The sequence below is a fragment of the Acinetobacter rongchengensis genome (assembly GCF_003611475.1).
Taxonomy (GTDB): domain Bacteria; phylum Pseudomonadota; class Gammaproteobacteria; order Pseudomonadales; family Moraxellaceae; genus Acinetobacter; species Acinetobacter rongchengensis.
This window is the reverse complement of record NZ_RAXT01000005.1, coordinates 57,672-115,342: the sequence shown is the minus strand read 5'-3', so window position 1 is coordinate 115,342 and position 57,671 is coordinate 57,672. Positions and strand designations below refer to the sequence as shown.

Here is a 57,671-nt window from a genome sequence, read left to right as displayed (position 1 = left end):
ATACAGACCAATATAATATTCGAGTCTATTTCTAACTTACGCTGCATTAGTAAATTAAGACATAAAGTAGGCTCTATCTTCATGGTGGAGTCTACTTATTTGAAAAATAAAAAAAATTAGGGGTTTAGTTATGAATAAATTATTCAATGTGCTCGTGCTTGGAACAGTCTTATTAAGCCCAAATCTCTATGCGGGGTTAAAAATTAGTCCGATCCAACTCTATATCTCAGAAAAGACCAGACAACGCAGTGCAACAATTACACTGGAATCCAGTGGTCTTCAGGATGCAAAAATATTTGAAGTATCTGCTGCAAAGTGGACGCAGAATGACAAGAATGAGGATGTGTTAGAGCCAGATCCAACGATTTTGATCAATCCTAAAAACTTTGTTATTCAGCCAGAGAGCAAGCAAATTGTGCGTGTTGGTTTTAGTCAACCTTTGGCTGCAATCGTAGCCCCGCAAGAAAAAACTTGGCGTATTATTTTTACTGAGGTACCAGCTGTCGCTAAAGAAACCTCGGTGAGTTTTTTATTTAATATTTCAGTCCCTTTATTTTTGGGAGCTCAAGATAGCGCCAAGCTGGATATTAAAACGGCATATTACCAAGACAATTTGGTGATGAATGTTAAAAATGATGCCAGTTCTCATCTACAGATTTTCAAAATTACGATTGTCGATGCGAATCAAAAAGAGGTTGCTGTCAGTAATGAAATGAGATATCTGCTTCATGGACAGCAATATACTTTTAATTTTGGCAAAGTGAAACTTAATAATTCAACTCAATACACGTTAAAAATTGCCACAGATAAAGATGAAAAACCTTTAGAAATGAAGTTGTAGGGGGATGCTATGTATGCACGAACTCTGCTTTTTATCCAATGTGTGTTGTGTGGAGTAGTAACAACACAGGCAAATACGGATATTCCTCAAAATGTCACGATCAGTAACATTTGGCTAAATGGGATTGATCGAAATACTGAAACATTATTACTTGAAGAAAACCAATCTAAATATGTGGAATGTGCGGTTTTAGAGAAATTACAAATTTTGATTGCTAAACTTCAAAAAAATCCGATACAAGCGCAATATTGTTTGGTGACCGATGGGAAAGTCAATGCTGAAGTCGATTTGGCATTGCAGTCAATCAAAATAGACCTTCCTGCGGATTATTTTGTCGGTAGTGATTTGGGACAAGAAAAGCCAATGCCAAATCCAGCACATTTTGGTGCTTTTCTAAACTATGACTTATTTTATGGTCAGGATAATGACAATCGCAACTTTAACACTTTGGCTGAGTTAGGGGTATTTAAAGATTATTGGTTATTTAAAAATGCCATGATCTATCGTGACTCGGCTGAAGATCAGAAAGTTGTGCGTTTGAACACTGTGATTGATATTGATTTCCCAGAGCGTTATACCCGTTTGACGGTAGGGGATACCACCACTGTTTCGAATCCATTGATCAATTCTTTTCGTTTTGGTGGGATTACTTACGGTACTAACTTTACGGAGCATCCTGATTTTATTTATTGGAATATGCCGACACTAAAAGGCAGTGCTTTATTACCCTCAACAGTTGATCTTTATATTAATGGGGTCAATATTTATCAACAAAACGTTACTCCTGGACATTATGCATTACAGTCAGGTGCCAATATTCAGCAGGCTGGTGAAGCACAGATTGTTGTAGAAGATGTATTGGGAAATCGAACGGTTCAAAAATTCCCTGTTTATATCAATAGTCGTTTATTAAAACCTGATTTAAATGAATATAGTTTTTCGTTGGGAAAAATTCGTTATAACTATGAATATGCAGATGATGATTATCGTGAATTTTTTTCAAATGTATATTTTAGACGAGGGATTAGTGATCAAACGACTTTAGGTTTTAATGCTGCTTATAGTAAAGACTTGCAAAACTTTGGATTACTTTGGACACAAGGAATTAGTCGTTTTGCTTTATTAGACTTGAGTGTTAGTGGGAGTCGAACATCATTAGATGAGGGTTATTCAATTGGTGCTTCACTGACGCGTAGTGTGGGTAATCTTTCTATGGGATTGAGTAGTAAATATTCAAACCCAGAATATAAATCATTGGGTTATAGTGATTTTATTGAAACGACTAAATTTGATAATTTAGCCTATCTGAGTTTTTATAATGTACCGTATTTGAATAACGTCAACGTCAATTATGTTGAACGACGTTACCATGAAAATGCACAGTTTAATCTTCCTGATGCCAAAATATTTAACCTTGGTTTTTCTAGAATGGTCGGTGAAAAGATATCATTTTCAGCCAGTTATTTTAAAGAATTTCAAGATGGTGGTAATGAGGGGGCTTTTTTTTCCTTTAGTTATTATTTTGATAATAAACGAAGTGTATATGTTGATCACACTACAGATAATGAAAGCCGATTACGTTGGGTAAGCAATTCCCCTGTTCAAAATGGTATTGATTATTCATTGGGTGTGAATCAAGAAGATGGGGCTGTTTCCTATAATGGTTATGCGATGTTTAAATCTACTTATGGAGATTTAGGTGTCAGTTATGATCGTAGTGCAGAGAATTTTCACAATACTCAAGTGACTTATCGAGGTGCATTCACATTGTTGGGTGGTCACACCGCAATGACTAAATATGTGGATAATGCCTTTGCTTTAGTCAAAGTGGGGGATTACGCTGATGTAGATGTATTTCGTTCATTATCGCCGATTGGTGCAACGCGAAAAGATGGCTCCTTATTTGTCCATAACATCGTGCCTTATATTTCCTATGACCTTTCTTTTGCCCAAGATCAAATACCAATAGAGGATAAAATTGAATATGCGGATAAGAAACTTATTGCGTTAAATCAACGTGGTTATGTGGTTGATTTCCCGATTTATAAAACCAAACTCATGGTTGTGAAATTACTGACCCCTGATCACAAAACATTATCAAGAGCTTCAGAAGTCTATATTGATGACAATCGACAAGAATTTTCTCCAGTCGATGCGGATGGAAAAGTGTATTTATATGGTTTAAAACCAAGCAAATACCGTTTATTCGTAAAAACCTCTGGCGATCGCACCTGCAATGCACAACTCGATATTCCTCAGGATCGTTTGAATGAAATGGCATCCAAAGTGATCGAACTGATTTGTGAATGATTTTATGAATGATTGATCAGTTGGTAGTGACTTTTTAATAAGTATGGAGGTGGAAATGAAAACTTTTTTATTGATGTTAACCATGCTCTCTGTTGCAACATCGGCTTATGCACACCAATGTAGTATGGGGGATGTTAGTGAAACCTATATGCGCTTGGGGAGTTATTATAAGAGCCAAACTGCAACCAGTTTTTCAGTGCATTGTGATCAATCCTATTCAATTCGATTTAGTAGCTTGAATTTAAGCAGTGCGAATGGTGATAGTTATGTGAGCAATGGAAACTATCGCTTACGGACACGGATGAGCATCACGGGTGCAAATGCAAATCTTTGGAATGTGCCTTTATCGGCGCAAGCATCTAATCAAGGACATAAGTATGTAGTTGCCGTTCAGTTGGAAGATCAACCTTCTATACGTGTACCTGCAGGTAAGTATAGGGATGTTATTTTTGTAAATTTAATGTTTTAAAGTGAGCTATTGAGCGTGATATTTAAGAGCAAATAATGCCTTAATTTCTGAAAATTAAGGCATTATTGTATTTAATACCGTATTTTTTTATTCTGACTGTCAGAAAAACGTCATAAAAAAATCATTAAAATGTAAGAAATATCACCTAATCTATTTAAAAATGAAGAGATTAGGTCGTATGAACAAAACGTACGCAGAAACCTTGCAGTTTAGACAACAAGAAGTACCCGACCATTTTAAGTTCTATTTTAAACAAAAAAAGCAAACCACCACGACGCACAGTCAAAACTTGATTCGTGATTTAACCAAACCTCGTTTAAAAATTGCCATTGTGACGGAAACATGGCCACCTGAAATCAATGGTGTGGCATTATCACTGTTACAGCTTTGTAAAGGGTTGCAAAATCAAGGTCATAAAATCTTATTGATTCGTCCTGCACAAAAACAAAAGTGCCATGACTTTTCTCCAAATAGAGAGTGTTTGGTGAATGGACAATCCATTCCTAAATATCTAGAGATGAAATTTGGATGGCCTCAATACTTAAAAGTGTCTCAAGCAATTTCTTCTTTTGCACCTGATGTGGTGCATATCGTAACAGAAGGACCACTCGGATTTACTGCCCTACATGCGGCAAAATCTCGACAGATTCCTGTATCGAGTGGCTTTCATTCACAATTTCAAGAATTTAGTCGTTTTTTTGATTTAGCATTTTTGGTTCGCCCCATTCAGAGTTATTTAAGATGGTTCCATAATGCAACGCAACTAACCTGCGTGCCCAGTCGTGATACAGAATTGGCACTGCGTCAGTTTGGTGTGACATGCCCTTTGGTTGTAGTCGGACGTGGCATTGATACAGAGCGCTTTTCAGCACAACGCTATTCCGAAAAACTGAGACAACAATGGGGTGTTGATCAAGAGACAACCGTATTGCTGTATGTCGGTAGGTTGTCTTCTGAAAAAGAAATTAATGTCTTGATTGATGCTTATGTTGCATCAAAAAAGCACAATCAAAACAAAGTAAAACTGGTATTGGTCGGTGATGGACCAGAACGTACACGGTTAGAAAAAATGCAAGGTGCAGAACAGGTTATCTTTATGGGAAGCTTGAGTGGCATACAACTTGCTGAAGCTTATGCAAGTGCCAATGCTTTTGTATTTGCAAGCCAAGTCGAAACCTTTGGTAATGTGGTGCTTGAAGCGATGGCCAGTGGTTTGCCGATTATTGCCTATGATTATGCATGCGCACAATTACATGTAAAACACCAACAAACGGGTTGGTTAAGCCCGTTAGGGCAAAAGCACCAATTGACGCAACACATTTTTAATTTGCCAGATAATTCAACACTAAAACGTATGGGAAATATGGCGATGCAAGATGTGCAACATGTAGGATGGCAACATCCAGTGCAGCAGTTTGAGCAAGCACTGTATCAAGTTACACAGGGTGCGCTGTTGCTGACTTAGTTGATCTCTAATTCAAAGAGGAGAGTGACAATGAATTTTAAAAATACCAAAATAAAAATGCTCGATCTCGACCTTAAAGGTTGTTTATATCTGAATAATTTATCGCATACTCAAAGTATTGCTATTTTCTTTAAGGCGATTAGTCGCTTAGGTGATGGCGGCTTTTGGTATGTCATGTTGGCTTTAATCTGGCTGCAAATGGGTTTGAGTTATACAGTACAGATTATTTACGTGGTCATTGCTGGTTCTTTGGGAACAGCAATCTATAAGTTTTTAAAACACAAAACAGTTAGGCCGAGACCGTATCAAGTACACCAAGTGATTGTTATGGGGGAGCGTCCATTAGATCATTTTAGTTTTCCATCTGGGCATACTTTACATGCGGTGATGGCCACGATTGTATTTGGCTATATTCAACCCTTGTTGCTGTTCATTATGTTGCCATTTACTGTTTTAGTGGCATTGTCACGTATGGTTTTGGGTTTGCATTATCCAAGCGATGTGATTGTCGGCGCATTGATTGGAGCTGGTGTTGCAAGTCTCATTATTCTAAGTGCACCTTTGCTTGGTGTGATTTTATAATGACTTATTTTGAAAACGCTGAGTTTCTGAAAGCGTCGATTTTTGCTACAGTAGTGGTATCAAATTCAACTCTTGAACGAAGGATGACCTAAATGGGTTTACGTTGGACGGATACCATTGATATCGCCATTGAACTAACTGAAGCGCATCCAGATGTGGATCCACAATGGGTGCGTTTTACTGATTTACATGCGTGGATTTGTGCTTTGCCTGATTTTAAAGATGATCCGACCAAATCAACAGAAGGTCTGCTCGAAGCAATTCAAATGGCTTGGATTGATGAAGCAAGTTGATGTTGAGTAGCAGTGTAAAAACACTGTACATCGAAAAATCTATTTTTTTACAGATTAAAAGCAGCAAACTGTCGATTATTCGGTATAATGCGCCAAAAATTTCGTGTCAATTTGACTAAAGGAGCCGATCATGGCTATTGAACGTACTTTATCTATCGTAAAACCAGATGCAGTTGCTAAAAACCACATTGGTGATATCTTCGCTCGTTTCGAAAAAGCTGGTCTTAAAATCGTTGCGACTAAAATGAAGCACCTTTCTCAAGCAGAAGCTGAAGGTTTCTATGCTGAACATAAAGAACGTGGTTTCTTTGGTGACTTAGTTGCATTCATGACTTCTGGTCCAGTTGTTGTATCTGTTCTTGAAGGTGAAAACGCAGTTCTTGCTCACCGTGAAATTCTTGGTGCTACAAACCCTAAAGAAGCTGCTCCTGGTACAATCCGTGCAGATTTCGCTGTAAGCATCGACGAAAATGCTGCTCACGGTTCTGACTCAGTTGCATCTGCTGATCGTGAAGTGAACTACTTCTTCGCTCAAACTGAAGTTTGCCCACGTACTCGTTAATTCGACGTATTTAGGGTCACTTTTACTCAAGCACTAAATCTCCGATTTATGAATTGATAACAGACCCGAAACCAGATAGGTGATATACTACTTGTCTGGTTTTTTTATTTTTGTTGTATTTATTGTTCAAATCTTGATCAATATGTTTCATCCCATGACATGTTTTAGGTAGTAATCACATGAATTCTGAAGTTGTCGCTTCATCGTTAAATTTAGATGAACAGCAGCCTGTATCATCAAAGTTTGTTCAATTTGAGCAAGTGGAGAAGGTGAATTTACTTGGCATGTCACGTCCACAATTGGAAAAATTCTTCGAAGAAATGGGGGAGAAAAAATTCCGTGCAGGGCAGGTGATGAAATGGATTCATCAATTTTTTGTAACAGATTTTGCTGAAATGACCAATATTTCAGGAAAATTACGTGAAAAATTAGAAAAAGTTTGTGAAATTAAAGCGCCAGAAGTTGTACATCGTCATTATTCTAAAGATGGAACACGTAAATGGGTGTTTCGCGTAGGCGATGGTGACGGGTCTTTGGTTGAAACAGTACTGATTCCAGCGGAAGATAAAACTGGTTCACGTAAAACGTTGTGTATTTCTTCACAAGTGGGTTGTGCATTGGATTGTTCATTCTGTTCAACAGGTAAACAAGGTTTTCAGCGTGATTTAACTCCAGATGAAATCATTGGTCAGTTGTGGGTCGCAAACTATTCGTATATGGAAGACGTTGCTGTTGCAGAGCGTGAGCGTTCAGTGACCAATGTCGTCATGATGGGTATGGGTGAGCCTTTACTCAATTACGATGCTGTGTTGAGCTCAATGAATATCATGTTAGATGACTTTGCTTATGGTATGTCTAAGCGCCGTGTCACATTGTCAACTTCAGGCGTGGTACCAAAGATTGATCAATTAGCAAAAGATATTGATGTTGCTTTAGCCATTTCTTTGCATGCACCTAATGATGAATTACGCAATGAATTGGTACCAATCAATAAAAAGTATCCATTAGAGCAATTGATTGCCGCTTGTCAGCGTTATATTGCTAAAGATGGCAATGAAAGCTCACGCAAACATGTCACCATTGAGTATGTGATGTTGGAAGGTGTGAATGATCAACCTGAACATGCACAACAAATGATTAAGTTATTGAAAAATTTACCAAGTAAAATTAATTTAATTCCGTTTAACCCTTTTCCACATGCGCCGTATGGTCGCTCAAGTCGAAATCGTATTATTTCTTTCCAAAAAACTTTGTCTGATGCAGGATTTGTGTGTACGATTCGTCAGACACGTGGAGATGATATTGATGCAGCGTGTGGGCAATTGGTTGGGCAAGTGGCAGATCGAACACGCCGTGCAGAACAATGGAAGAAGAAAGTTGCAGAACGCAATGAAATTATACGTTCGCAAGGTTAATTTATTTGTAGGATAACACTACACAATTGAATATCGGGGGCAAGCTTTGAGAAAATCGATGTATTCACAAGCGATTGCTATTTTAGCAATCGGCTTCTCTGCATTGGTGCTACAGGGCTGTCAGACGACAAGTTCCGATACCATTACTAAAAAAGATCCTGAAAAAGCGGTTAAAGTTCGCACTCAACTTGCCGCTGAATATATTCGTACGGGTGATTTGGATGCTGCGAAACGTTCATTAGATCAGGCGTTGGAAGCTGAACCACGTGATTCTACTGCCAATATGATGATGGGTGTTTTATTACAACAAGAAGGCAGCAAGATCAGTATGGAAAAAGCGGACGGCTATTTTAAGCGCGCTATTTCCGCAGATTCGACAAATGCGCAAGCTCGTAATAATTATGGAACATATTTATTTGTTATTGAGCGCTATAATGACGCCATTGAGCAGCTTAAGATTGCTGGTGCGACGCTTGGTTATGATCAGCGTTATAAAGCATTAGAAAATTTAGGGCGTGTTTATCTTAAAGTTGGTGATGTGGCAAATGCTGAAAAAGCATTCAAGCAAGCTTTGCAAGTCAATCGTGACTCAATTATTGCCTTGGTGGAATTGTCTGAACTTTTTTATTTACAGCAAAAAAATGCACAAGCAAGTCAACTCTATGAGCAATATGTTCGTTTAGTAGGTCAGAATAACCAAGGTGCACGAGCACTTTGGATTGGTTTACGTATCGCACGTGCCAATAATGATCAAATGGGAATGCAGGTGTTGGTCAATCAACTCCGTGCTTTATTCCCAGAGAGTCAAGAATATCAACGTTATCTGCAATTACAGTACAGTACTGAGGCCGTATGGAAGTAAATCCTAATTCACAGCAACCTACAGGTTCAAACGTAGCATCGAATGGTTTAGGAAATGTTCAACGTCCAGGTGAGTACTTGCGTCAAGTTCGAGTCTCTAAAATCCTTGATATTAGTGATGTTGCAGCTGAACTGAAAATGCCTGTGAAAACTTTACAAGCATTAGAGCAAGATGAATATAAGTCATTGCCTGAAGCAACATTTATTAAGGGTTATTATCGTTCTTATGCAAAGTATTTGAATGTCGATGCAACCGCAATCATTCAACGCTTCGATGAAATTTATCAAAATGATACGGGTCTTTTACCGAATCATGCTTTGAATAACTCCCCAATTAAAATCATGGGTAAACTCCCAGGTTCAAATCGAGATCGCAATAAAAAATGGTTTAAGCGTATTTTTATTGCGCTTATTGTGATTGCTGCGATTTGGGCACTGATTGCGGGTATTCAAAAATGGACATCGAATAAAAATGTAGATGCTGAAGTGAAACCACAAGAGTCAGATGTAGAAGTGTTGAATCTAAACAATTCTACATCAACTTCTGGTGATCAAATGGTATTGAATTTTAGCCATCCAACATCTGTGCATATTGTTGATAGTACAGGTAAAGTTTTGGCAACTGGACGTCAATCATCAACATTAAATCTCAGTGGCAGTTCACCATTCGAAATTCGACTCGATGATGCAACTGCTGTGTCATTAAGCCTTAATAATGAACAGATTTCATTGTCACCATATACAGTGAACGGAAAAGCTGAATTCCGTTTGTCACGTTAATGGGCAAAGAGTAAAGACCATGATTGAGAACCCAATCAAGCGCCGTCCTACACGTAAAATACGTGTAGGTTCTGTGTATGTCGGTGGTGATGCCCCGATCAGTATTCAAAGTATGACCAATACTGAAACTTGCGATGTAGATGCAACCGTTGCTCAAATTCAACGTTGTGCAGATGTAGGCGCAGACATCATGCGTGTTTCTGTGCCGTCAATGGAGGCAGCAGAAGCTTTTGGTGAAATTCGTAAACGTGTCACTGTGCCATTGGTTGCGGACATTCATTTCGATTATAAAATCGCATTGAAAGTTGCAGACATGGGGGCAGATTGTTTACGTATTAACCCAGGGAATATTGGCTCAGAAGCAAAGATTCGCGAAGTGGTTGCTGCTGCCCGCCATCATGATATTTCGATGCGTATTGGTGTGAATGCGGGTTCTTTGGAAAAAGATATTCAAAAGAAATATGGTGAGCCTACAGGTCAAGCTTTGCTTGAGTCTGCAATGCGTCATATTGATATTCTGGATCGTTTAGATTTTCATGAGTTTAAAGTATCTGTTAAAGCATCAAATGTATTTTTAACCATGGATGCTTATCGTTTATTATCACAACAGATTGATAATCCATTGCATTTGGGCGTTACAGAAGCAGGTGTTTACCGCACTGGTTCGGTAAAGTCAGCGATTGCTTTGGGTGGATTGTTAATGGAAGGCATTGGTGACACCATGCGTATTTCATTGGCAGCTGAACCAGAAGAAGAAATTAAAATTGGTTTTGATATTTTAAAATCATTAAGTCTTCGTTCAAATGGTATCAATTTTATTGCTTGCCCAAGTTGTTCACGTCAAGAGTTTAACGTGATTAAAGTGATGCAAGCTTTGGAAGAACGTTTAGAAGATATTCGTACACCAATGGATGTATCTGTCATTGGTTGTAAAGTAAATGGTCCAGGTGAAGCCAAAGAAGCCGATATTGGTGTAGTAGGTGCAAGTCCTCGCTCACTCGTGTATCGTAATGGTGAAAAGAGTCATTTAATAGATACGAATCAGTTAGTTGATGAAATCGAAACGATGGTTCGTCAACGTGTGCAAGAGCTTGAAGAAGCTAAAGCTAAAGAGATTATACGTACAAGTTTTTGAGTAAGTCATGAGTTCAATTGTCGCGATCAAAGGTTTTAATGATGTTCTTCCAACGCAAACTTCAGCGTGGAGACGTCTAGAGCAACATTTAGCATCTTTAATGGATGCTTATGGTTATCAACAAATTCGTCTGCCGATCGTTGAGCAAACTCATTTGTTTAAACGCTCAATTGGTGATGCAACGGATATTGTTGAAAAGGAAATGTATACCTTTTTTGATAAAGGTAATCCGCCTGAATCATTAACGTTGCGTCCTGAAGGAACTGCGGGTTGTGTGCGTGCAATGTTGGAACATAATTTGCTCCGTGGTGCAAACCCACGGGTGTGGTATGTTGGACCAATGTTCCGTTATGAAAAGCCGCAAAAAGGTCGTTATCGCCAATTTCATCAATTTGGTGTAGAAACTTTTGGGGTTGCAACACCTGATCAAGATGCTGAACTGATCCTTATGACCGCTCGTTTGTGGAAACGTATGGGTGTTTCAGACAAGGTTCAACTTGAGTTGAATACTCTAGGTGAGTCAGACGAACGTGCAGAATACCGTGCGGCATTGGTTGAATTTTTAACTACTCATAAAGATGAGTTGGATGAAGATTCACAGCGTCGTTTAACGACGAATCCTTTGCGTATTTTAGACTCTAAGGATGCTCGAACTCAGCAAATTCTTGAAAATGCGCCTAAATTACATGACTTCTTGAAAGAGGAAAGTATCCATCACTTTGCTCAATTACAGCAGTATTTACGTGATGCTGGCATTGATTTTGTCATCAACCAAAAATTAGTTCGTGGTTTGGATTACTACAATAAAACTGTTTTTGAATGGACAACCACACATTTAGGTTCTCAAGGAACCGTATGTGCAGGTGGTCGTTACGATGGCTTGGTCGGACAGCTTAAGGGTAAGCCAGATCAATCTGTACCTGCTGTCGGTTTTGCAATGGGAATGGAGCGTTTATTGCTTCTTCTGGAACAAGTTGAAGACAATACACCTGTTCGTGAATGCGAGTTATTCTTGGTTTCTGACCCTGCTACTCAAGGTCAGGCATTGGTACTGGCTGAGCAACTGCGTGATCAACTTGAAGCTGTGAATAGCTCCATTCGTTTGAAAACGGGTTCTCAGGGTTCAATGAAGAGCCAAATGAAAAAAGCAGACCAATCAGGTGCAATATACGCATTGATCTTTGGTGAGCGTGAAGCTGAGGCTCAGCAAGTTTTGGTTAAAGAACTTGCGACAGCTGAACAATATGAAGTTGTGGTATCTGAAATTGTACCCTTCTTCACCGAAAAATTTTCTTCGAAATAAGCCAATAATCATAAGGAAAGGGGAGTGAAATGAGCGCAATAAGTGATGAAGAACAACTAGATAGTTTAAAGTCATTTTTTAAGAAATATGGCTCAGCTATGGTGACAGGCGTCCTCATTGCATTGATTGCCTTTTTCGGATGGGAATATTGGCAGAAGAAAACTTTGGCTGAAAATCAAAATGAAACAGCAAAAGTTCAACAATTAATGGATGATGTAAAAGCAGTTGCAGGCGATCCAAAAGCTTCAACTGCTTTGGTTGCATCGGCAGATAAAATTGTTAAAGATAATCCTGATTCAGTACAAGCTATCCAAGCTCAAATTGTGATGGCGAAATTAGCATATGATAAAAATGATTATGCAACAGCTGAACGTGAGCTGAAAAAAGTTGAAAATTCTAAGCTAAAAGATGCGGGTCTGTTACAAGTTGTAAAGATTAAACTTGCAGATACACAATTGGCGCAAAAGAAATTTGATGAAGCCTTGAAAACCTTGTCAGCAGTGGATGAGCCCGCTTTTAAAGCAACTGCTGAAGAGTTAAAAGGTGATATTTACGTTGCAAAAAATGATATCGATAATGCCAAAAAGTCGTATCAAGCAGCATGGAATGCGGTGGTTGAGCGTAAACAAGAACGTCAAATTTTACAAATTAAACTCGAAAGTGTTGGCGTATTAGTAGATGATCCTGAACTTGAACGCCCAATTTTAGAAACGCAAGTGGATGAGTCTTAATGGATAGAAAATTTAAAATACCTTTTGCTTTAGCAATCTTATCTACAGCTTTAGTGGGCTGTTCAAGTAATAAAGTTAAAGAAGTAAAAATTAAACCAAATCCATTGCCTAAGGTTGCTCAAGCTACGAGTTTGGTTCGTGTATTTTCAACAGATGTTTCTTCAACCAGTGAAGAAGATCCGTTGCGCCTTCGTTTAGATACAGAAAATGGTGTTGTTTTCGCTTTAGATCCGAAAGGTGAAGTTGCTGCCTATAAAGGTAAACAACGTTTATGGGAAACCAAAGTCACTAAAACAGGTCTAAGCTCTGGTATAGAAGCTGCGGATGGTTTGGTTGTTGTGGGCAGCCCAAAGGGTAAACTCTATGCTTTAGATCAAGCTACGGGTGCAAAAAAGTGGACAGCTCAACTGTCTGGTGCTGTGATTAGTTCAGCTCTGGTTCAATCAGGCCGGGTTATTGTGATTACAAATGACGCCACTGTATATGCTTTAGATGAAGAAACAGGTCAACAAGCTTGGACTTACAAGTTGCCGAATGCTTCATTCAGCCTGCGTGGGCAAGCATCGCCTGTAAGTTTAGATCCGCGTACAATTCTTGTGACCACATCTACTGGATATCTTTATGCAATAGATAGTGTAGCGGGTGTTCCTCGTTTACAACGTCGAGTTGCTGTTTCTGAAGGTCGTTCAGATATTCAACGTTTAATTGATGTGGATGGTGAACCTGTTGTTGCTGGACAATATGTCGTAACAACCAGTTTCCAAGGTCAGGTGACGGTACTTGATTTAGCTTCACAACGGGTTTTGTGGAGTGAAAACTCAAGCAGTATTAACCGTCCTGAAGTTTCTGATGGCAAAGTCTTTGTATCGCAAACGGATGGTCAGTTGGTTGCTTATGATTTGATTACAGGTCAGCAGATTTGGAAAAATGAACAACTGCTCAATCGTAATTTAAGCAATGCTGTATTGCTCGGCCAAAATTTAGTTGTGGGTGATTTAGATGGTTATTTACATCTTATTGATCCAAACTCAGGCACAATCTTAGGGCGTTCTAAAACCAGTGGTGAAGTACGTACTTTAAGAATTATCGATAATCAGCTTTATGTTGCGACTCGCAAAGGCGATTTAAGCATTTGGCAGAATCGATAGACTGATCGTCAAATTTATTGAGTCTTGTGTTAAACTAGTTCTCATCTATTTTTCTAAACTCGGGGTGATTGAATATTCAATACCCCGTGTTTTTATTTGAATTGTCGAAAGACAAGGGCTTTGACCCTATTTCCTCCTATTTATCTGATGTTCAGACCAGTCCAACTGGCTGATCTTGAATTAAGGTTAATTTATGAAACCCGTAATTGCGCTCATTGGGCGTCCAAACGTTGGTAAATCAACGTTATTTAACCAGATTACTAAGAGTCGTGATGCACTTGTTGCCGATTTTGCTGGTCTGACCCGTGATCGTAAGTACGGTGATGCGGTATATGAGAATAAATCTTTCATTGTTGTTGATACTGGGGGTATCGGCGAAAGTGAGGGGGGGATTGATTCTTATATGGCAGAACAGTCAAAAACTGCGATTAATGAAGCGGATATTATTATTTTCGTAGTCGATGCACGTGCTGGCTTATTGGCTTCGGATGAACAAATTGCACGTGAGCTACGTACTTTAGGTAAGAAAATTTACCTTGTTGCCAATAAAGTAGATGGTGTACATGCTGAAGCTGCATTGGTTGAATTCTATAAATTGGGTATGGGTGAACCTTTACAAGTTGCTGCAAGTCATGGTCGTGGCGTACAGCAAATGCTTGAGGAAGTCTTAACGGATGTTCCTGAAGATGAAAATGAAGAAGAGCACGATAAAGCCACAGGTTTACGTTTAGCGATTATTGGTCGTCCAAATGTGGGTAAATCAACATTGGTCAACCGTTTATTGGGTGAAGAACGTGTGGTGGCATTTGACCAACCAGGAACAACACGTGATTCGATTTATATTCCGTATGAGCGTGATGGTCGTCAATACACCTTAATTGATACTGCTGGTGTACGCCGTAAAGGTAAGGTCGATGAAATGATTGAGAAATTCTCAATTGTGAAAACCTTACAAGCGATTAAAGATGCCCATGTGATCGTGGTGGTTTTGGATGCACGTGAAGGTGTGGTAGAACAAGATTTACATTTAATCGGTTATGCACTTGAAGCAGGTCGTGCCATGGTTATTGCCATTAACAAATGGGATAACATGACTGAATATGACCGTAAGCAATGTAAGTTAGATGTAGATCGTCGTTTTGATTTTATTCCTTGGGCAAAAGTACATTTAATTTCTGCACTGCATGGCACAGGTGTAGGCGATATGTACCCTACGATCCATCGTGCTTATGATTCGTCACATTTAAAAGTGTCACCTGCAAAATTAACGCAAATTTTGAATGATGCAACTGAAGCACATCAACCACCAATGATCAGTGGCAAGCGAATTAAAATGCGTTATGCACATATGGGTGGGCAAAATCCACCAACCATCGTGATTCACGGAAATAAGGTGGATAAAACGCCTGCAGATTATCGTCGTTATTTAGAAAACGTATTCCGTAAAGTGTATAAACTTGAAGGTACGCCAGTTCGAATTGACTTTAAAACTTCTGAAAATCCATTTGAGGGACGTAAATCTCAGGTAGATGAACGTACAGCAGCACGTCGCCGTCGTTATATTCAGAAATTCAAAAAAGCTGAGAAGAAGTTTAGCCGTTAATTCTAAACGCCTTTGCGAGATTGAAAACCCAAAGGAATCTTTGGGTTTTTTATTTGTGCTTTGCTGAAGTTGCTTGCTTTAAAGAGCATTTAGATGATTTTCTATACGCTTTTTCTGCTCAATGCTATAATTCCGACATAACACGAATATGGCAAAAAAATCGATTATAATAGATTCATAGGAAATATGGTTTAGTATGATTCAGTTGAATGTTTCACAACTTAAATTCAGTTGTGCAGGAGAGGTTCATCCTGCGCTTGAGCATATTCCTACAATGCAGCGTAGACGGTTGTCTACACTTGCTAAATTGGCTTTGAATAGTGCTGTTGAATGTTTAAATCAGCAAAAAGTAGATTATATTGTTTGGGCATCACAGTATGGTGATGAGCATAAAACCTATAAAATTTTAGAAGATGTATTACAAGATTTGACACCATCGCCTACACAATTTTCAACTTCTGTCCATAATGCGATTGCAGGCTTGTATTCAATCTTATATAAAGACGCAACGCCAGCCACGAGTTTGTGCGCAGATTGGTCTGAAGCGATGATTGAGGCTTATGCATATCTCAAAACCATGCATCCGCAGGGGCGAGTGTTAGTGGTTTATTATGATGAAGCATTGCCTGAAATTTATGAAGAACATCAGCATTTTCAGGGTTTTTCGATGGCGGCTGTGGTGGGTTTGGAAACACCAAATTTACAGCTAGATGAAACAAAGTTAAAGCAAGTCGAACCCAAATATTTAGATGCAATGCATTTTAATGAGTTTTGGAAACAAACTTTGCAACAAAGTTATGGTGCATGGTCAAGATGTTAATGATGAAGAAGTTACGCAATCAATTAAATTATGCATGGCGTGTTGGAGCAACAGGGTTTAGTTTCGCAAGTTTTGGTTTAGGTGGTGTAGCTATTGGTGGGATCATTGCGCCTTTGGTCAATTTATCCAGTAAAGAAGCGAAATGCAGACAGCAAAGAACACAACAAGTCATTCGGTATAGCTTTAAAGGTTTTACTGAAATGATGGTTAAGCTGGGCATTATGACTTATGAGATTGAGGGCTTAGAAAAACTAAAACAAAGCCGACAAGAATTAGTGATAGCCAATCATCCTACCTTGATTGATGTCGTGGTTTTGATTGGCCTGATGGAAAAAGCCAATTGTGTGGTGAAAGAGGCATTGTGGTCAAACCCATTTACCAAAGGTCCAGTACGTTCTGCTGGCTATATTTTAAATGCGGGATCTGAACAATTTATTTATGATTGTGTTGAGCGCTTGCAGGAAGATCAAGCTGCATCTTTATTGATTTTCCCTGAAGGTACGCGTACAGAAAAAGGTAAATTTTTAAATGAATTTCAACGTGGTGCAGCGAATATTGCATTACGTGCCCAAGTTCCGATCCGTCCAGTTTTAATCCGATGTACGCCATCGACATTAACCAAGAATGAAAAATGGTATCACATTCCATCTGAACCATTTCATATTCAAATTAAGGTATTGGATGCGATTCATATTGATGAGGTGTTAGGTGATACTCAGGTTTCTCCAAAGCAAGTTCGTCAATTAAATCAAAAACTTCAACAATTTTTTAATCAAGAGTTATTAGACAATGAGCAATCTTGCTGATGAATTAAAACAAATGATCATTGATGTACTTGCCCTCGAGGACATCAGCATAGATGACATCGACACCGAAGCTCCTTTATTTGGTGATGGCTTAGGTTTGGATTCTATTGACGCATTAGAATTAGGTTTGGCATTGAAGAAACGGTATAACATTCATTTGAATGCTGAGTCTGCTGATACCAAGCAGCATTTTAAATCGATTCAAAGTTTAGTTGCTTTGGTTGAAGCACAACAAAAAGCATAAGAGGTTAAGATGTTAACGCAACAACAAATTCTAGAAAAATTACGTGAATGGATGGAAGAGTTATTTGAAATTGAACCTGAAGAGATTCAGCTTGATTCAAATCTTTATTCAGATCTTGATGTAGACAGTATTGATGCGATTGATTTGGTCGTAAAAATTAAAGAATTAACAGGTAAACAAGTACAACCTGAAGATTTTAAAAATGTTCGTACTGTGCAAGATGTAGTGACTGTTATTCATAATATGTTTGCTGGATGAAGCAGGTATTTAAAGGGATAGTGATCATTCTGATGGTTGTCTATCCCTTTTTAGTGGGATGGAGTTTATCACACGGGCATTTTCTGTGGGTCAGTCTCATTCTGATCGCACTGGGTATTGTGCGTTTATTTAGCCAAGGCAATCAGCTCATGATGCCGTTGACTTGGTTTGCAATCCTATGCGGTGGCTTGAGCTTAGTATTGAAAGATCATGCTTGGTTGAAAATGTACCCGGTATTTATGAGTGTTGGTGCAGGGATGATTTTTGCATCAACCCTGATTAAACCACCTTCGATGATAGAGCGTTTTGCACGTCTTGCTGAGCCAGATTTACCAGAATCCGGTGTGATTTGGACACGAAAAGTCACTCTGGTTTGGTGTATCTTCTTTGTGATAAATGCTTTGATTGCGCTGTATACTGTATTGTTTGCACCCATGAAAATTTGGGTGATTTATAATGGTTTTGTTTCCTACGTATTGATGGGAATTTTATTATTAGGCGAGTTTATTTTACGAAAGCGCCAACAACGTCTAAATCTGCATATTGTCTCAGACCAGACGGTTTCAAGAAAGAGTGATTTAAAAGAATGATAGCGTGTCATTTTCAAATGCATGTTTCTGCACAAAATATATTGTGTATTCAAGATGATTTGAGCCAAATTCGTTTTGTCGATTTTTGGCAAGATGTCTGCACACAAGCATGCTTTATTTCTACATTAGATGCAGAACAGTACGCACTTTGGGAAAATGACAGTTATGAGTTTTTGGTTTTATTTTTTGCAGCATTATTAGCAGAAAAGCAATTATTACTTGCACCGAATCGCGTAAAAGTACTTGAATCTGAATTGGCTGAACAAGGGATTTATTTCCTAACTCGCCAACAACGTACGACGAAAAATGTTTCAAAAGTGTTTGAGCTTTCAACCTTAAATTTAGATGAAAATTTTCTAACACAGGCACAAGTTTATTTTTATACCTCAGGTTCGACGGGGCAACCGAAGAAAATTCCTAGGACGTTACGTCAATTATTGAATGAGGTACAAGGTCTAAATCAAAGTTTTGATTTAGATGACTCAGCTATTGCGATTGCCACAGTCAGTCATCAACATATTTATGGTTTGTTGTTTAAATTGCTTTGGCCTTTGGCCTTTGGCCAGTGGTCGTAGTTTTTATAATCCACAATTGGCTTTTCCTGAACATGTCGTTGCAGCACAAGCTAAACTTGCTGTATTACAAAGAAAGAACTATGTCATTTCGAGTCCCGCTTTACTGAAACGCTGGACAGCTGAGGTTATTCTGCAAGATTGCCAATATGTCTATTCTTCAGGCGGTAAATTAGATGCGGGTGTTCGACCTTGGTTAAATCGTCCGATTGTAGAGGTTTTAGGTAGTTCTGAAACAGGCGGCATTGCTTACCGAAAACAGGATGATGCACTGTGGAAGCCCTTTGCCAATGTTGATATTCAAGTTGTTGAAAATGATGAGCTTGCAGTAAAAAGCAATCATGCATTTAGTGATGAATGGGTATTTACGGGAGATCGTGTACATCTTGAAGATATATCAGACTTAAAGAGTCTGTTTAAGCTGTTAGGGCGCTTAGACCGAATTATAAAGTTAGAAGAAAAACGATTAAGTTTGGATGCGATTGAACATCAGATTCTGAGTTTAAAGGAAGTTGTAGACTGTCATGTATTGCTCATAGCACATGAGCATCGTCAGATTTTGACTTGTGTTGCGGTTTTAAATGAAGATGCGCAAGCAAGCTTAGTGCAGACGACGAAAGCAAGTTTCGTTGCACAGATAAAAACACAATTAAATGATAAATTAGAAAGTATTGCGATCCCAAGACAGTGGCGGTTTTTGACACAATTGCCTAGAAATACCCAATCCAAATTAAATAAGCAAATGATGCAAGATTTGTTTAAACCTTTGCTATTGCCTGTTGTTTTAGCACAACAAAATTCAGCTGATCAAACAGTCTTTCAATTGGAATTTCCACCTGAACTCGCGTGTTTTAAAGGACATTTCCCCAATTTTCCAATTTACCCTGGAGTTGGGCAAATTGGATTTATTCAGCAATTTGCGCAACAGGTTTGGGCTGATTTGGCTTGGTGTAATGGTTATGAACAACTGAAATTTCAAGATTTAATCAAGCCTTTTGCTGTCGTGCAACTGACCTTACAGAGAAAGTTACATAAGATTTATTTTGAAATGTGTTCAGGGGAACAGAAACTCGCTTCAGGACGTTTATTATTTGAATTAAAACAACAGAATCAGATTGATCATACGATAACTGGGGTGACACATGTCTAAGTATGGGTTTATTGTCCCCGTTTATAATCATCCACATTATATTCAGGCTTTAATTGAGCATTTAATCCAATTTGAATTGCCAATTATTTTAGTGAATGATGGCAGTGATGCAGAATGTACGCATTTGCTACATGATATTGCCACACAGTTTAAACAGGTTATTTTAGTTGAACATACACATAATCAAGGCAAAGGTCAGGCAGTGATTACGGGGGTAAATAAAGCCTTTGAACTGGGTTTAAGTCATGCATTGCAGATTGATTCAGATGGACAGCATGATTGGAATGATATTGTCAAATTCCTTGAGATGTCACAGCAACATCCACATGCCATGATTATTGGTCAGCCTATTTTTGATGATAGCGTGCCAAAAAGCCGTTTGTATGGACGTTATGCCACTCATATTTGGGTATGGATTAACAGTTTATCGTTTGATATCAAAGACAGTATGTGTGGTTTTCGGGTTTACCCTTTGGCTGAAACACTCGCTGTTATTCAAACTGCAAAGTTCCAATTGCGAATGGGGTTTGATAGTGAAATTTTAGTGCGTTTAAAGTGGAACAATATTTCTTTTGTGAATGTTCCGACCAAAGTGATTTACCCCGAGCAAGGAATTTCACATTTCCATGCGTGGCGTGATAATTGGGGAATGACTAAGGCACATTCACGGCTTTTTGCAGGAATGTTGCTACGCTTACCGACTTTACTGAAAAACAAATATAAAGGTTCAGCACATGACTGAATCGCAATCACCACAATGGAATCATTTAAAAGAAAAAGGGGGGATGTTCCCCTTAATGCTGATGTTGTGGTTCTACCGTTTAGGCGGGCGTGTGTTGTGCCGTATTGTTTTGTATTTTGTGATCATGTGGTATTGGTTATTTTCAACAACAGCTAAACAAGCTTCTGTACAATATTTAAATAGATTGCATAACTTTTCAGCTAAACAATCACCTTTTACACAAGCACCTACATTGCTAAATAGCTATACACATTTCATGCAATTTGGTGAATGTATTTTAGATAAAATAGAAGGCTGGTTGGGCAATATCTCACAGCAAAAGTTGAGTTTGCATGGGCATGAGCATTTCCAAGCGCATTATCAAAAGGGTGCAATTATTCTCGTATCGCACTTTGGAAATATTGAATTATTACGTGCAGTTAAGTCAGAAAATCCACAAAAGATTAATGTATTGGTCTATCAAAAGCATGCAACCAAGTTTAATGATTTTTTGAAAAAAATTAACAGTAATGCGGATGTACACCTAATTTCTGTTGATGAGTTAGGTGTAGAAACAGCAGTACTTTTGCAAGAAAAACTGGATCAAGGCGAATGGGTGATTTTGGCTGCAGATCGTGTTCCTGTGCAATCGCAACGTGTACAACGTGTAAGTTTTTTAGGTGAGGATGCAGACTGGCCACAAGGCGCTTGGATTTTAGCAAGTTTATTGAAAGTACCGTTATTGGCTGTTTTTTGTTATCGACACAATCAACAGTTTGATGTGCATATTCATTTACTGGCAGAGAAGGTTGAATTACCACGGGCGAATCGCTCGGTTGCAATGCAGAATATCACGCGAAAGTATGTTGAAGTGTTAGAGCAGCATTGCATACGTGCACCCTATCAATGGTTTAATTTTTATAATTTTTGGAATAAATAGTTGAAAAATAAAGAGATGAAAATTTTGGTTGTTGGTGAACAACCATTAACGATAGAACAAGTTGTTGCCGTTGCTCAGAATCAATGCCAAGTGGCTTTGCCAACATCGCAACAATGGCAAAGTTTGATTCAGCGTGGTGCTGATTTTCTAGACCAATTGCTAGAAGAAGAAGGCGTCATTTATGGTGTGACTACGGGATATGGTGACTCATGTTTAGTCGAAATTCCATCGCATCAAGTCCATGAATTGCCATTACATTTATCTCGCTTTCATGGTTGTGGATTAGGACAAAATCTTGATTTAGTCACGGCACGAGCTGTGGTGGTAACTCGGTTATGTTCTTTGGCACGTGGTTATTCAGGTGTCTCTCTGGCTTTGCTAGAGCGTTTAGTTTGGATGCTCAATGAAAATATTATTCCTGTGATTCCATCGGAAGGTTCTGTCGGTGCAAGTGGTGATTTAACGCCATTGTCTTACATTGCTGGAGCCTTGGTTGGTGAGCGTGATGTTTATCAAAAAAAGCCAAATCAAATTGTACCGATTGCACAAGTTTATGCAGAATATCAACTAGATGCTCTAGTGCTTCGCCCTAAAGAAGGCTTGGCACTGATGAATGGCACAGCTGTGATGACGGCTATTGCATGTTTAAATTATAAAAAAGCTGAACAAATTTCACTTGTAAGTAGCTTGGTCACTGCAATGAATGTTTTGGCTTTAGAAGGTAATCCTAGCCATTTTGATGAAGTTTTATTTGCACAAAAACCTCATCAAGGACAGCAAAATATTGCAGCTCAATTGCGTGATTGGTTGAATAGTGAAGTACAAACGGAGCACCAAAGCCCACGTTTGCAAGACCGTTATTCATTACGTTGCGCGCCACATGTGATTGGTGTTTATGAGGACTCAAAAATATGGTTGCGTCAATTTATTGAAAATGAATTGAACTCAAGCAATGACAACCCATTGATTGATCCTGTGAATTTACGGGTTTTACATGGTGGGCATTTCTATGGCGGACATATTGCTCAGGCCATGGACAGTTTAAAAATTATGATCGCCAATATTGCCGATTTGATGGATCGTCAATTGGCGCAATTGGTAGATCATAAAATGAATCATGGTTTACCACGTAATTTGACGGGTTCGAGTCAGGAACGTTTACCCTTAAATCATGGCTTTAAAGCGGTTCAAATCGGAGTATCTGCATGGACAGCAGAGGCTTTAAAACAAACCATCGCCGCTTCAATCTTCTCTCGCTCTACAGAATGTCACAATCAAGATAAAGTCAGTATGGGCACAATTGCGGCACGTGATGCGAGCCGAGTGATCTTATTAACAGAACAAGTGATGGCAGCTTTATGCTGTGCCGCAGTACAAGCCATTCAATTGAGAGGATTGAGTGAGCAATTGGGAGAAGTGTTAACGCAGTTCCAACACTGGGTGCTTGAAAGCTTCACTTTTGTAGAAGAAGATCGTGCTTTACAACATGATTTGCAACGTTTGGTTGATCGTTTTGAGCAATTTGAATTGCTGAATCCGTTAGATCAACGCTTGAAATGGAACTAATTTGTAATGGAGCTGAGAGATGCATGCTGATGTAATGATTGAAATTCCATTTCATGATGTTGATACCATGAATATTGTTTGGCATGGCCATTACATTAAATATTTTGAAATCGCACGTTGTAAATTATTGGATGAATTTAATTATAACTATGTGCAAATGAAAGATTCTGGTTATGCATGGCCAGTGATCGAGAGCTATGTCCGTTATGTACAAGGTATCGAATTTCAACAGAAAATTCGTGTACGTGCCATTTTAAAAGAATGGGAAAATCGTTTGAAAATTGAGTATCAGATTTTTGATGCCAATACAGATAAGCGCTTAACCAAAGGATTTACCTCGCAAGTCGCTGTCAATATTGAAACACGTGAAATGTGCTTTCAGTCGCCACAAGTACTCTTTGATCGTTTAAATGACTGGTCAAAGTTTCAGCCTGCTTAGTCTAAATCTTTAGAGCATTTATAGGAAATGATCATGAAGCAGAATATAACGCGGATGTCGCAACAGGTTCCCAATCTGCATGTTTTATTGGCGTTCAAATCATTGTATTTATCGAAAATGGTGAAAACTTCGTGCAAGCTTGTGATCTTGGTTTTAAGTATGGTTTTTTGTGCAACTTATGCAAATGCTGTGCAGGCTCAAAATACTCAAGTGGGACAGATTTTCAAGCAACTCTCAACGGCACCGACAGTAAGGGCAAATTTTCAACAACAGAAGAAATTAGCCTCTCTAAATAAAACCTTTATTTCGAATGGTACGGTATTGTTTTCTAAACAATATGGCGTGTTGTGGCAAATCCAAAAACCTGTACAAGCCAGTTTAATTGTGACACCTCAAAAGTTGGTACAAAAAACGCAGCGTACGTATAGTCAAATCGAAATTGATAAATCGCCTTATGGTTCTGTAGCAACCATGTTTTTACAGTTGATGTCAGGTAATGAGGCGGCTTTGGCAAAGAACTTTAATATTGTGTCAGCACATTATTCTCCAACGCAATGGAATGTGACGTTGACACCAAAAACGAGTTTATTTAAAAAATTATTTGATCGTGTAGAAGCTCAAGGGCAACGTTATGTCGACCGTATTGTGATTACTGAAAAAGCAAATAATTCGACGACCATCCAATTCAGTCAGCATAATACTCAACCTGCTCAACTTATGGCTTCAGAAGATGCACTTTTCAAATTGGCCAAATAAATTTACCGCGCTGTGGCTGAGCATTTTATTGTGTGTGGCTTTAAGCTTGGCATATTCGTGGTTTAAGCATGATATTCATATTCAAACCAATGTCTTTGCATTATTGCCCAAAGAACATCAGGATGCGCAATTAGAAAAAACCCAAGAATATGTCAATCAACAATTGAACAATAAAGTGTTCTTGGTGATTGATGCGCCGAACGATCATGCGCTACAGCAAGCAACAGATATTCTCAAACAGCAAGTCACCCATTCACAATTGTGGCAGCCTTTAAAACCACAATTAGACACGGACAAATTTGCTCAAACCTTATATCAGCATCATGCAGGTTTACTCAGTCTAGAAGACAGTCAACTGTTAAAACAAAAAGATTATACCGCTTTAACCGAGCAGGCATTATTACAAGTCATGAGCCCGGGGATGCCGATTACCGCAGACCTGTTGAATCATGATCCATTATTACTGTTCCCTCGTTTTGCAATGGGCTTGTCGAATCAAAATTCAGACCAAACCATCGAGCTCGAACAGGGCTTTGCCACCATCCGTGATGAACATGGATATTCTCGCTTGTTTAGCTTAGAGCTAACCCAAAGCCCATATAATATTGATTATCAAAAAAGTACAACTGCATGGATGCAAATTGTCGATGCTCAGTTAAATCAGCTGAATGTTAAAACCCATTGGACGGGAACTTTACTATTTTCAAGTTTTGGTACGCAGTCTGCTGAAAAAGAGATTTCAACGATTGGTTTAGGTTCTAGTTTGGGAGTTTTGTTACTGGTCTGGTTTGGTTTCAGATCTTTGCGCCCAATGTTGACTGAATTTATTGCCGTGAGTAGCGGTATATTGGTTGCATTTGCAGCAACACATTGGGTTTTTGGTGAAATTCACTTAATGACGTTGGTCTTTGGTGCAAGCTTAGTTGGCGTATGTGTCGATTTTTCTTTTTATTTTATGGCATTGCAATCACAACATCGTAATGTAGATGGATTTGCTATTTTAAAGCCTGTTTTACCCAGTCTGTTTATGGGGTTGATGACGACTTTGGTGGCATATGTATTTTTGACCTTTACGCCGTTTCCAGGTTTTCGTCAAATTGCAGTATTTTCAATCGTTGGACTCAGTGCTGCATGGGTCACCAGTATTTTGTTATTACCACGTTTAAAAGCGCTGAATGCTCAACCTTCGATTCATACGCTACGTTTCATAGGATCGGCGCGTCACTATTTTTTACAGCGTGATTTTTTGCGCTATGTTGTGATTGTTGTGATTGTTTTAACCTCAACCACAAGCTTATATTTCTTAAAAGCCAATGATGATGTTCGTAATTTACAAAGTATGGATCAGAAATTAAAACAAGAAGACCGTTATGTGCGTGAGCGTTTTGGTCAGCAGCAAGGGAGTGATTATTTTGTGATTCGGGCAGAAAATACAGCCCAGCTCGAAAAACAAGAACAAGTGTTATTGGTCAAATTAAATCAGCTTAAACAACAAGGTCAGTTGCAAGGATTTCAGGCGATTGGTCAATCAGTACCGTCTCTTGCAATACAGCAAGAAAATATTCGGTTATTACAACAAATTCCAGCAACAGAATTAAAAAACTATGCTTTGGCAATGCAGTTGAATGTAGATGATGTTTTGGCATGGCAAAAGCGATTGGCAGATCAACCTGTATTGACTTTAAGTTCATTTCAAAATCACCCTTTGGCTTTTTTGCAGCCCAGTCAAAATGAGCGTTTGGTTTTGCTACAAGGTATTCATAATATTCAGAATATAAAACAACTTGAAACTGATCAAATTAAATTACTGCAACCCGTTGCTCAGTTATCTCAACTCTTTCAAGAACATCGTATTCAGGCGCAGTCTTTACTATTTTATGCTTTGATTGTTTTGGTGATTGGCTTGGCTATTATTTATGGAATTGGCTCAATCTTTGCCTTAATATTACCTGTAAGTTTAGCTTTACTGAGTACTTTTGCTGTACAGGCATGGTTAGGTGTAGAAATTAACTTATTCAGTATTATGGGAACATTTTTAATTATAGGCATCGGAGTGGATTATGCCATTTTTTATCGGCATAGCCATGACCATCCGCAAGTTGTTGGAATGGCACTATTTTTATGTATGATGTCGACTTTACTCGGTTTTGGATTGTTGTCGTTTAGTCATACCTATGCCATTCATTGTTTTGGTTTGACTGTTTTATTTGGTGTCATCTTTTCATTTGTGTACGCCACGATTTTTACCAAAGCAGATGACCAACATCAGGTTATTTTACAAAATCAGCAAGATAGCTGAAAACAAAGAGAGAATAATGAGTTTAATCCAGCAAACAGATGTACTAATTATTGGTGCAGGGCCATCAGGTAGTTCGGCAGCCGCACTATTACGCAAAAAAGGTTATGCAGTAACCATTATTGAAAAACAATATTTTCCACGCTTTTCGATTGGTGAATCTTTATTGCCACAGTCGATGGTGTTTTTAGAAGAAGCAGGTTTATTAGAAAATATTAAAAATCATGTGGATGAATACGCATTCCAGTTTAAAAATGGTGCTGCTTTTTTAAAGGGGCAACAGCGTAGCTTTTATGATTTTACTGAGAAGTTTACTGATGGCCCAGGGACAACATGGCAAGTACGTCGCGCTAATTTTGATCAACTTTTAGCACAACAAGCTGAACAGTATGGTGCTGACATTCGTTTTGGACATGAAGTCATAGCTGTGGATGTTGAAACTCAACGTCCGATCCTTACAGTGAAAGATGAACAAGGTGAGCAGTATCAAATTCAAGGTAAATTCTTACTTGATGCCAGTGGTTTTGGACGAATTTTACCGAAATTTTTAGACTTAGAAAGTCCATCGGACTTTCCTGTACGCCGTGCGATTTTCACGCATATTGAAGATGGGATATTGGATGATCCTGATTTTGATCGTGAGAAAATTTTAATTACGGTACATGAAAAAGACCCACGGGCATGGTATTGGTTGATACCGTTTGCAGATGGTCGTTCATCGTTTGGGATTGTTGCTGAACAGGATTTCTTTGAACATTATCAGTTTGATGAAAGTAGTCCAGAGACTTTACAGGCAACTTTTGAGCGTATTCTTGCAGATGATCCAGCTCTGTCTCAGGTATTGCGCAATAAAAAGTTTGATACAGCGGTAAGGACTTTGGTGGGGTATTCTGCCAATGTTAAACATCTAGCTGACCGTAATTATGCATTGTTGGGCAATGCAGGTGAGTTTTTAGATCCAGTTTTTTCTTCAGGGGTGACCATTGCTCTAAAATCCTCAAGCTTGGTTGTACCTTTGCTTGAACGTGTTTTACAGGGAGAAACTGTTGACTGGATGCAAGCGTATGAAAAACCGTTAAGAGCGGGAATTAAAGTATTTCGTGCCTATGTTGAGTCATGGTATGAAGGTGAGTTTCAAGATGTTGTCTTCTCTAAAAATCAAAATGACAAAATTCGCCGTATGATTGCATCATTATTGGCAGGCTATGCTTGGGATCATACCAATCCAATTCATAAAAATCCGAAACAGCGTTTAAGTACTTTGGCTGAATATTGTCGTGAGGAGCAGTCACAGATTGCTGCTATTGGAATTGAATGATGTCGAATAAGTGGAAACATTGTGCTTTAGCGATGTTGTTAATATTGCCTATAACAGCATGTCAGCAAATACGGCCTAAAGCACAGGGTTTAATAAATTCTCAGTGGATTGCACAGCATTATCAACGTCAAGATTTGGTAGAAGTGCAATGGAAAACACACAGTTTTAGTTTCTTGTTATATCAACAGCAACAAGATAAAAACTTGGATTTTTTAGCATTGAGTCTGACAGGACAACAGCTTTTTAAATTAGGTTTCGATGGGCAGAATGTGAAAGTGGAACAGCGTATTGACCAAATGAAGCTTTTGCCTTTTGATTTTTTGGTGCGTGATATTTTATTTGCTACCTACCCAAATTTTATCAATCACCCACCTCAAGATGTTCAAGTAGCACCTAAGCAACAAGAGCATTCAACCACGATACAGAACATTCTGATCCATCAAGACAAGGTACTCACAATTCGACATACGCAAGATCATATCGAGCTGGATAATGTGCAAGTGCCGTATCAAATGGTGTTTAGCGAAGTGCCTAATACTTTGGAAAATAATGAGTAGCTGCCCAAATGCCTGAAATTATTGATCAAAAAAATCCGGCAGTTGGCATTCAATATAGTGTTGGATTGTCAGCTTTGGGTTCAACGCCAACGCAATTAAAACAAGCTTTGACGAGTATTGAAAATACTTTAAGTTTGAGTCGTATATTTATTCCCGAAAAAGAGGTTTGGGTGGGGGCTTATTCTGCTGAGTTGATTCAGCAGGTTCCTGCAAATTTAGAAGCGTTTGAAACACGCAATTTACGGTTTGCTTTGACAGCTCTACAACAGATTGAAGCTGATATTCGGCATTATGTGGCTCGGTTTGAAAATAAACGTCTTGCTATTGTGATGGGAACATCTACATCAGGTATTGCAGATAATGAACCTGAATTAAAGCTTCACTTTCAAGGTGATAGCAGCATTCAAATCAAACAAAAAAAACAAGAAATGGGATGCTTAGCCAAAGCGTTACAGGTGTATTTAGGCTGGGAAGGAGTGGCATATACCATTTCTACAGCATGTTCTTCTAGTGCTAAAGCATTTGCAGCAGGGCAACGTTTAATTAATGCAGGGTTGGCAGATGTGGTATTGGTCGGTGGTGTTGATACCTTGTGTAAATTAACACTGAATGGATTTCATAGTTTAGAAAGTTTATCTGATACGGTTTGCCAACCCTGTGGTCAAGATCGGGATGGGATTAACATTGGTGAAGCAGCAGCCTTATTTTTATTGTCTAAAGAAGTTGCACCTGTCATGTTAATGTCAGCAGGTGAGTCGATGGATGCATGGCATATTTCTGCACCTCATCCTGAAGGTGATGGCGCGATGAGAGCAATGCAAGCGGCTTTAGATATGGCGCATTTAGATGCATCGGAAATTGGCTATTTAAATTTGCATGGTACGGCGACGCCACAAAATGATGCGATGGAAATAAAAGCGGTTCAAACCATCTTTCAAAATATTGCTGTGCCATTAAGTAGTACTAAACATAAAACAGGGCATTGTTTAGGTGCAGCAGGGGCCATTGAAGCGATGATTTGTAACCAAATCTTAAAAGACCAAAGTTGGTTGCCATTGCATCAACAGGTTGTTGTAGACAGTGAATTGACTGGTGTGAACTATGTAAATTATCCAGATTTGGATCAATCCATTCAATATGTTATGTCCAATTCATTTGCTTTTGGTGGCAGTAATATCAGCTTAATTTTTGGAACACAGTTAAAATGAATTTGTCTAAAAATTTAAGCGCAGTTGATTTTATTCCGCATGAAAAACCGATGGTTTTTATTGATCATGTTGTGGAAATAGGAGATAACTTTGCTATAGCCGAATTATTGATTCGCCCAGATTTGATGTTTTGTGAAGAACAAGGCTTACCGACGTGGTCGAGTATTGAATTGATGGCACAAACAGTCAGTTTGTATGCAGGTTCTCAGGGCGGAAAGTTAGGACAACCGCCTAAAATTGGTTTTCTTTTAGGAACACGTAAACTGCATTTACCTGTTCCATATTTTAACATGGGTGAAACTGTTACGATTCGAGCAGAAAAGCAGTATTTACACGAAGGATTGGGACAATTTGCCTGTGAAATTTATTATCAAAACCATACAATCTCGGCAGTGTTGAGTGTGTATGAACCTGAAGAATAACAGCAGGTTTATAAAGATTAGGATGAAAGTGTGACAAGAAGAGTTTTAGTAACAGGGTCGAGCCGTGGTATTGGAAAAGCGATAGCATTACAGCTGGCAGAAGCAGGTTTTGATGTTACTGTACATGCACGTTCAAAAAAAATAGAAACAGAACAGGTGGTTGCTGAAATTAAAGCTTTGGGTCGCAAGAGTCATACTCTTTTATTTGATGTGACGCAACGCGAACAAGTACAACATTTATTAGAACAAGATATCGCAGAACATGGTGCTTTTTATGCTGTGGTACTCAATGCAGGCTTAACGCATGATGCTGCATTTCCCGCTTTAACTGACAATGATTGGGATGAAGTTATTTCCACATCTCTAGATGGTTTTTATAATGTATTGAAACCATTAGTGATGCCAATGATTCGCCTCAAACAAGGTGGTCGTATTGTGACCATGTCTTCGGTATCTGGTGTGATGGGAAATCGTGGACAAGTGAATTACAGTGCAGCCAAAGCAGGATTAATTGGTGCGACCAAAGCCTTAGCACTCGAATTAGCCAAAAGAAAAATTACAGTCAATTGTGTTGCACCCGGTTTAATTGAAACTGAAATGGTCAGTGACGAAGTTCAGGAACATGCTTTAAAAATGATCCCGATGCAACGCATGGGGCAAGTAGATGAAGTCGCAAAAGTGGTTAAATTTTTATGTAGTGACGATGCAAGTTATATCACCCGCCAAGTGATTTCGGTGAATGGGGGATTGATATGAAGCGTGTTGTTGTAACAGGCATGGCTGGTATTACTTCATTAGGTGAAACAGCGGACTCGATTTTCGAGCAAATTTCAGCAGCAAAGAATGGTATTCGTTATATGCCAGATTGGGAAGTCTTTGCTGATTTACGCTGTAAAATAGCAGGTGCTGTTGAGCATTTTGACATCCCAAAACATTTTAATCGTAAAGTAACACGAGGCATGGGGCGTGTTGCCTTAATGTCAGTGATTAGTGCTGAAAAGGCCTTAATTGATGCCAATTTATTAAATGACCCAATTTTACAAAGTGGTGAAACTGGGGTTGCCTTTGGTTCTTCAGCAGGAAGTGTAAACGCAGTCGCTGAGTTTGGTTCAATGTTATTGGAAAATAACATGAGCAAAATCAATGCCACAACATATATTCGTATGATGTCGCATACCAGTGCTGTAAATATGACGGTTTACTTTGGCTTAAAAGGGCTGACATTACCCACATCAAGTGCATGTACTTCAGGATCAATGGCAATTGGTCAGGCTTATGAAGCGATTAAGTATGGTAAACAGACTGTCATGTTTGCAGGTGGTGCAGAAGAGCTCAGTGCTGCAAGTGCGGCGGTATTCGATGTTTTGCTGGCAACCAGTGGTATGAATGATCGACCTGAACAATCTCCTCGTCCTTTTGATCGTGATCGTGATGGATTGGTGGTTGGTGAAGGCGCAAGTTGTTTAATTTTAGAAGAATACGAACATGCCAAAAACCGTGGTGCAAAAATATATGCAGAAATCATCGGCTATGGCAGTAATACCGATGGTCAGCATGTCACTCGTCCAGACTCTGAGATGATGGGACGTTGTATGACTTTGGCACTCAAAGATGCACAAATCTCAGCTGAACAGATTGATTATGTCAATGCGCATGGAACATCGACCGATCAAGGTGATATTGCAGAAACTCAGGCGACAGCACGTGTTTTGGGTTATAAACCGATCAGCTCACTGAAAAGTTATTTTGGTCATACCTTGGGTGCATGTGGTGCGATTGAAGCTTGGTTGAGTATTGAAATGATGCGTCGACAACAATTTGTTCCTACATTAAATTTAGATCATATTGACCCATTATGTGGTGATTTAGATTATATTGTGGGACAAAATCGAGAAATAAATGCCAAAATTTTAATGAGTAATAATTTCGCTTTTGGGGGAATTAATACTTCAATTATTTTTAAAAAATTAGATCACTAACGAGGGTATAACATGTCTATTCAATCGATTAAAAAAATTGTCATTGCTTTAGCTTTAACAACAAGTAGTATGGCTTCTGTACATGCAGCAGATACAATTCACCAATTTAACTTTCAAGACGCGGTTAATCGTGCTGTTGCCGATGGCTTTTTAGATGGTTCAGTTAAGTTTTATTTAGCTGGAACTAAATCTGGCGGTAAAGTCATTGAGAAAGGTTTAGTAACCAATAAAAAGACCAATGGTTTTGCTAAATCTGCTGAATCTTCTTGTGATCATGTTTTACGTTCAGCACTGATTCAACTCCAAAATACAGCAAAAGCTCGTGGTGCAAATGCCGTGACTAATCTGGTTAGCTTTTATAAATCGAATGAAACACGTAGCACGACAACTTATGATTGTGCAAAAGGGACTGCAATTGCAGGTGTTGCTTTGAAAGGCGATATTGTAAAGTTCTAATTACAGCATCGTGTTAAGGTCATTGGGTCAATGAAAAAGAATGAAATACAAATACATTTAATTGCATTGGCTCAATTATTAAGACTAGATCGGGATCAATTCAAGGATTTTACGACCTATAATCAATATAAAAAGAATCAAATTTATCAATATCGTAATCAAATTTTATCAGACGTACTTCAAGTTGAAATGAATGCTCAATCCTTTGCTAAAACTGAATATGGCAAACCGTATTTAATTGATCATTCTGAATTTGCTTTTAACCATTCACATAGTCAAAAAAATTATGCACTTACTCATAGTCTAAAAATCCAAGACTTAGGGATTGATGTTGAGGATTTAGATAGGGTGGTGCGTTTTGAGGCCTTGGCTAAACATGCTTTTCACCCAGAAGAATTACAAACATGGCAGGATTTGGATTTTGATTCAGCGTTTTGGTTTAAAGTTTGGACGACTAAAGAGGCTGTTTTAAAAGCATCAGGCTTAGGGATTCGATTAAGTTTGAATGAGTTGAATACCCATGCTCATTCTATAAACGATGGCGGAATCTGTAGCCATCCGCAACTGGGTAGTTTTGCTTATCAAAACTTTAATTTAGGTCATGTAATGCTGACAGTGTCTTGGCGTTCAGCATTGTCTTGTAAAGGTTTTGCATTTCCAAAGATACAGATTATTCAACATTGATGATGTTTATAAGTTGATTCAAAACACTAGATTTAAAATATTTGAACATAAAAAAAGCCCATCTGAAGATGTAATGTCGATTAGTTAAGCGTAATTTTATTATTACCTATTTATAAATCTCCCCTAACCCCTCTTTACAAAAGAGGGGAATACTCGTGAATTCAATGCGGTATTGAATCCTAGATACTCTCTCCTTTTTCAAAGGAGGGGTGGGGAGGATTAAAAATACTTAACTGATCAGCATTACATCCGAAGATGAGCTATTTTTAGCCTAAAACTGAGAATTAATGAGGAATATGTTCTTCTTCATCTTCAAATTCAGGTTTAACTTGTACAATAAAGTCTTGACGGTTTAGACCACGCCATAATGCAAATGCAGTTCCGATATAAATCGAAGAATACGTACCAACAAATACACCAATAAACATGGCAACAGAGAACCAGTGTAGACCATCACCACCCAAGAACATCATTGCAAGTACAACCAGTAATAATGTCATAGAAGTATGAATGGTACGTTTTAAGGTTTCGGTCAAAGCAATGTTGACGATTTCCAATGGTGAAGCACCACGAATCTTACGGAAGTTCTCACGAATACGATCCGATACAACAATGTTATCGTTCAATGAGAAACCGATGAGTGCCAAGACTGCTGCCAATACGGTTAAGTCAAATGGCCATTGCATCATTGCAAAGATACCAATCGTCACAATCACGTCATGCAGTAATGAGAGCACAGCACCCACTGCAAGTTTAAACTCAAAGCGAATGGTGACATAGATCAACATCAGCAGCATAGCCAGTGCTACAGCGCCCGCAGAACGTAGATAAAGCTCGTTACCGACTTGACCACCAACTGAGTCTACTTTATGGACCACAGCAGGGTTATTCGGCAATTGAACTGCTTTAGTTAACGAATTGCTTAAATCTTCAACATTGACGTCTTGTGGTGGCATACGCACGATGAGGTCTTTATTACTTCCCAAGGTTTGTACAACAGCATCTTTAAAACCAGCTTTATCTAAAGTTGCAATCACCTCAGCAGGTTTTGCCGCAGATTGATAGTTCAATTCTGCTGAAACACCACCAGTAAAGTCTAAACCTAGGTTTAGTCCTTTCGTGACAATAAAGAAAAGGCTCGCAATTGTTAGGATGATCGAGATGATTGCCGCTGGTTTGGCAATCTTCATAAAGTTAATTACGTGCTCGTCATCTGGGCGTCCGTATTTCTTTTTCGGTTGAGTCACATCAGTCATCATAGATCTCCTTATATGCTCAACTTATTCAAGTTACGTTTTTTGCCATAGATTAACTGGATAATTGCACGTGTTACTGTAATCGAAGTAAACATCGAACAAATAATACCAATCATCAATGTGACCGCAAAGCCTTTAATCGGACCAGTACCAATAGCAAACAAGATAAACGCCACCAAGAACGTGGTTAGGTTTGAGTCGAGAATGGTGTTATATGCTCGATCATAACCCGCAATAATGGCTTGTTTGGGTGAGGCACCCCAGCGCATTTCTTCTCGTATTCGCTCACAAATTAGTACGTTGGCATCGACAGCCATACCAATAGTGATGACAATACCTGCAATACCTGGAAGGGTCAGCGATGCGCCAATCCACGACATAATGGTCAATAACATGGCCAAGTTTACGACCAAGGCAAAATCTGCAATTAAACCAAATAGACGGAAGAAGATGACCATCCATAGTGCAACTAAGAGGAAACCTACAATTGTAGAAGTCACACCTTTATCAATGTTTTCTTGACCAAGACTTGGGCCCACAACACGCTCTTCTACGAAGTACATTGGCGCAGCCAAAGCACCTGCACGGAGCATCAATGCAAGTTCTGCTGATTCTTGTGGAGAATCTAAGCCTGTAATACGGAATGATGAACCCAATACCGCTTGAATTGTTGCAGCATTGATCACTACAGATTCAGTATAAGGGGTACGTACTTCGGTCATCACACCTGTTACAGGATCTGCAACAGACGTAATTTTCTGTTTATTTTCAATAAACAGTACTGCCATACGTTTACCAACAGCATTACGTGTTGCATCAGACAATAACTTACCGCCCGCAGTGTCTAAAGTAATATTAACCTCAGAACCACCTGTATCTTGGCTAAAGCCACTTGATGCATTTTGAACACGTTCACCTGTTAAGATACGGTTACGATTTAATAAAAGCTCTTTTCCACTGTCCAAAGACTCATAAGCAAAAACTTCAGTGCCCGGTGGTAATGGCTGACCATTATATTTACCCGTAAAACGGTCAATGTATTGATCATTCAAATCAGAAACCAAACGGAATTCTAAGTTCGCTGTACGACCTAGAACACGTTTTGCCTCAGCAGTATCTTGTACACCTGGAAGTTCAACCACAATACGGTTGCTCCCTTGGCTTTGTACCAATGCTTCAGCAACACCAAGTTCGTTAATACGATTACGTAAAGTGGTTAAGTTTTGGTTCAGTGCATAAGACTGGATTTCTTGTTTAGTCGTATCGTTATAGGTCAGTTTTAGCGTAGAACCTGACTCAGTTGCTAAAGCTTGTTGGTTATATTTATTACCTTCACGACGTAAAAAATCCATGACAGCGGCACGGTCATCATTATTTGCAAACTGAATCGTAATCGTGTTGTTATTTAAAGTTAAGCTGTTGAACTTGACTTTATTTTCACGGAACTCACGACGTAAATCAGATGCAGATGTTTCCATACGCTGTGCAATGGCTTTGTCCATATCTACTTCAAGTAGGAAATGAACACCACCACGTAAGTCCAAACCAAGCTTCATTGGCTTAGCACCAATTTTTTGCAACCACTCAGGTGTTGTTGGTGCGAGGTTGAGTGCAACCGTATAATTTTCACCTAAGCCTTTGCTCAACGCATCTTTGGCTTTTAGCTGTGCTTCAGACGTACTTAAGCGTAGAAGAGCAGCGTTGTTGGTGAAAGTATTATCATGACTGCTAATATTTTCGCTTTTTAAAATTTGCTCTGCTTTCTGTATCACAGTCTGATCAATCGTGGTACCTGCCTTGGCGCCAGAAATTTGAACAGCAGGCTCGTCAGGATACAGACTTGGCAGTGCGTATAATGTACTGATCACGAGTACAACTAGGATCAATATATATTTCCATGCAGGGTAACGCATTCGCTTTCTTCTTAAAATGAAAAAGTCGTGCTCATGCACGACCGTTTTATGATTAAAGGTTATTTAATGTGCCTTCAGGAAGTACTGAAATGACACTTGCACGTTGAACTTTTACTTCATTTCCTTTGCTTAATTCAACGACTGCAAAGTCACCATCAATTTTCAAAATGCGACCCATTAAGCCGCCAGCAAATACAACTTCGCTACCTACACCTAAGCTTTCGATTAAAGTGCGGTGTTCTTTCGCACGTTTTGCTTGAGGGCGCCAAATAAGAAAATAGAAAATTGCTACAAATACTGCAATCATCAATAAGTTTGCCATCATACCTGGCCCCTGAGCGGGAGCTGCTGCAGCGTGAGCAGAAGAAATAAATAAGCTCATTTCAGTTTCCTAAAGTTAAAAAATTTTGCCATTTTCATGACTTTTAAATTGACTTGTTCAGCAATTTACCTTGTCTTGGAGTTCAGCGCAAATACTGTTGAATTAATCTTCAATGCAGATTTATATTGGGGCATTAGTTCTCAGGACAAGGCGGAACTTCTAAACCACGACGTTGATAGAAATCTGCAACGTATTCATCGAAAGTTCCATTGTCTAATGCATCACGAATATCTTGGGTAAAACGTTGGTAATAGCGTAAGTTATGGATTGTACCTAACATTGAAGCGAGCATTTCTCCACATTTTTCTAAGTGGAATAAATAAGCACGGGTAAAGTTAGTACAGGTATAACAATCACAATGTGGGTCTAATGGACGTTGATCATGACGATATTGGCTGTTACGAATACGGACCAAGCCATCGGTTACAAAGTAATGTCCATTTCGTGCATTTCGAGTCGGCATGACACAGTCAAACATATCGACACCACGACGAATCGCTTCCACGATATCTTCAGGTTTACCTACACCCATTAAATAACGTGGTTTATCTTCAGGCATTTTTGCAGGAAGATAATCTAAAACTTTGATCATTTCTTCTTTAGGTTCACCGACGGATAAACCACCAATCGCAAAACCATCAAAATCAATTTCTTTTAAACCATTCAAAGACTCTTCACGTAGGTCTTCATACATACCGCCTTGAATGATACCAAACAGGGCATTTTTATTTTTCAGTACATCGTGATGTTGCGTTTTACAACGTTTAGCCCAGCGCAAAGAAAGCTGCAATGATTTTTGAGCTTCTTCATGGGTCGCAGGATAAGGCGTACATTCATCAAAAATCATGACGATATCTGAGTTCAATGTATGCTGAATATCCATTGAAATTTCAGGCGATAAGAAAACTTTTGAACCATCAATCGGCGAACGGAAGGTTACACCTTCTTCTTTGATTTTACGCATTGCGCCTAAACTGAAGACTTGGAAACCACCTGAATCGGTGAGAATCGGTTTGCCCCATTTCATAAACTCATGTAAGCCACCATGTTCACGAATAACGTCTAAACCGGGTCTTAAATAAAGATGAAAGGTATTACCTAAAATAATTTGTGCTTTGATATCTTCAATATCGCGAGGAAGCATACCTTTAACCGTACCGTAAGTACCGACAGGCATGAAAACAGGTGTTTCAATCACACCATGTTCTAAAGTTAAACGACCACGACGGGCGCGCCCCGACTGACCTAATTTTTCAAACTTCATAAATGACCTAAATCTGGCGGAAAAACAGTCCGCTGATTGATAATAGCAAAAGGAGGCTATTTTCCCTGATTTTGTGGTCGAATACCAGTCATGTTGTTTTTGATTATGTTTAAATTTTTAAAACTGGGTTTGAATTGTATGGATTATTTTTTATGAATTTAAAGCAAAGTGATTACCCTGTAAGCTTGAAAAGACCATGTGAATGAACTCGTTTATTTTTCTATCTTTAAAACAAATAAAGTAAGCGGTTGCTCACGCTATTTGTTGTCTTATTTTTGATTAAATCTTTGTATTATTAGATCTAATTATATTTTCTAAAGAAGTGACCAATCCTAGTAGAATCAACAATCAATAAAATCAATAATGAAAACTTCATAATCGTTTCAGAAGTTACGTTGCGTTTTATTTTCTTGATACTCAGGGTTTTTACTGTATGTCATTGCAATATCTAAAGGCAACTCGTAAAAGTATCAGTAAAAAACGGGATGCTATTTTATATTTTATAAAAATAATGAATTCTTTCGATAATGTCTTCTTTACTTAGTGCAAAGTCATGGTTGTCTATTGTTGAAATATGTCGAATTAAATTTTGAATATGAAGATTTGCTTCCTTAAATTCGGATTCGAATGTGAGTAAATAAGCCTGATGGGCGACAAATAAGGAATCGAAAGGTTCAACCATTTCTACGATTTGCGCTAAATCGATGAGTAGATCTTTATCTGCTTGATTGAGCTTAATTGGAAGTTGGTCTTTCACTTTAGCTTGAATTTTAGAATCTGCAATAAATTCAAATAATAATGAGGATGGCGGGTTGAGCTCTTGAGCCGTCTCCAAGATGACATTTTGTTGATTTTTTACGTTCATCAAGAAAATAATCTGAGAACGATCCAAATTATAAATTTTAGTTAAATAAACAATCGCTTGTGTAAACACATCTAAGTAAAAATTGAGTTTTTCTTGCTGATCTTGCTGTGGGTAAATGTCTTGAAATATAAGAGAGATAACGGAATCCTGCTCTGAAAAATGATGATCTTTATTGAGTATCTGTTTGTTTTCTTCGCTTATTTTATCGCGATATTTCCATTTGCTTAGATTCCACTTGTCTTGTTCCAGCAAATATTGTTGTTTATTTTCAACATCACTAAAAATAGAAGCTTCTGTAGAGACTAAAAAGCTTTGTAGTGTTGAATTTTCATCGACTTCAATAACAAAGGCATAAAGTGCGTGTTTTTTATAACGATAATAAAATTGCTGAAAAGCATCAATAATCAATGTTTTAAGCAGGATTTGCTGTTTTTCTACGTGGTTAGACATCGCCATCTCTACATGATTAAACATTTTCATTTTTTTAAATAAGATCAAATTTTTATTGACCCTCAGTCTATTTACACAAGCTTAAAGAAATAGAAGCAGTTGAAAAGTATGTAAATAAATGACTTTTGTATTGCTTAGCATTCTTTTGAAAATAACAAAGCTTTCCCCATCATTTGTATTCATTGCACTTATAATCAATATAAATTTCAGGCGATTGTTATCATCAAAGGCTTAAATCACAAGCGATATTGCTTTAAGATTGTTTTGGTCGAAATTTAAAAATAGTCAAATGACAAAAACAATAAAGTTTTAATTGTGATTAAGTTTGCATTTTATATTAAATTTGTTGAATAAAAAACACTATTATGGGGTTTTTATTCAGCTTTTCTTTAAAATTAGGTTCAATAAACTGTGTTCACTATTCTGTTCTGCCACTTAAACTTGCACAGAACAGATATTTTTTACAATCAACGAAAGATGCACTGAGAGATTAGAAATTTGGTTTATAATCAAAATTCTGTGTAACAACATGATCAGAGAATGGACGAATTGATTTCTTGGCTAATGTGATCGTATTGATCATATTGTTCGGAAATATTTCAATGGTGTTGTTAAATTCTTCAACATTGCGGTTAAAAATCGTGATGGCTGCTCCCACATTTTCATTCTGTTCTTGAATATCATCCATCATTTTTCCGTACAAAGCGTCAGCTTTAAGTTCAGGATAATTTTCGACCACAACATTCAAACTTTTCATTAAATCTTGGTTTAATTTTTCAATGTGTTGAAGTTGAGAAACATCTGTATTGTTCAAGTTTAAATTTAAAATTTGTTGGCGTAGTTCTGTCACTTTTTCTAAGGTTGATTTTTCAAATTGAGTATATTGCGCTAAAGTTTGCTCTAAGTTTTCTAATGTTTTTACTTTTTGACGTTCAAAATTGGCAACTTCTGCCCATGCACGTTTAGTCGCGTTGAAATAGCGCACGATATTGTTTCGAATCAGAACTCCCCACACGATAAGAATGATGAAAATTCCAATAAATATGATTAGCCCCATTTTGATTATTCCTTATAAATTATTAAATTAAGTTTAACATGTATTGTTTGAATTTTTCATATTCAGGCATGGTTAAAGTTCTTAAATGTCCTCTTAGACGTGAAATGTCATTTAAATTTTGTTTCTGACGTGAAATATTAAAGAGGTTCTGATCTCCCATATAACACAACATATTTTCCTCAAAATGATAAACAATATCACCTGAATAGTGTTGAAAAAAATCACTCAGCTTTAGTGTAATACTTGGGCTGATTGTTCGTGCAAGTTGATGTTGGTCTAAACCAAAAATGTGTAACTTTTGATTCACTAAAATATCACTGGTTTTCCAAACTTGAGTATAAGGTGCGATAAATTCATCATGTTTATTGCTAGCAGCAAATCCGAGTGCAGGCATTTGAAATACAAAAGCACCCCATTGATTTTTATGTATTTCCCTGATTTTCTGTTTTTCACCATGACGATTTGGAAGTGAATACTCATCTACATAATGATAATGGAAAAGCATAACATGATGCTCTTGTTCTCCATCAAACCATGTTGTCGAAGCAAACTGTTCTATTTCATTTGACAGATTGCCTTGAGAGAAGAAAGGAAAATTTTGTTTGAGCTTACTCATCACCAATAAAGTATTGCTTGTTGTTGAAATATGCTTGGGTGTTTTGTTGTAATCTAAGTCATAACGTAACCGCATGATGCGCTGTTCTAGAAAGTAGATAACATCATCAATTGGGCCACGTTCTTCATAAATTAAATACGCTACAAAGCAACACAATAGACCTGCCAAAAAACTCAGTGGATAGGGAATATAGTGATGAATCAGCAACCCAAATAAGGCTATGGATATACCACAAATAAATAAAAACCGAGGGATGAGGTTGTGAAAATATAATTCTTTATTTTCGCCCCACGGGTGTAGTCCATCTAAAATATCTTGAACTGACTGAGCCTTTTGACCAATTTCCCAAAGACGAGCAATATTTCGCATCACCTGCTGATTTTTCTTGGTTCGAATATGGAGCAGTCGTTCAACAGTTTCTATAGGCATATAAGAATCTAAAAAGAAGTTATTTGAATCGTGGAGATTAATATTGAGCTGTGATTGGCACATCAAAGATAACTGAAAAGAGATTATTTTAATATGTTCTAGTTGAATGATGATGTAATAAATTTAATGATAAGACTTTTAAGAGAAGGCATTATATTTATATAACGCCTCACTCCTAATATTAACCTGATTTAGTTAGCATTCTCAATTAGCATGGCATCACCATAACTGAAGAAGCGATATTGACTTTCTACGGCATGTTGATAGGCATTTAAGATGTAATCACGATTTGAAAGTGCTGAAACTAACATTAACAATGTCGATTCAGGTAAGTGGAAGTTGGTAATTAAACGATCAACCACGCAGAATTGATAACCTGGATAAATAAAAATTTGCGTATCTCCAGTCCACGCTCCAATTTTCCCACCACAAGCTTGGGCTGCGCTTTCTAAAGCACGTGTTGCTGTTGTACCCACAGCAATCACTTTATTACCACGTGCTTTGGTTTCTTGGATGAGTTTTACTGTTTCTTCGGGTACGTCACACCATTCACTATGCATGATGTGATTTTCAATATTGTCTGTGCGCACAGGTAAAAAAGTACCCGCACCAACATGTAGAGTAACAAAAGCTTTTTGAATATTGTTTTGTTCTAGTTTTTCTAATAAAGCTTCATCGAAATGTAAGCTTGCAGTCGGTGCTGCAACGCTCGCCAATTTATTTGGATCATTAAATACCGTTTGATAGCGTTTGGTATCAATATCTTCAGCTTCACGATTAAAATAGGGCGGAATAGGAAGCTGACCGTACATATCCAATACTTTTAAAATCGGCTGTGAAAATTCAACAATATATAAATTTTCATGACGACCTGTGACAGTTACTTTAACTTCATCAGGGCCAATCAAAAGTTCAGCTCCTGCTTTGGGAGAGTTACTGGCTTTGATGTGACAATGGGCAATAGTTTGGTCGAAAATACGTTCAACTAAAACCTCAATTGCACCACCAGAAGCACGTTTACCTTTGAGTCGAGCTTTCATGACCTTAGTATCATTCAAAATGATTAAATCACCTTCATTAAACAAGTCGAGAATGTCGGTAAACTGGTGATCTTGGTAAGAACCATCAGCATTTAAATGTAATAGGCGAGATGCACTACGCGTTTCTAGCGGGTAACGCGCAATCAGTTCATCTGGGAGGTCAAAATTAAAATCAGAGAGTTGCATCATGTAGAGAGTATTTGGCATTTAAAATTTAAAAACTTTGACTAGTATAGTCTTTTTTCAAATTAATGGCTGAAATTGATGCTTTATAATCCAAAAAAACAAGATATGGTTTAAAATTAATCAAATATAAAAACTTGTCGTTGACAAGAAAGTTAAACGCGTTATTATACGCACACAACCTCTCCCGAGGTGGTGAAATTGGTAGACGCGGTGGACTCAAAATCCACTGTCAGCGATGACGTGTCGGTTCGAGTCCGACCCTCGGGACCACTTATTTTTCAATAAGTTATAATAAAAAAGTATTTTAAAACCTTCAAATTTTTCAATTTTCTTAGATTAATTGTTAATTTTTATATTTATATTATCATCAGATATTCTAAATGGTCATTATTTTTACTGCTTTTTAAAACTAACCCAATTCTTAATCCTTACTTCGCAAGAAGGAAAAATTATCGTTTAACGTTTGATCAATATTTTGGAATAAATAATAGCCACAGATCTCCTATAATAAGCAAATAAAAATGACCTTGCGGATTTTCAGAATATTTGATTAAGCGAGATGATGTATCAAGATAACCAAGAAAAATTACTACGTAGTTTTAGTATTGTAAGCGGCTTTGTGGTTGGTGCTTTTTTATATGTGTATTTAGATTTTTGGAGTGTTGTATTTTTTATTATTCCAGTGCTGTATTTGTCTTATCTCGCCGCAAATAAGAGATTTGCTGAACCAGATTAGTAATAATAACATCCATAAAAGCTGCTTAGAAACAACCAATGATAAAATTTTAGCAATTCTGCTAAAGCTAAAATCTGTCAGGGCAGTGTTAGGTCGTCTGCCCTGACACAATTTATTTAAATGTATAATAAGGTATTAGCTGCGTAAAACATCACGAATAGATGCATCCTTATCAAAGACTGATTTGGAGAAAGGGCATAATGGAATGACTTTTACATTTTTAGAACGAACAAAAGCGACCAGTTCATCAAGAAGCTTTCTTCCAAGACCTTGACCTTTATATTTCTCATCTACATCTGTATGGTCGATAATTAATAATTGCTCACCAGCCCAAGTATAAGCCATTTCTGCAATTTGAATATCATTGTCGAACATGATAAAAGAGCCGTGTTTATTATCATCAGTTTGTTGAATATGCATTGTCATGCCTCTTACTATTTGTTGTGTGCTATATGTATAAGAACTAAATACTACTTAATTTTAGCATTTAGGAATAGGTTTAGATATTAAAACTCCACTTGTAATTCGAATGCTTTATTATGATGTGAGAATACTGAGTGAAATTTGAGTCGTATCTTGAGTGTAACCTATAAAAAATGAATCATCTACATGGCGTTATTTTATGTTTGAAGTGGAGTATATTTTTGAAAAAAATTACCGATACTTTCCCTTGTTATAGTTTATGCCATATCTACTAAAATAATGGATGATGCTAAAGATAGTGCTGCAGAAAGTTTAAATTTGTACGTTATGAGATAATGAAGCGTATCTAAAATGAATTTGAGATAAGGACCTTGTAATACAGAATTTGTAATAAAGTATAGACATTTAACTCATCTTTGAATCACGACAAAATGAGTTGGCTCAATGTTTATCGCTACCCAGCTTTCAACAGTTTTACATACTTTGTTGCTTGTGTGTTGATATCATAGAGGGATTCGACAAACTTTATGACCAATTGAATTAAAATAGGCTCAAACTGAATTCACATTTTTATTTGAGATTTTGTTATATCAAGTCATTAAGTGACTTAAATTAATTATTGGGTGGGGCTTAGGATATATTTTAAAAGTTTTAAACGCTGTTTGATTGTTGCTAGTTGAATCTGCTGCTTAAAACAATACATCAAAATAATGAAAATAAAAAAGCCGATGCATTTACATCGGCTTTCTATTTACAACACTGATTTTAGCAGTGCTGTATTGAACTTATTGAGCTGCTGCAAGAGTTGCATTTAACGTTGCACTTGGACGCATGACTGCTTCAACTTTAGCTGGATCAACTGCATAGTAACCGCCGATATCCGCTGGCTTGCCTTGAGCATCTGCAAGCTCTGCAATGATTTTATCTTCATTCTCAGCCAATGCTTTTGCAAGCGGGGTAAACTTAGCTTTCAACTCAGCATCATCATTTTGCGCAGCCAGTGCTTCAGCCCAGAACTTCGCAAGATAGAAATGGCTACCACGGTTGTCTAATTCACCTGTACGACGTGATGGTGACTTGTCATTATCAAGTAATTGACCAGTCGCTTGATCCAATGTCTTCGCCAATAACTTAGCACGAGCATTGTCTTCTTTAAGGCCTAATTCTTCCAAAGAAACAGCCAAAGCCAAGAACTCACCTAAAGAATCCCAACGTAAATGGTTTTCTTCTACAAGTTGTTGTACGTGTTTAGGCGCTGAACCACCTGCACCTGTTTCGTACATACCACCGCCCGCCATTAACGGAACGATTGACAACATTTTTGCAGAAGTACCCAATTCCATGATTGGGAATAGGTCTGTTAGATAGTCACGTAAAATGTTACCTGTAACTGAAATGGTATCCAAGCCACGTGCTACACGTTCAAGCGTATAGCGCATTGCACGTACTTGAGACATGATTTGAATATCAAGACCACTGGTATCATGATCTTTTAAGTATTTTTGTACTTTTTTGATCAATTCATTTTCGTGTGGGCGGTATGGATCAAGCCAGAAGATCGCTGGCATACCCGAGTTACGCGCACGTGTTACAGCTAGTTTTACCCAGTCACGGATCGGAGCATCTTTAACCTGACACATACGCCAGATATCGCCTTCCTCAACGTTTTGAGACATCAACACTTCACCTGTTTCAAGATCGGTGATGTTTGCAACACCCGCTTCTGTGATCTCAAAAGTTTTGTCGTGTGAACCGTATTCTTCAGCTTTTTGTGCCATCAGACCAACGTTTGGAACAGTACCCATAGTGCGTGGGTCAAAATTACCATTCCACTTACAGAAGTTGATCATTTCTTGGTAGATACGTGCGAAAGTTGATTCTGGCATAACAGCTTTACAGTCGTACTGCTTACCGTCCGCACCCCACATCTTACCACCGCCACGGATCATGGCTGGCATAGAAGCATCCACAATGACATCATTTGGTGAATGGAAGTTAGTAATGCCTTTTGCAGAATCCACCATTGCTAATGCAGGACGGTGTTCTTGACATGCATGAAGGTCTTCAATGATTTCTTCACGTAATGAGGTTGGTAAAGTTGCAATCTTCTCGTAAAGACCTGCCATACCGTTATTGACATTAATACCTAGTTCGTCAAATAACTTACCATGTTTTTCAAAGGCTTCTTTGTAATAGATTTTCACACAGTGACCGAATACGATCGGGTGTGAAACTTTCATCATTGTTGCTTTTACGTGTAGTGAAAATAAGATTCCTGCATCACGGCAATCATCAAGCTCTTTTTCATAGAAATCGCAAAGCGCTTTTTTGCTCATGAACATTGAATCGATGACTTCACCATCTAACAATGCAACTTTAGGTTTTAAAATAATGCTCTCACCACTTTTCGTGATCAGTTCCATTTTTACATTGCGTGCACGATCAAGTGTCATTGACTTTTCGCCGTGATAGAAATCACCTTGTTCCATGTGCGAAACGTGAGTCTGTGACCACTGTTTCCATTCGCTCATTGAATGTGGATGTTTCTTGGCATAGTTTTTTACTGCAGCAGGTGCACGACGGTCAGAGTTACCTTCACGTAAAACTGGGTTTACTGCCGAACCTAGGCATTTACCATAACGTGCTTTGATTTCTTTCTCTTCATCAGTTGTAGGATTTTCCGGATAATCAGGAATTGCATAACCTTTTGATTGAAGCTCTTTGATACACGCTGTTAACTGTGCAACTGAAGCACTGATATTAGGCAGTTTGATAATGTTCGTGTCTGGATCTTGAGTAAGACGACCAAGTTCTGCAAGGTTATTCGGTACTTTTTGCTGTTCAGTTAAGTAATCTGTGAATTCTGAGAGTACACGTGCGGCCACGGAAATGTCACTTTTGACGATTTCGACACCTGCCGGCTTAGTAAAAGTCTCAATGATCGGCAGCAGCGAGTAAGTCGCCAACAATGGCGCCTCGTCGGTCAGTGTGTAAATGATTGTTGACTTTCCACCAGCCATATATAGCCCCTTACGTTGAATTGAGTTTTTAGGAGTGAATTTTTACTCATCTCCTGTGAACCGATTTGCTAAAAATAAACCCTAAGAGTATCGGCCTTCATTGCATTCCAGTCAACGTAAGTTCTGTGATAACGACATTTCGCTGGGAAATACTACATCATTCATATTTATAATCGGGCTATTATTTTGGGCGAAAGATGATCTTTTAGTATGGAAATAACAATTTTTTGGAATAAGTATAAAACCAATAAATAGTAGATTTAGTCAGTTGTATCGGGAAGATGTTTAGCATATTGATCGATGATAAAATAAAGTTTTCTAATTTTAAGCTTGATGTTGTTTATTTGGACAATTTCGACCTTAGAAGAAGATTTTAATACTAGAAAATTCGATAAAAGTGAAATGATACTCGTTTGGTATTTCTATTGATAAACTTATAAGCGGTCACAGCTTTATTTATATTGATACAATTAAAGCATGAGTTTTATCGAAATTTAAATAGATTTAGTTTTATTTACAAATATAACTGTTATATTGTTTTGTGTGATTTTTTGTAAATTTTAAGTTCTAAAAGTTGATTAAATTTTTTTTAATTTTTTGAAGGGTAGGATAGGCGACATTATACCTTAGGGCTATTTAAAAAAGTGACTTCATTAACTGAAAAGGAAAGATGAGGTGAATATGGGATTAGAGTTTTTAGAAGCTCATCAAACAGACCAGCTTAGTGCATGTAAGTTGTCTTTACTCTTGGGTGTTTATACTGCTGATAATAAAATTGCCCGCTTTATGCGCATTGCACGAGCTATTTTAAATGTCGAAAATGCCATTTTTACTTTTCATAATGAACCTTATAAGTGGATTGCATCCGAGGCATCGGACTTTCAAGCATTGTTGGTACAAAATAAAAAAAACTTTGCAGCTTGTTTTGAAAATGATTTAGTTATTACGCCAGCACATCCGCATTATGAAACGCTATCTGCACATTTGTTCCACTTAGGCATCGATCATACTCGGCTATTGTGTTATGACCTACGGTTTGAAATGCAGGAATCGGTTGCTCATGTTTATTTCTATGATCAGCAACAATCAGAATTTACCCCTAAACAGTTAGATTTATTAAAAGACTTAACGACTGCTTTAGTTGCAACGTTGCAAAGAAATTATGAATCTGAAGATTATTATGAATTGTACGAACAAGAACGTGCCTTAAATTTTAGTAAAACAAAATTCTTTCAAGTGATTGCACATGATTTACGTGCGCCATTTCATGGGCTGATTGGTTTTTCAGATGTCCTTGCCAATGAGCGTGACACTTTAGATGATGATAATGTTCAAAATATTGCCAATTATTTATATGAGACTTTGCAATCTACCTATTCTTTACTTGAAAATTTACTCAACTGGGCTATGTCAGAGGGCGGGCGGTTCGAATATCATCCGATTAATTTTAAATTAAAACAAACCTCTAGAATTGTTTATGAGGTGTTAAATACATTAGCAGTGAAGAAAAATATTGAGCTGATAGAAGATGTTCCACCTGATTTGACCGTCTATGCCGACATGAATATGGTGACATCGATTATTCAAAACTTAGTATCCAATGCTTTGAAGTTTACGCATACCGATGGAACAGGAAAAGTCAGCGTCACAGCAAAAAGTCTTGGGCAAAATATTGAAATTACCATTAAAGACTCGGGACTTGGGATGACACAATCTCAAATAGACCAAGTTTTTGAACCTAAAATTAAGGTCAGTTTGAAAGGGACAACAGGAGAAAAGGGAACGGGACTCGGTTTAGTGCTGTGTAAGCGTTTTGTGGATCTGAATCATGGCAAGATTTCGGTCAGTTCGAATAAAGGTGAGGGAACTACATTTAAAGTTTTATTACCGATGGCAAAAGAACCACATTTAACTTTATCCTCGAGTCAAGTTGAACAAACTTGAGCGAATGCTTCAAACAAGCTAGACCTGTTGTAAATCAATCCTCTTTGCTCGTTTTGTGTACTTTATATATTAAGAAAAATATAAAATCTTCCCCTAAAGTGAAGTCAAACTGCTATAAATAAACTGAGAAAATAGACGTATGAGCTTTCCCGATGAACGCTGAACAATTGCAAAAAACATTACATGCAAGTCAGTATGCAGAACAAGTATTAAGTTTACATCAAGTTGCTTTAGAACAAGATTATGCAATAGACCAATTTCATCAGCCATTGAGTACACAACAAATACAACAGTTGGTGCAAGATGAATTGGCCAATATCCAAGATGAAATCGTTTGGATGAAAACCTTACGTATTTTACGTGCACGGCTAATGTTCCGCTGGATTTGGCAAGATGCCAATCAACTTACCGATGTGGTGAGTTTGACTCGTGAGCTTTCCGATTTTGCCGATGCCAGTATTAATGTAGCAAAAGATTTTGCCCGTGCTCCATTAATTGCCAAACATGGTGAACCGATTGGATATAGTGGTCAGGTTCAAGATTTGATCGTGATTGCGATGGGTAAGTTGGGTGCGCAAGAACTTAACTTATCTAGTGATATTGATTTAATTTTTGCCTTTGATGAACAAGGTGAAACCAATGGACGTAAATGTATCGATGTTCAACAGTTTTGTATTCATTGGGGCCAAAAAATTATTTATCTGCTCGAGCATATTACGGCAGATGGTTTTGTTTTCCGTGTGGATATGCGCTTACGTCCTTGGGGCGATGGTTCTGCACTTGCGATTAGTCATGCCGCTTTAGAAAAATATTTAAGTCAGCATGGGCGTGAATGGGAACGTTATGCATGGATTAAAGCGCGTGTGGTTTCAGGTTGCGAAGAAGGTGCAAACCTTTTGGATATGACACGGCCTTTTGTTTTCCGTAAATATGTAGATTACACCGCTTTTGAAGCAATGCGTGAAATGAAGGCCATGATCGAAAGAGAAGTGGCACGTCGTAATATTGCAGATGATATTAAGTTGGGTGCAGGCGGAATTCGTGAAGTTGAATTCATTGTCCAAGTTTTTCAACTGATCTATGGTGGGTCTAAACTAGAACTACAAGACCGTCAGTGTTTAGTCAGTTTGCAGCATTTAGGCGAAGTTGGTTTGTTGGATCATCAATCGGTATTGGATCTTGAGGATGCCTATTTGTTCTTACGTCGAGTTGAACATGCGATCCAAGCTTTAAATGATCAACAGACACAGTCTTTACCAACTGAACCAGAGCTACGCCAACGCATCACCGATACTTTGGGCTTTGATGACTGGGAAAGCTTTACTGAATTTTTAAATCATAAACGCAGTAAAGTCATTTATCAGTTTGAACATCTTATTAAAGAAAAAGGGCTTGAATCACCAACAGAAAGTTTTAGTCAGTTAGAACAGCAACTTGATGCGCTATTGGATGATAATGCCAAGAATTTGATTCATGAGTTTTGGTTTGGACATGCAATCAAAAAACTTCCTGCCAAGGCGGTACAGCGTCTTAAAGAGTTTTGGCCTCATTTGATTGAAGCTATTTTACAATCAGATAAACCACAAATTGCATTGATGCGTTTGATGCCATTGGTTGAGTCTGTGATGCGCCGTACCGTGTATTTGGTCATGCTGATCGAGAGTAAAGGTGCATTGCAACGTTTGGTTAAGATGGCAACAGTGAGCCCATGGATTTGCGAAGAACTGACGCATTATCCTGTGTTGCTGGATGAATTTTTATCGATGGATTTTGAATTGCCCAAACGTAAAGATTTAGAGGATTCTTTACGTCAGCAATTGTTGCGTATTGAAATTGATCAAGTTGAAGATCAAATGCGGGTATTACGTTTATTTAAAAAATCCAATGTACTGACGGTGGCTGCAAGTGATGTACTGGCAGAAAGCCCTTTAATGAAGGTCTCTGATGCATTGACTGATATCGCAGAAGTTTCGGTGAATGCGACTTTAAATCTCGCTTATCAAACTGTGGCGAAACGTCATGGTTATCCTATAGATGTTGAAGGTAAACGTTGCTCATTGGATCACATGGCCTATACCGTGATTGGTTATGGCAAAGTGGGGGGGATTGAGCTGGGTTATGGTTCTGATTTAGATCTTGTTTTTATTCATTATATGGATGAGCAAGCTGATACAGATGGTCATAAAGTGATTAGTGGTTTTGAGTTTGCGATACGGGTTGCACAAAAATTTCTATCACTCATGACAACACAGACTTTAGATGGACGGGTTTATGAAATTGATACGCGTCTACGTCCTTCTGGTGAGGCGGGTTTATTGGTTACAAGCCTCAAAGCTTTTGAACAGTATCAACTGAAAAATGCATGGTTGTGGGAACATCAGGCGATTGTTCGTGCCCGTTCCATTGCAGGCGAGCAGAGTTTAAGAGCGAAGTTTGAAGAATTACGTTGTCGAATTCTCACATTACCCAGAGAAGAGGAAACAGTTCGCTTAGAAGTATTGAACATGCGTCAGAAAATGAAAGATCATCTGGGTTCATCAAAAGAACAGAAAAAAGATGGTATTTTTCATTTAAAACAAGATGCAGGTGGTATCGTTGACATTGAATTTATGGCACAGTATATGGTGTTAGCCTGGAGTGGGACGAATCAAGATCTCGCCCATTATTCCGACAATGTACGAATCCTAGAAGACGCTGCAAAAGCAAATCGCTTATCCAGTGATGATGCATCAGCTTTGATTCAAGCTTATCTCAGTGAACGTGCCGAAAGCCATCGTTTAGCACTTGCAAACCATAATATGCAAGTCAATGCTAAGGATTGGCAAGATACCCGAGAGGTCGTTTGCAAGTTGTGGCAAAGATTAATTGATCCAACAGCGACTTTCGTTGTGGAAAGTGAATAATTGTATAAAAATTTGGAGTGTGCGCCATGAACTTGGCTGATCGTGATGGTTTTATTTGGCAAGATGGACAAATGGTTGATTGGCGTGAGGCTAAAATTCACGTCTTAACTCATACATTACATTATAGTATGGGGGTTTTTGAAGGTGTCCGTGCTTATGAAACGCCTAATGGTACCGCGATTTTCCGCCTTCAAGACCATACAAAACGGTTGCTAAACTCTGCAAAAATTTATCAAATGAAAGTTCCATTTGATCAAGCAACGCTTGAGCAAGCTCAAATTGATGTGGTACGTGAAAATAAACTGGCTTCTTGCTATTTACGTCCAATTATCTTTATTGGTTCTGAAAAATTAGGTATCGCTGCGACGGATAATACAATTCATGCAACTGTTGCTGCATGGAGTTGGGGGGCTTACCTTGGTGATGAAGCAATGGCACGTGGTATTCGTGTTAAAACTTCATCATTTACACACCATCATCCGAACGTGACGATGTGTAAAGCAAAAGCATCGGGTAACTACACCGTATCCATTCTAGCGCATCAAGAAGTAGTTCATTCGGGTTATGATGAAGCGATGTTGCTTGATCCTCACGGTTTTGTTTGTCAAGGTGCGGGTGAGAACGTATTCTTGATTAAAGATGGTGTCTTACATACACCTGATTTAGCTGGTGGTGCATTAGAAGGGATTACCCGTCAAACTGTAATGACTATCGCCAAAGATTTGGGTTATGAAGTGATTGAACGTCGTATTACGCGTGATGAATTCTATATTGCAGATGAAGCATTCTTTACGGGTACGGCAGCTGAAGTGACGCCAATTCGTGAATATGATGATCGTGAAATTGGTTCAGGTACTCGTGGTCCGATTACTGAAAAAATTCAAAAAGCATTCTTTGATGCTGTTCAGGGCAAAGACCCTAAATATGCACATTGGCTAACTTATGTAAAATAAGCGGTTGAATGTAAAAAAAGGATTCCAACTAGAATCCTTTTTTTATTGATAAATTTCGCTGAGTTTCGGATTTTGAACTTAAATAATTTTTAGTTTAAAAACTAAAAATTTGATAAAAATCAAACCTTATAAAAATCACGATACCAATCAACAAACTGTTTTACCCCATCTTCTACAGATACCGATGGTTTATACGCGACGCTTTGTTCTAAAGCAGTGCTATCGGCAAAGGTGTCAGGAACATCACCCGCTTGTAATGGCAATAAATCTAAAATGGCTTCTTTACCCAAAGCCTTCTCAATTGCATGAATATATTCAATTAATTTAACAGGATTGTTATTGCCAATATTAAAAATACGGAATGGTGCATTACTGGTCGATGGATCTGGATTTTTACTATCCCAATTTGGGTTTGCTTGTGCAATTTGATCACTTGAGCGGATTACACCTTCTACGATATCGGAGATAAAGGTGAAATCACGGGTATGATTGCCATGATTGAAAACAGGAATTGGCTGATCTTGAATAATATTTTTAGTGAATTTGAATAGAGCCATGTCTGGACGACCCCAAGGACCATAAACAGTAAAGAAACGTAATCCTGTTGTTGGTAATTGGAATAAATGACTATAACTATGCGCCATCAACTCATTGGCACGTTTGGTTGCCGCATAGAATTGAACAGGGTGATTAACGCCATGCTGCTCACTAAAGGGCATAGTCGTATTCGCACCATAAACACTACTGGTACTTGCATATGTAAGATGTGGTGTTTTCGAGTAACGACACGCTTCAATAATATTGGTAAAGCCAATCAGATTACTTTCAACATAGCTTAGAGGATTTTCAAGTGAGTAACGCACACCTGCCTGTGCAGCTAAATGTATCACTCGATCAAACTGATGATCTTTAAAACATTGATCAACAATCGCTTTGTCCGCAAGATTTGCTCGAATAAAGATAAAAGACTGTTGAACTTGTTCAGCCGTTTCTGCAAGGACTTTGAGACGAGCTTCTTTCAATGCAGGATCGTAGTAATCGTTGACATTGTCAAAACCAACAACATCATCACCACGTTCTAAAAGTCTTTTGGCAACATGGAATCCAATAAAACCTGCTGCTCCTGTAACTAAAACTTTCATTCATCTGCTCCGAAAATATCTCGTGTATACACTTTGTCTAATACATCACTTAAATCATTGGAAACACGATTGGCAATGATGGCATCACTAAGTTGTTTGAATTGCTCTAAATCATTCACCACTTTAGATTTAAAGAACTCATCTTCTTTTAAAGTTGGTTCATAAACAATGACATCAATCCCTTTAGCTTTGATGCGTTTCATCACGCCTTGAATGGCTGAAGCTCTGAAGTTGTCTGAGCCACTTTTCATGACTAAACGATAGATTCCAACTGTATTGGGGTTCCTTGCAATGATGGAATCTGCAATAAAATCTTTACGTGTGCTATTTGAATCAACAATTGCTTGAATCAGATTACTCGGTACTTGATTGTAATTGGCTAAAAGCTGTTTCGTGTCTTTTGGAAGACAGTAGCCACCATATCCAAACGAAGGATTATTATAATGATTACCAATCCGTTGGTCTAAACATACACCTTCAATGATTTGCTGGGTATCTAGACCAAAAATTTGTGCATAGGTATCTAGCTCATTAAAATAAGCGACTCGCATAGCCAAATAAGTATTGGCAAATAATTTAATCGCTTCCGCTTCAGTAGTGTCTGTAAATAAAACAGGACTGTCTTTTTTGATCGCACCTTCGATCAATAAATCCGCAAAAAGTTGCGCACGTTGTGATTTTTCACCCACGATAATGCGAGAAGGATACAGATTATCATGCAATGCTTTACCTTCTCTGAGAAATTCAGGTGAGAAGATAATATTTTCGGTATTGAACTTTTCTTTTAAATTCTGAGTAAAACCGACAGGCACTGTTGATTTAATAATCATCACCGCATTTGGATTAATTTCCAAAACTTTTTGTACAACACTTTCAACACTTTGCGTATTAAAGTAGTTGGTACGTGTATCATAATCAGTGGGTGTTGCAATAATGACAAAATCAGCGCCAGTATAGGCTTCGATAGGATTAGTCGTGGCTTTGAAATTTAAAGGTTTTTCTTTTAGGAAATTTGAAATATCTGCATCTTGGATTGGCGATATTTTATTATTTAGTAAATCAACTTTTTCTTGAATAATATCTAGAGCAACAACGTCGTGATGTTGTGCAAAGATCATTGAATTGGATAAACCAACGTAACCTGTTCCAGCGACTGCTATTTTCATAAAAACCCAGTATAGAAAATGTGCTTGCAAAAGAGTATTAACTGTCACAACTGATTTATCGAAATATTGAAAAATAAAATGATCATCATCAGTCTAGATTGTGACTGCATCATAACATATTCTTAGGAAACAAATTGTTCAGCTTATGCAATCGGATACAGTAACTTGGCGATGGTAATGGTATGATATGGCTATTGCTCAGGTGGAAGATTGATGCATGCAGGTCAATGAATCAAATTTACAGTCGAATTTAGTAGAATCAGAACAAAATATTGTTTTATGTATGAAGTGGGGCACCAAATATGGTGCTGAATATGTCAATCGACTTTACAATATGGTCAAACGACATACGACCATTGATTTTAAAATGGTATGTTTGACTGATCGTACAGAAGGTATCGATCCAGCTGTTCAATGTTTTCCAATTCCATCATTGGCATTGCCTGAAGGAAGCCCTGAACGTGGTTGGAATAAGCTGTCTACTTTTGAACCAGACTTATACGGTTTAAAGGGCAATTTGCTATTTTTAGATCTAGATGTCGTTATCGTCGACAATATCGATGATTTTTTTACTTATCCAGGTGAATTTTTAATTATTCATGATTGGAAGCGTCCTTGGCGAGTGACTGGAAATAGTTCAGTTTATCGATTTAAATTAGGTGCATTTCCTGAAATTTTGCCGTATTTCCGTGAAAATTTTGATGAAATCAGTCATAAATTTAGAAATGAACAAGAATATCTGTCTTGGTATGTCGACCAACAGAAAAAGCTCAGCTATTGGCCAAAAGATTGGTGTAAGAGTTATAAATATCATTGCTTACAGAAGTTGCCATTGGCGTACTTTAAACCTCCTGTAAAACCACAAGATGCTAAAATCATCATTTTCCATGGTGAAATCAATCCACCTGATGCGATTTCTGGTGGTGGTGGTAAGTGGTATCGCTATGTATTGCCATCCGATTGGATTAAGGATGCTTGGCAGTAATTCATTGATTTTATTTGATACTATCTGAGAACAATAGAGATGCAGAATCTTGATATCGTAATTGCTTGGGTTGATGGCAATGATGTTGAGTTAAAACAGAAACGTCATCAATATCTGACAGGTGAAGATGCATCTGATGCTGTCAGTGATACACGGTTTGCCAGTAATGATGAAATTTATTACAACATAGCATCGATATTGAAATATGTACCCTTTTGTCGCCATATTTATGTGGTGACTGATAATCAACAACCTGAGTTTTTACATGAATTTGTTTCGCAAGGATTATGTGATGCAGATAAAATTCGGGTCGTAGATCATCGTGAAATTTTTTCGGGTTATGAGCAGTTTCTACCAACGTTCAATACGCGATCTATTGAAAGTATGCTTTGGAATATCAATGGTCTTTCAGACTATTTTATTTATTTAAATGATGATTTTTTCTTTAATGCCGAAGCGAATATAACAGATTTTCTAGAATCGAATAAAATCGTGACTTATGGGCATTGGAAAAGTTGTTTTAGTTATAAAACAAAATTGAAATATCGTAAGTTTTTAAATCGAAACTTTAATAAACCGATTCAACCTGGTCATGTGATTGCACAAATGCTAGGAGCGGATATTTTAGGTTTTAAAGAGTTCTTTGAAATTCATCATTATCCACATTGTGTTGATCGGAAAATATTAGCGGATTATCTTCTAAAGCATCCTGATTTGCTGGAAACACAAATCAAATATAAGTTTAGAAGTGTAGAGCAACTAAACCCAATTTCATTGATGAATCATTTAAAAATTCAAAAAAATGAAGCCATATTAAAGCCTGATTTAGCTTTAGCTTATTTAAAAAATGCTGAAAGTGTTGTGTCATTCATTCAAGCACTCAATCAGAATGATATTAAGTATGGATGTATTCAAAGCCTAGATCAGCTTGATGTTGATCATGCTGAATTGGTTCGAAGTGCAATGGTTGAAAAATTACAGGGCTATTTGCCGCAATCTGTAATCTCTTAAAAAGTAAGTAATTGGAAGTAGCGCATGAAAGTTGAAACTTATCTTATTAATTTAGAAGGGAGTGATGAACGACTTGAGCGAGCGACTGCGCAATTACAAGCGGTAAACTGGCCATTTGAGCGTTTTGCTGCATATGATGGTCGTGGTAAAGCACTTTCATCTTTTGAAAATTATGATGATCAATTGGCACAGCAAACTCTAGGACGACGTCTACTGAATTCCGAGTTGGGATGCTATTTAAGTCATTATGGTTGTGCGGAAAAGTTTCTACAAACTGATGCAGATTATCTTGTTGTATTAGAAGATGATATGAAAATAACAGATGATTTTAAAAAATCTGTGGATGAGGTTTTAGCGTATTTAGATACACATCAAGATTTAGATTGGTATTTGATTAATTTAGCAGCTAAAAAGAAAAAACTTGCAAAAGATATCGTAAAGTTAAATCAGTTTACGCTATGGCACGCTTATTATTTTCCCATTCGTGGTTTAGGTTTGATCTGGTCTAGAAAGGGTGCGGAAGCCTTTATTGCCCAAGGTAAAATCATGAGCATGCCTGTAGATATTTTCTTTCAAACTTGGCTGAGTAAAAATGGTAAGGGGCTTGGCGTTTGGCCTGCTTTTGTTAAACCCGCAGGTTTAGACAGTGA

Annotated in this window: 53 protein-coding genes, 1 tRNA gene and 2 pseudogenes (2 of these 56 cut by a window edge); 44 read left to right on the top strand and 12 right to left on the bottom strand. The window is 37.9% G+C overall.

What is annotated here, in order from left to right; all coding sequences use genetic code 11:
• The 36 genes and pseudogenes from D7V20_RS04870 to D7V20_RS04695 all read left to right on the top strand — a co-directional run.
• Positions 1-35, top strand: the 3' portion of a protein-coding gene (locus D7V20_RS04870; RefSeq protein WP_120383203.1) for a hypothetical protein. It extends 466 nt beyond the left edge of the window; 35 of the gene's 501 nt are visible here — the last part of the coding sequence; its start codon lies beyond the left edge, outside the window; its stop codon occupies positions 33-35.
• A 95-nt stretch (positions 36-130) separates the two neighbouring features.
• On the top strand, positions 131-841 hold the full coding sequence (locus D7V20_RS04865) for a fimbrial biogenesis chaperone (RefSeq protein WP_120383202.1): 711 nt from the start codon (positions 131-133) through the stop codon (positions 839-841).
• A gap of 9 nt (positions 842-850) precedes the next feature.
• A complete protein-coding gene (locus tag D7V20_RS04860) occupies positions 851-3,151 on the top strand; it encodes a fimbria/pilus outer membrane usher protein (RefSeq protein WP_120383201.1) in 2,301 nt (766 codons plus the stop codon).
• A 55-nt stretch (positions 3,152-3,206) separates the two neighbouring features.
• On the top strand, positions 3,207-3,620 hold the full coding sequence (locus tag D7V20_RS04855; RefSeq protein ID WP_120383200.1) for a hypothetical protein: 414 nt from the start codon (positions 3,207-3,209) through the stop codon (positions 3,618-3,620).
• A 178-nt stretch (positions 3,621-3,798) separates the two neighbouring features.
• Positions 3,799-5,085 (top strand): glycosyltransferase family 4 protein, encoded by a 1,287-nt coding sequence (locus D7V20_RS04850; protein ID WP_120383199.1) that lies wholly within the window; start codon positions 3,799-3,801, stop codon positions 5,083-5,085.
• 30 nt (positions 5,086-5,115) lie between these two features.
• Entirely contained in the window at positions 5,116-5,667 is a 552-nt protein-coding gene (locus D7V20_RS04845) for a phosphatase PAP2 family protein (protein ID WP_120383198.1), read from the top strand.
• 92 nt (positions 5,668-5,759) lie between these two features.
• Positions 5,760-5,960, top strand: a complete 201-nt coding sequence (gene iscX, locus D7V20_RS04840) for a Fe-S cluster assembly protein IscX (RefSeq protein WP_120383197.1) — start codon at positions 5,760-5,762, stop codon at positions 5,958-5,960.
• 130 nt (positions 5,961-6,090) lie between these two features.
• The gene (gene ndk / locus D7V20_RS04835; protein ID WP_010112718.1) at positions 6,091-6,522 is read left to right on the top strand and encodes a nucleoside-diphosphate kinase; all 432 of its coding nucleotides are present in this window, start codon (positions 6,091-6,093) and stop codon (positions 6,520-6,522) included.
• A gap of 179 nt (positions 6,523-6,701) precedes the next feature.
• Positions 6,702-7,937, top strand: a complete 1,236-nt coding sequence (gene rlmN / locus D7V20_RS04830) for a 23S rRNA (adenine(2503)-C(2))-methyltransferase RlmN (protein WP_120383196.1) — start codon at positions 6,702-6,704, stop codon at positions 7,935-7,937.
• Between the two features lie 58 nt (positions 7,938-7,995).
• Positions 7,996-8,799, top strand: coding sequence for a type IV pilus biogenesis/stability protein PilW (gene pilW / locus D7V20_RS04825; RefSeq protein WP_120383195.1), 804 nt, complete (start codon positions 7,996-7,998; stop codon positions 8,797-8,799).
• On the top strand, positions 8,790-9,578 hold the full coding sequence (locus tag D7V20_RS04820) for a helix-turn-helix domain-containing protein (RefSeq protein WP_120383194.1): 789 nt from the start codon (positions 8,790-8,792) through the stop codon (positions 9,576-9,578). The genes pilW and D7V20_RS04820 overlap by 10 nt, the downstream gene beginning before the upstream one ends.
• Positions 9,579-9,597: 19 nt before the next feature.
• A complete protein-coding gene (gene ispG, locus D7V20_RS04815; protein WP_010112711.1) occupies positions 9,598-10,713 on the top strand; it encodes a flavodoxin-dependent (E)-4-hydroxy-3-methylbut-2-enyl-diphosphate synthase in 1,116 nt (371 codons plus the stop codon).
• Between the two features lie 7 nt (positions 10,714-10,720).
• Positions 10,721-12,016: a histidine--tRNA ligase gene (gene hisS / locus D7V20_RS04810; RefSeq protein ID WP_120383193.1), complete on the top strand. Its 1,296-nt coding sequence runs from the start codon at positions 10,721-10,723 to the stop codon at positions 12,014-12,016.
• A 29-nt stretch (positions 12,017-12,045) separates the two neighbouring features.
• The gene (locus tag D7V20_RS04805; protein WP_120383192.1) at positions 12,046-12,747 is read left to right on the top strand and encodes a YfgM family protein; all 702 of its coding nucleotides are present in this window, start codon (positions 12,046-12,048) and stop codon (positions 12,745-12,747) included.
• On the top strand, positions 12,747-13,895 hold the full coding sequence (gene bamB, locus D7V20_RS04800) for an outer membrane protein assembly factor BamB (protein ID WP_120383191.1): 1,149 nt from the start codon (positions 12,747-12,749) through the stop codon (positions 13,893-13,895). Before D7V20_RS04805 ends, bamB begins: the two co-directional genes overlap by 1 nt.
• Positions 13,896-14,088: 193 nt before the next feature.
• Complete coding sequence (gene der, locus D7V20_RS04795; RefSeq protein ID WP_120383190.1) at positions 14,089-15,498, top strand: ribosome biogenesis GTPase Der; 1,410 nt, start codon at positions 14,089-14,091, stop codon at positions 15,496-15,498.
• Between the two features lie 196 nt (positions 15,499-15,694).
• A complete protein-coding gene (locus D7V20_RS04790) occupies positions 15,695-16,318 on the top strand; it encodes a beta-ketoacyl synthase chain length factor (RefSeq protein ID WP_120383189.1) in 624 nt (207 codons plus the stop codon).
• Positions 16,312-17,124, top strand: coding sequence for a lysophospholipid acyltransferase family protein (locus D7V20_RS04785; protein ID WP_120383188.1), 813 nt, complete (start codon positions 16,312-16,314; stop codon positions 17,122-17,124). Before D7V20_RS04790 ends, D7V20_RS04785 begins: the two co-directional genes overlap by 7 nt.
• The gene (locus D7V20_RS04780) at positions 17,108-17,368 is read left to right on the top strand and encodes a phosphopantetheine-binding protein (protein WP_010112696.1); all 261 of its coding nucleotides are present in this window, start codon (positions 17,108-17,110) and stop codon (positions 17,366-17,368) included. Before D7V20_RS04785 ends, D7V20_RS04780 begins: the two co-directional genes overlap by 17 nt.
• Positions 17,369-17,377: 9 nt before the next feature.
• On the top strand, positions 17,378-17,626 hold the full coding sequence (locus tag D7V20_RS04775) for an acyl carrier protein (RefSeq protein WP_120383187.1): 249 nt from the start codon (positions 17,378-17,380) through the stop codon (positions 17,624-17,626).
• The gene (locus tag D7V20_RS04770) at positions 17,623-18,216 is read left to right on the top strand and encodes a COG4648 family protein (protein ID WP_120383186.1); all 594 of its coding nucleotides are present in this window, start codon (positions 17,623-17,625) and stop codon (positions 18,214-18,216) included. Before D7V20_RS04775 ends, D7V20_RS04770 begins: the two co-directional genes overlap by 4 nt.
• Positions 18,213-19,938 (top strand): annotated as a pseudogene (locus tag D7V20_RS04765) (AMP-binding protein). Before D7V20_RS04770 ends, D7V20_RS04765 begins: the two are co-directional and overlap by 4 nt.
• Positions 19,931-20,680 (top strand): glycosyltransferase family 2 protein, encoded by a 750-nt coding sequence (locus D7V20_RS04760; RefSeq protein ID WP_120383185.1) that lies wholly within the window; start codon positions 19,931-19,933, stop codon positions 20,678-20,680. Before D7V20_RS04765 ends, D7V20_RS04760 begins: the two are co-directional and overlap by 8 nt.
• Positions 20,673-21,599, top strand: coding sequence for an LpxL/LpxP family acyltransferase (locus tag D7V20_RS04755; RefSeq protein ID WP_120383184.1), 927 nt, complete (start codon positions 20,673-20,675; stop codon positions 21,597-21,599). The genes D7V20_RS04760 and D7V20_RS04755 overlap by 8 nt, the downstream gene beginning before the upstream one ends.
• A 15-nt stretch (positions 21,600-21,614) precedes the next feature.
• On the top strand, positions 21,615-23,165 hold the full coding sequence (locus D7V20_RS04750; protein WP_120383224.1) for an HAL/PAL/TAL family ammonia-lyase: 1,551 nt from the start codon (positions 21,615-21,617) through the stop codon (positions 23,163-23,165).
• 19 nt (positions 23,166-23,184) lie between these two features.
• A complete protein-coding gene (locus tag D7V20_RS04745; RefSeq protein ID WP_120383183.1) occupies positions 23,185-23,604 on the top strand; it encodes an acyl-CoA thioesterase in 420 nt (139 codons plus the stop codon).
• 159 nt (positions 23,605-23,763) lie between these two features.
• On the top strand, positions 23,764-24,360 hold the full coding sequence (locus D7V20_RS04740) for a LolA family protein (protein ID WP_235831598.1): 597 nt from the start codon (positions 23,764-23,766) through the stop codon (positions 24,358-24,360).
• Complete coding sequence (locus tag D7V20_RS04735; protein WP_120383182.1) at positions 24,335-26,659, top strand: MMPL family transporter; 2,325 nt, start codon at positions 24,335-24,337, stop codon at positions 26,657-26,659. The genes D7V20_RS04740 and D7V20_RS04735 overlap by 26 nt, the downstream gene beginning before the upstream one ends.
• A gap of 16 nt (positions 26,660-26,675) precedes the next feature.
• Positions 26,676-27,974 carry an NAD(P)/FAD-dependent oxidoreductase gene (locus D7V20_RS04730; protein ID WP_120383181.1) on the top strand — a complete coding sequence of 433 codons (1,299 nt, stop codon included), beginning with the start codon at positions 26,676-26,678 and terminating at the stop codon, positions 27,972-27,974.
• Entirely contained in the window at positions 27,974-28,531 is a 558-nt protein-coding gene (locus D7V20_RS04725; protein ID WP_120383180.1) for a DUF3261 domain-containing protein, read from the top strand. Before D7V20_RS04730 ends, D7V20_RS04725 begins: the two co-directional genes overlap by 1 nt.
• Before the next feature lie 8 nt (positions 28,532-28,539).
• Positions 28,540-29,739, top strand: coding sequence for a beta-ketoacyl-[acyl-carrier-protein] synthase family protein (locus D7V20_RS04720; RefSeq protein WP_120383179.1), 1,200 nt, complete (start codon positions 28,540-28,542; stop codon positions 29,737-29,739).
• Complete coding sequence (locus D7V20_RS04715) at positions 29,736-30,161, top strand: ApeP family dehydratase (protein WP_120383178.1); 426 nt, start codon at positions 29,736-29,738, stop codon at positions 30,159-30,161. Before D7V20_RS04720 ends, D7V20_RS04715 begins: the two co-directional genes overlap by 4 nt.
• Positions 30,162-30,191: 30 nt before the next feature.
• Entirely contained in the window at positions 30,192-30,917 is a 726-nt protein-coding gene (locus D7V20_RS04710; RefSeq protein WP_120383177.1) for a 3-ketoacyl-ACP reductase FabG2, read from the top strand.
• Complete coding sequence (locus D7V20_RS04705) at positions 30,914-32,140, top strand: beta-ketoacyl-ACP synthase (RefSeq protein WP_120383176.1); 1,227 nt, start codon at positions 30,914-30,916, stop codon at positions 32,138-32,140. The genes D7V20_RS04710 and D7V20_RS04705 overlap by 4 nt, the downstream gene beginning before the upstream one ends.
• Positions 32,141-32,152: 12 nt before the next feature.
• Positions 32,153-32,596 carry an excinuclease gene (locus D7V20_RS04700; protein ID WP_120383175.1) on the top strand — a complete coding sequence of 148 codons (444 nt, stop codon included), beginning with the start codon at positions 32,153-32,155 and terminating at the stop codon, positions 32,594-32,596.
• A gap of 30 nt (positions 32,597-32,626) precedes the next feature.
• Positions 32,627-33,280, top strand: coding sequence for a 4'-phosphopantetheinyl transferase family protein (locus D7V20_RS04695; RefSeq protein ID WP_120383174.1), 654 nt, complete (start codon positions 32,627-32,629; stop codon positions 33,278-33,280).
• A gap of 284 nt (positions 33,281-33,564) precedes the next feature.
• Here the strand turns inward: D7V20_RS04695 and secF are convergent, their stop codons facing one another.
• The 8 genes from secF to queA form a co-directional block, all read right to left on the bottom strand.
• The gene (gene secF, locus D7V20_RS04690) at positions 33,565-34,539 is read right to left on the bottom strand and encodes a protein translocase subunit SecF (RefSeq protein ID WP_120383173.1); all 975 of its coding nucleotides are present in this window, start codon (positions 34,537-34,539) and stop codon (positions 33,565-33,567) included.
• An 8-nt stretch (positions 34,540-34,547) separates the two neighbouring features.
• The gene (gene secD, locus D7V20_RS04685) at positions 34,548-36,449 is read right to left on the bottom strand and encodes a protein translocase subunit SecD (protein ID WP_120383172.1); all 1,902 of its coding nucleotides are present in this window, start codon (positions 36,447-36,449) and stop codon (positions 34,548-34,550) included.
• 52 nt (positions 36,450-36,501) lie between these two features.
• The gene (gene yajC, locus D7V20_RS04680) at positions 36,502-36,831 is read right to left on the bottom strand and encodes a preprotein translocase subunit YajC (RefSeq protein WP_120383171.1); all 330 of its coding nucleotides are present in this window, start codon (positions 36,829-36,831) and stop codon (positions 36,502-36,504) included.
• 133 nt (positions 36,832-36,964) lie between these two features.
• Positions 36,965-38,095 (bottom strand): tRNA guanosine(34) transglycosylase Tgt, encoded by a 1,131-nt coding sequence (gene tgt / locus D7V20_RS04675; protein ID WP_120383170.1) that lies wholly within the window; start codon positions 38,093-38,095, stop codon positions 36,965-36,967.
• Positions 38,096-38,588: 493 nt separating this feature from the next.
• Positions 38,589-39,410: a DUF4303 domain-containing protein gene (locus tag D7V20_RS04670; RefSeq protein ID WP_171407761.1), complete on the bottom strand. Its 822-nt coding sequence runs from the start codon at positions 39,408-39,410 to the stop codon at positions 38,589-38,591.
• Between the two features lie 490 nt (positions 39,411-39,900).
• Positions 39,901-40,467 (bottom strand): LemA family protein, encoded by a 567-nt coding sequence (locus D7V20_RS04665; RefSeq protein WP_120383168.1) that lies wholly within the window; start codon positions 40,465-40,467, stop codon positions 39,901-39,903.
• Positions 40,468-40,489: 22 nt separating this feature from the next.
• Positions 40,490-41,512, bottom strand: coding sequence for a hypothetical protein (locus D7V20_RS04660; RefSeq protein WP_120383167.1), 1,023 nt, complete (start codon positions 41,510-41,512; stop codon positions 40,490-40,492).
• A gap of 191 nt (positions 41,513-41,703) precedes the next feature.
• On the bottom strand, positions 41,704-42,738 hold the full coding sequence (gene queA, locus D7V20_RS04655; protein ID WP_120383222.1) for a tRNA preQ1(34) S-adenosylmethionine ribosyltransferase-isomerase QueA: 1,035 nt from the start codon (positions 42,736-42,738) through the stop codon (positions 41,704-41,706).
• Between the two features lie 183 nt (positions 42,739-42,921).
• Between queA and D7V20_RS04650 the strand changes: the two genes are divergently transcribed.
• Together D7V20_RS04650 and D7V20_RS04645 are read left to right on the top strand one after the other, a co-directional pair.
• Positions 42,922-43,008: transfer RNA gene (locus D7V20_RS04650), tRNA-Leu, on the top strand.
• A gap of 304 nt (positions 43,009-43,312) precedes the next feature.
• Positions 43,313-43,474 (top strand): annotated as a pseudogene (locus D7V20_RS04645) (YoaK family protein); the annotation flags it as partial.
• A gap of 135 nt (positions 43,475-43,609) precedes the next feature.
• Here D7V20_RS04645 and D7V20_RS04640 read toward each other — a convergent pair.
• Together D7V20_RS04640 and D7V20_RS04635 are read right to left on the bottom strand one after the other, a co-directional pair.
• A complete protein-coding gene (locus D7V20_RS04640; RefSeq protein ID WP_120383166.1) occupies positions 43,610-43,894 on the bottom strand; it encodes a GNAT family N-acetyltransferase in 285 nt (94 codons plus the stop codon).
• Positions 43,895-44,682: 788 nt separating this feature from the next.
• Positions 44,683-46,917: an NADP-dependent isocitrate dehydrogenase gene (locus D7V20_RS04635; RefSeq protein ID WP_120383165.1), complete on the bottom strand. Its 2,235-nt coding sequence runs from the start codon at positions 46,915-46,917 to the stop codon at positions 44,683-44,685.
• A gap of 681 nt (positions 46,918-47,598) precedes the next feature.
• Between D7V20_RS04635 and D7V20_RS04630 the strand changes: the two genes are divergently transcribed.
• The 3 genes from D7V20_RS04630 (at position 47,599) to D7V20_RS04620 (ending at position 52,717) form a co-directional block, all read left to right on the top strand.
• Positions 47,599-48,861, top strand: coding sequence for a sensor histidine kinase (locus D7V20_RS04630; protein ID WP_120383164.1), 1,263 nt, complete (start codon positions 47,599-47,601; stop codon positions 48,859-48,861).
• A gap of 152 nt (positions 48,862-49,013) precedes the next feature.
• Positions 49,014-51,764 (top strand): bifunctional [glutamate--ammonia ligase]-adenylyl-L-tyrosine phosphorylase/[glutamate--ammonia-ligase] adenylyltransferase, encoded by a 2,751-nt coding sequence (gene glnE / locus D7V20_RS04625; protein WP_120383163.1) that lies wholly within the window; start codon positions 49,014-49,016, stop codon positions 51,762-51,764.
• Between the two features lie 26 nt (positions 51,765-51,790).
• Positions 51,791-52,717 (top strand): branched-chain amino acid transaminase, encoded by a 927-nt coding sequence (locus tag D7V20_RS04620; protein ID WP_120383162.1) that lies wholly within the window; start codon positions 51,791-51,793, stop codon positions 52,715-52,717.
• Between the two features lie 119 nt (positions 52,718-52,836).
• On the opposite strand, the gene D7V20_RS04615 is transcribed toward D7V20_RS04620, so the two are convergent.
• Together D7V20_RS04615 and D7V20_RS04610 are read right to left on the bottom strand one after the other, a co-directional pair.
• Positions 52,837-53,859: an NAD-dependent epimerase gene (locus D7V20_RS04615; RefSeq protein ID WP_120383161.1), complete on the bottom strand. Its 1,023-nt coding sequence runs from the start codon at positions 53,857-53,859 to the stop codon at positions 52,837-52,839.
• Positions 53,856-55,025: a nucleotide sugar dehydrogenase gene (locus D7V20_RS04610; RefSeq protein WP_120383160.1), complete on the bottom strand. Its 1,170-nt coding sequence runs from the start codon at positions 55,023-55,025 to the stop codon at positions 53,856-53,858. Before D7V20_RS04610 ends, D7V20_RS04615 begins: the two co-directional genes overlap by 4 nt.
• Before the next feature lie 217 nt (positions 55,026-55,242).
• On the opposite strand from D7V20_RS04610, the gene D7V20_RS04605 reads away from it, so the two are divergent.
• The 3 genes in view from D7V20_RS04605 to D7V20_RS04595 are tightly spaced (at most 39 nt apart) and all read left to right on the top strand, a layout consistent with a single transcriptional unit that may run on beyond the window.
• Complete coding sequence (locus tag D7V20_RS04605) at positions 55,243-56,010, top strand: glycosyltransferase (RefSeq protein ID WP_120383159.1); 768 nt, start codon at positions 55,243-55,245, stop codon at positions 56,008-56,010.
• 39 nt (positions 56,011-56,049) lie between these two features.
• Positions 56,050-57,021, top strand: a complete 972-nt coding sequence (locus D7V20_RS04600; protein WP_120383158.1) for a Stealth CR1 domain-containing protein — start codon at positions 56,050-56,052, stop codon at positions 57,019-57,021.
• 24 nt (positions 57,022-57,045) lie between these two features.
• Positions 57,046-57,671, top strand: the 5' portion of a protein-coding gene (locus D7V20_RS04595; protein WP_120383157.1) for a glycosyltransferase family 25 protein. 133 nt of this gene lie beyond the right edge of the window; the window shows 626 of its 759 coding nt (coding positions 1-626); it begins with the start codon at positions 57,046-57,048; its stop codon lies beyond the right edge, outside the window.

Bases quoted from the DNA above. Each gene is read 5' to 3' on its own strand.
- D7V20_RS04615 (WP_120383161.1), bottom strand. From the start codon at position 53,859: ATGAAAGTTTTAGTTACAGGAGCAGCAGGTTTTATTGGATTCCATGTT.
- D7V20_RS04820 (WP_120383194.1), top strand. From the start codon at position 8,790: ATGGAAGTAAATCCTAATTCACAGCAACCTACAGGTTCAAACGTAGCA.
- D7V20_RS04665 (WP_120383168.1), bottom strand. From the start codon at position 40,467: ATGGGGCTAATCATATTTATTGGAATTTTCATCATTCTTATCGTGTGG.
- pilW (WP_120383195.1), top strand. From the start codon at position 7,996: ATGTATTCACAAGCGATTGCTATTTTAGCAATCGGCTTCTCTGCATTG.
- yajC (WP_120383171.1), bottom strand. From the start codon at position 36,831: ATGAGCTTATTTATTTCTTCTGCTCACGCTGCAGCAGCTCCCGCTCAG.
- D7V20_RS04640 (WP_120383166.1), bottom strand. From the start codon at position 43,894: ATGCATATTCAACAAACTGATGATAATAAACACGGCTCTTTTATCATG.
- D7V20_RS04730 (WP_120383181.1), top strand. From the start codon at position 26,676: ATGAGTTTAATCCAGCAAACAGATGTACTAATTATTGGTGCAGGGCCA.
- tgt (WP_120383170.1), bottom strand. From the start codon at position 38,095: ATGAAGTTTGAAAAATTAGGTCAGTCGGGGCGCGCCCGTCGTGGTCGT.
- D7V20_RS04740 (WP_235831598.1), top strand. From the start codon at position 23,764: ATGGTTTTTTGTGCAACTTATGCAAATGCTGTGCAGGCTCAAAATACT.
- D7V20_RS04775 (WP_120383187.1), top strand. From the start codon at position 17,378: ATGTTAACGCAACAACAAATTCTAGAAAAATTACGTGAATGGATGGAA.
- D7V20_RS04630 (WP_120383164.1), top strand. From the start codon at position 47,599: ATGGGATTAGAGTTTTTAGAAGCTCATCAAACAGACCAGCTTAGTGCA.
- glnE (WP_120383163.1), top strand. From the start codon at position 49,014: ATGAACGCTGAACAATTGCAAAAAACATTACATGCAAGTCAGTATGCA.
- D7V20_RS04805 (WP_120383192.1), top strand. From the start codon at position 12,046: ATGAGCGCAATAAGTGATGAAGAACAACTAGATAGTTTAAAGTCATTT.
- D7V20_RS04660 (WP_120383167.1), bottom strand. From the start codon at position 41,512: ATGCCTATAGAAACTGTTGAACGACTGCTCCATATTCGAACCAAGAAA.
- ispG (WP_010112711.1), top strand. From the start codon at position 9,598: ATGATTGAGAACCCAATCAAGCGCCGTCCTACACGTAAAATACGTGTA.
- secF (WP_120383173.1), bottom strand. From the start codon at position 34,539: ATGATGACTGATGTGACTCAACCGAAAAAGAAATACGGACGCCCAGAT.
- D7V20_RS04605 (WP_120383159.1), top strand. From the start codon at position 55,243: ATGCAGGTCAATGAATCAAATTTACAGTCGAATTTAGTAGAATCAGAA.
- D7V20_RS04725 (WP_120383180.1), top strand. From the start codon at position 27,974: ATGTCGAATAAGTGGAAACATTGTGCTTTAGCGATGTTGTTAATATTG.
- D7V20_RS04720 (WP_120383179.1), top strand. From the start codon at position 28,540: ATGCCTGAAATTATTGATCAAAAAAATCCGGCAGTTGGCATTCAATAT.
- D7V20_RS04755 (WP_120383184.1), top strand. From the start codon at position 20,673: ATGACTGAATCGCAATCACCACAATGGAATCATTTAAAAGAAAAAGGG.
- D7V20_RS04700 (WP_120383175.1), top strand. From the start codon at position 32,153: ATGTCTATTCAATCGATTAAAAAAATTGTCATTGCTTTAGCTTTAACA.
- D7V20_RS04745 (WP_120383183.1), top strand. From the start codon at position 23,185: ATGCATGCTGATGTAATGATTGAAATTCCATTTCATGATGTTGATACC.
- D7V20_RS04705 (WP_120383176.1), top strand. From the start codon at position 30,914: ATGAAGCGTGTTGTTGTAACAGGCATGGCTGGTATTACTTCATTAGGT.
- hisS (WP_120383193.1), top strand. From the start codon at position 10,721: ATGAGTTCAATTGTCGCGATCAAAGGTTTTAATGATGTTCTTCCAACG.
- bamB (WP_120383191.1), top strand. From the start codon at position 12,747: ATGGATAGAAAATTTAAAATACCTTTTGCTTTAGCAATCTTATCTACA.
- D7V20_RS04850 (WP_120383199.1), top strand. From the start codon at position 3,799: ATGAACAAAACGTACGCAGAAACCTTGCAGTTTAGACAACAAGAAGTA.
- D7V20_RS04855 (WP_120383200.1), top strand. From the start codon at position 3,207: ATGAAAACTTTTTTATTGATGTTAACCATGCTCTCTGTTGCAACATCG.
- queA (WP_120383222.1), bottom strand. From the start codon at position 42,738: ATGCAACTCTCTGATTTTAATTTTGACCTCCCAGATGAACTGATTGCG.
- D7V20_RS04635 (WP_120383165.1), bottom strand. From the start codon at position 46,917: ATGGCTGGTGGAAAGTCAACAATCATTTACACACTGACCGACGAGGCG.
- D7V20_RS04735 (WP_120383182.1), top strand. From the start codon at position 24,335: ATGCACTTTTCAAATTGGCCAAATAAATTTACCGCGCTGTGGCTGAGC.
- D7V20_RS04790 (WP_120383189.1), top strand. From the start codon at position 15,695: ATGATTCAGTTGAATGTTTCACAACTTAAATTCAGTTGTGCAGGAGAG.
- D7V20_RS04865 (WP_120383202.1), top strand. From the start codon at position 131: ATGAATAAATTATTCAATGTGCTCGTGCTTGGAACAGTCTTATTAAGC.
- D7V20_RS04750 (WP_120383224.1), top strand. From the start codon at position 21,615: ATGAAAATTTTGGTTGTTGGTGAACAACCATTAACGATAGAACAAGTT.
- D7V20_RS04600 (WP_120383158.1), top strand. From the start codon at position 56,050: ATGCAGAATCTTGATATCGTAATTGCTTGGGTTGATGGCAATGATGTT.
- ndk (WP_010112718.1), top strand. From the start codon at position 6,091: ATGGCTATTGAACGTACTTTATCTATCGTAAAACCAGATGCAGTTGCT.
- D7V20_RS04670 (WP_171407761.1), bottom strand. From the start codon at position 39,410: ATGTCTAACCACGTAGAAAAACAGCAAATCCTGCTTAAAACATTGATT.
- D7V20_RS04620 (WP_120383162.1), top strand. From the start codon at position 51,791: ATGAACTTGGCTGATCGTGATGGTTTTATTTGGCAAGATGGACAAATG.
- D7V20_RS04780 (WP_010112696.1), top strand. From the start codon at position 17,108: ATGAGCAATCTTGCTGATGAATTAAAACAAATGATCATTGATGTACTT.
- D7V20_RS04770 (WP_120383186.1), top strand. From the start codon at position 17,623: ATGAAGCAGGTATTTAAAGGGATAGTGATCATTCTGATGGTTGTCTAT.
- D7V20_RS04610 (WP_120383160.1), bottom strand. From the start codon at position 55,025: ATGAAAATAGCAGTCGCTGGAACAGGTTACGTTGGTTTATCCAATTCA.
- D7V20_RS04845 (WP_120383198.1), top strand. From the start codon at position 5,116: ATGAATTTTAAAAATACCAAAATAAAAATGCTCGATCTCGACCTTAAA.
- D7V20_RS04760 (WP_120383185.1), top strand. From the start codon at position 19,931: ATGTCTAAGTATGGGTTTATTGTCCCCGTTTATAATCATCCACATTAT.
- secD (WP_120383172.1), bottom strand. From the start codon at position 36,449: ATGCGTTACCCTGCATGGAAATATATATTGATCCTAGTTGTACTCGTG.
- der (WP_120383190.1), top strand. From the start codon at position 14,089: ATGAAACCCGTAATTGCGCTCATTGGGCGTCCAAACGTTGGTAAATCA.
- D7V20_RS04785 (WP_120383188.1), top strand. From the start codon at position 16,312: ATGTTAATGATGAAGAAGTTACGCAATCAATTAAATTATGCATGGCGT.
- D7V20_RS04715 (WP_120383178.1), top strand. From the start codon at position 29,736: ATGAATTTGTCTAAAAATTTAAGCGCAGTTGATTTTATTCCGCATGAA.
- iscX (WP_120383197.1), top strand. From the start codon at position 5,760: ATGGGTTTACGTTGGACGGATACCATTGATATCGCCATTGAACTAACT.
- rlmN (WP_120383196.1), top strand. From the start codon at position 6,702: ATGAATTCTGAAGTTGTCGCTTCATCGTTAAATTTAGATGAACAGCAG.
- D7V20_RS04695 (WP_120383174.1), top strand. From the start codon at position 32,627: ATGAAAAAGAATGAAATACAAATACATTTAATTGCATTGGCTCAATTA.
- D7V20_RS04860 (WP_120383201.1), top strand. From the start codon at position 851: ATGTATGCACGAACTCTGCTTTTTATCCAATGTGTGTTGTGTGGAGTA.